Below are 42925 nucleotides of genomic sequence, written 5' to 3'. Positions count from 1 at the left end.
CCTTTTTCCGACCATTGGCGGCAAGCGAGTCACGAACCTTCTGGTCATCCCACGAATTCATGGACGTGCGTTCGAGCACTTTGTGATCCGGGAACACGTCCAGCAATTCAGGATACGTATAGCCCGAAAAACTCTCGGATTCGACTGTCGTAATGGTCGTGGGAATGTTAAACACCCGCGCTGCTTTCGCGAGTCCTACTACGTTGTTCTTAAGTACTTGACGGTCGATGGACTGGACCCCGAAAGCCATTTGCGGCTGCTGGTCGATGAAGATGATCTGCGAGTTTGCAGGCGTGAGGACTTCGAGTTTCGGATTTGCCATGGCTTTGTACATCCTTAAGGTCGGTACAGGTTTAGTGACATGGGAGACATGCCGCACTCGCTTGATGTGCGAGGAAAACTAAGAGCCAGTTTATCGATGGCGTTTCTTAGAGTCCTTGTCGAAGTCCTTAATCTTTCTTAAAAAATAACAACTCGATAGGCCGCGATGCGGTCTGTCCCAAGCGCTGCAGCAAAGTCCGAGGATCAGTGCCCGTCAACCTGGAGGTATCTTGTGCGTAAACGTCGAGCGCATGAATTTATCTGCGCGAGACTAAATAAACACATGGCGGTGTCCGATGCGTGCCAACAATTGTGCCCGTTCGTCCACGCTGAAATCGTTGTGCACTTCTTCGAGTTCTATCAGCAATTCTGGAATCTTGGGATCGTAGGCATCCACATTCGATGCATATTGCGAACGCCGAGAGCATTCCGTCCTTCGCGTGCCGGAAATACGAAATGCCGACACCTTGATTTTCCAGCCGGTAGATCTCGTCGGCGATCAGGCACCCAGTCGCGCATTGGCGTCCGTCCCTGCCGTGCAGGCGGCACGAACCGTTGTTGTCCTCGGACGCAGCCTGTTGCGTGAGGAGATGTGGGCTTACGCACTCGTAGATACCTCTTGACGTTAACATTACATGCTCGCTGTTCAATAGGCGGCGTTGATGTGCTTATGGACAAGGCCAGCCTGGTGAAGCTTGCCAAGCGCGGCGGTGATAACGATGGGCGAGACGCGAGAAACCGCTCAGCTCCTTGGGCGCGTCGAGCAGTCGCACGAGCGGCTCCGCTCCTGAATCTTCGAGCACCAACGAGATCCTACCGAAAGCAATCTGGATGTCGCCCTCGATGGAATCGAGGTACTCGCGAACGAACTTGCTGCGATGCGCCTTCAATCCATCCCAGATGATCAGCAAAGGTTGCTTCAGATGACACGCAGCGCGTTGAGAAACTCGACGATCTGTTCTTTCTTGATGCTGCCCTCGTGCAGGCGGATCATGCAGTCGGTTCGACCCAGTCCGGCGATCGCCGAGATGTGCGTCCATCGGAAGTGAAACTGGATGACGGGCGTGTGTCCTTTGAGCGCCGAGGCACGCACCCGCTGGTCGTTCGCTGAGACCGGACTCGTCGATGAAAACGTCAAACGCCCTTGTCTGTGGGCTTTTTTAAGCGCAGGCCACGTCTTGCGTTTCCAATCCCCCAAGGCGTTTTCGTCCCGTTCAACGGCTCGCTTCTCAGGCTTCTGCGGGCTGAAACCCAATTCACCGAGCCGTCTTCGGGCAATCGTCTATTCGATGCGCGGCGGCGGGAAATTCTAGTCGTTTTGTCAGAATGGAACAGAAGCGGCCGTCGTGGTGTCCGGACGCGCGCGTGTGAGCGCAGCTGAAGGCATCCGCACCGCCGTGCTCGGGCGTATCGGACTTGCGATCATCTCCCAGTGGATGTTCTCGCCGGACCTGGCCGACGGCACAGTGAGCGCAGTGTTTACCGACTGGCAGTTGCGTCCGTCGTCCTGTGAGCTGTCTGTCCGGACGACAGCATGGTGACATAGAAGGTCCGCGCCTTCGCCGATTTCGTCGGGGAAGCTCTGGCCGGAGCCGGCGGCAACGAACCGGCAGGACGATTAAAAGCCCAGTCTTCCGATTGACGCTCCGCCATCCACGTACAGCGTCTGGCCGGTCATAAAACCGGCATCGTCGGACACCAGAAACGCGACGGTGGCCGCAATCTCGTCCGGTTTGCCGAATCGCCCCATTGGGACAGCGGAAATGTAGCGCCGCTCGCCTTCGCTGCCTGCTGGGTTGTTCGCACGGAACAGTTCGGTATCCGTCGGTCCCGGCGCAACGGCATTCACCGTGATCCCGGTATCCGCAAGTTCCAATGCCCACGAGCGTGCGAAGCTCACAAGCGATGCCTTGGCGGCCGCGTAAGCCGTCCGCTCCGAGATGCCGAGAATCGTCAGACTCGAGATATTGACAATTCGCCCCCAGCCGCGCGAGCGCATGCCAGGAAGCAACGTCTGAACGGCTTGAATGGCCGGATGCAGGTTCAGCGCGAGAACGTCGTCCAGATCGTCCAGATTGATGTGGCCAATAGGTTGCGGCTTCACAAGGCCGACGTTGTTGACGACGCCGTCGAACGTGAAGCGATGCGTAAGGTCATGCAATACGGCATCTGTGGCTGCGCGGTCAGCCAGGTCGACCAAAACCAGTTCGCCAGGAAAATCGGCCTGGGTTCGCGCCAGCCCGACGACCCGGTGGCCCGCACGCACCAGCCGTTCGCTCAGCGCGCGACCGATGCCTTTTGTTGCACCTGTAATGAGGAAAGTGCGCACAGTCATGCCAGAAAACTCCAGAAAAAGAGAAGCAGCGCAAGCGGCGACGCTAGCAGTCATGCGCGTTACGCCTTGGCGGTCGCCTTTTCGAGGACCGCGAGCATGTCGCCCGGGTCCGGGAACATCTCAACACTCTATCGAATGATTGGTTCGGAATCGGTGGATTCGGGATTCGCCGGGAACGGTCAGCGACGACCGCTCCGAGCCGCTCGTCATGCCGAAGCCGCGATTTCGGCTTCCGGCTTTGTCCACTCATTACCCTTCATGAACGCGTCGTAATCGGTGTGCACAATGTGGTTTGTGTAATTACTCATCACTTTTGTCGCGACGCCGAGGATCACTTCGAGCACGTTCCTGCGCGTGTAGCCCGCCGCGAGAAAAGCGTCAACATCTGCGTCCGGAACGAAGCCGCGATCGCGGACCACGATCGTCGCAAATCGATGCAGCGCTTCAAGCTTCGCGTCAGGCAGCGGCGTGCCGGCGCGCAGCGCAGCGATCACGCCGTCGTCCATCTTGAGCATCTTCGCGAGCGTACTATGGCCTGCCATGCAGTAATGGCAATTGTTCTCGAAGTTGGAGCTTAGGTAGACTACCTGCTGTTCATGCGGCGTCAGCGTGGTCTTCGAAAACAGGTCCCAGAGCGCGGAATAGCCCTCCAGCAGTTCTGGCGATTCGGCCATATGCGATTGAAGGTTCGGCACGAATCCGAACGCGCGTTTCGCATCTTGGAGGCCAGCCTTTGAAGCTGCCGGTGCTGTATCGATCGTGTAGGACTGGAAGGTATTCATTGTGTGTTCCTTGCTGGTTGTCGATGACCAGATAATGAGGTGACGCCACCGCTTGAAGAAGGCGGACGGCGTCGATAACACCTATTCCTGGGAGGCATAAGCCCATTGGATACGGAAAATCGCCGCAACAACACTCAGCTGGATGCGCTTGTTGAGGCGTCTCCATTCATTAGATGCAAGCAGAGGCGTAACTGATAAGCCGCAAATTCCTTCAAACGACCGAGGCGACAACTCATAAGCACATCGACAACCGAGCGCCCGATTGCATGCCTTCACTTGGCTCGACGCCTGAAGAGTCGCTATGTAGCAAGCCCATAACGGTAGCTTCGCCGTTCACTCCGCTAGGTACACAAATCATTTCAATATTTAAAAATCGCCTGACTTTTCACTGCAGGCAAATGTGACTGAAGTCGACCGTACGTCGATAGACGTTCCTTCGAAGCCAAGGCACAAACGTGTACTCGTCGTACGCATTGGTGCCGACGAAAATCCAATGGTGCAAAACATTGTCCATCACAATCTCCTTGGTTTACCGCTCTCCTTGCTCGCGTGCTTCCGCTTCACTAGCCTTGAAATCCAGCTCAGTGCCTCGCCAACCCGTTGGCCTACGCTCAAGAATCGATCTAAAACAGAAATTGAGTACAAAGCCCGCTTTCAATAGACACTCGACGGTCGACAACAGTGACGGCCCGAGAGAGTGCTTAACCTCTTCCGGAAGTGCTGGAGCGATAGCAAACAGGCTCACGCCGCACAAGAAGCAGAACAGTCGGCGAAAGAAACACCGGTCGGCAATGGCTGCAGCCCCAATTGAAAATAAAATTGCTTTTGAACTCGCTAGAGCAAACAACTGAATCACGCCAACGGTCGCGCCCAGTTCGAACGGGAATTCAACCAGAGACCAGAGACAGATAGCGACAACGAGGGCCTTGATGGAGCGGCCTGTTGACAATGTATTCGAACGCTGCTCAGGCGATTTGCGCCTCGTGGGTGCAATGACACATGAATCGGTAGGCTGAGCGAAACCAGCGGGAATCGCCGCGGAGTTTCCGCTCGCCTCCTCAAACGCCGAGTTGACGATTGATGGCCTGGAGGCTGGACCGCGCATCGGCTGATCAAAAATCGCGTTGACAACGGCCGACTGAGGCACAGTGGTATCTTCGAGCCTACCCACCCACGCAATCCCTCCTCCGTCCGCCGCCACACTATCCTTTGCTCGCCGCCCCTCAGAGTCGCGCAATAGCGTGGCACCGGAAACCGTACGTGATGCGCAGATTCCCGCCGCTCCTAAATCTCCGGCGGGATAGACCCGCTCCAAGGCCATGCCTGCAGCCATCAAAGTCCGATCGGTCTTCATCGCACTCCTTCTCTACGCTCGTGAGTAACAAAATCAAACTGTCGAACTCTCATGCTTATCGTATTACCCGTGTGACGAAATAACCGCCGAATTACAATCGCACATTTCGTGACTGAGCCTCGGTGGCGTGCTCATGAAACGTAAATGCATGTGATTTTATAAGGCGGCGGAAGTAGCAGCTTCCACGGACAAATACTAGAAGTACGAATGTTAAAAGTCCTGACGAAAAAATGAATGTTGTTGTTAATCGTTGTTAACCGCTATTTATATGAGGGGCGCGATCAAATTTGAAGTGCAACACCTTCCTCGTGTAAGGTGCGCACATGCAAAAAAGAAGAACGTATCAACAGCTTCAGCCTGAAGAGCGCATGACCATTGCAAGCATGAAGCAGCAGGGTTCGAGTGTTCGGGCCATGGCCCGAACACTCGGGCGCTCGGCATCAACTGTGAGCCGCGAGCTGACCAGAAACACGTGTTCTGCCGTGGGCTATGCGTCTGCGCCGGCGCAGTCGCTCAGCACGAGCCGACGCGAGGCTGCGCGCCCATGTCCCAAGCTGCACCTGCAAAGCGTGTCGTGGCGCGTGGTACTCACCCTGCTGGAATGGAAGACTAATACTTGCAGTCGGCGGCTGCTCATGCAAAGCTCGTGAAGAACGGCGGAACGAGTCTCGTGGATATGGGCTTTGTGTAAACAGACGACATTTGCTTAAGTTGGGTGCGCACCCGGGGCGGCTCCCTGCCCCTTCATCCTGGGTCACTGTTGCGTCTGCCTTGTCGAGTTCTCTCCCTAATGTCACACCAGGCGACTAGCAGAAAGCCACCAATCAAGCCCAAGTGCTCGAAGAACGCGTTCTTCGACATGGCGCGATCCAGTCCCACAGCGTCCCAGAAACGATTTGCAAGGAAAGTGGAGAGCAACGTGAAGACCATCAGGGAAAGCGCGCCCAGCCAACGATAAAAGCCAGCCAGGACCATTGCGGAGGCGCCTAACTCAAGCGTTATGGCTGCCGCCGCGAATACCGCCGCCGGGGATAGCCCAAAATGATGCATCTCTGCAATGGCGGCAGTAAAGTCGAGCGCTTTATCCCATCCGCCTTGCAAATAGGCGGCGCACAGGCCCAGCAGACCAAGCCAGCGCAATCCCGGCGTAGCGAAGCGGGATAGCCAAGCGACAAAACGAGTCTCGGCACCTGCGTGATCCTTCATCATCTATTTCTCCTTTCCCTTTGACTGGGTCAATGGACCGTGCAAACGAAAACGCGGTTTCTGGAAACTCGACGCAGTTGGCAGGTTGGCAAGCATTTGCCCCGGCTTTAAAGAGAATTCCCGATACGGGAATTCTCGGGTCTCTAGCGCTTTCATCAGGTCGCAATTGACGGCGGTCAGTGGCTTCCCTTGACGACTACCCCCGGTTCGGCACATGACCAAGATTTAAATATCCGAACACTACCGATCGAGCAGTCGCCGGAGCCTCAGTTCTTCCAGATCGAGTTCGGCCTCGATCCGACGAAGAACGGTATCCTTGATGCGGCGTTGCTCGTGAAGCTCGACCAGTGCCCGACGTCCGGCAAGTACCGCTCTCAGACCAAGATTGAGGCGGCTGAAACGACGTTGAACATGCTCAACATCCCCCGAGTGCGCGTGCTGGTTTAGATCCACGCGAGCCTCGTACTCGCTTATAAGACGGACAACCAGATCCTGATTCCCGCCACATTCAGCGAGATCTATCTTCTCGAGTTCCGCAATCGATGCTCCAAATGTGAACGCGCGGGCGTCCAGTTGCGACAGATACGGCACTGGCGGAGTGTCGGCTCGCAACCTGAGCAGACGCGTTAGAGGACGAAGTGTGAGCCCCTGCAGAATCACGGTGGTAAAGATCACCACGAATGTTGTAAACACCAACAGGTCCCGCTGAGGAAAAGACTCGGGCAGCGCCAATGCGGCGGCAAGGCTAACCACGCCACGCATCCCGGCCCATCCCACAATCGTCGCCTCTTTAAAATCAATCGTGGTGCGCTGTCCCTTGGACCTGCCGATGATATGAGCTGGCAAGGCCATTGCCCCCAAAGCCCACAGGAACCGCGAGCCGACAACAGCGACAAAGACCGCCACAACTATCTTCCACTCGATCGACAGAGCCCAAACTGCCGGCAAACTGTTGGTGCCGGTGATCCGCGCGACCACCCCTTGCATCGACAGACCGATCAGGATGAAAACAAGCGATTCCAGGACAAACACGATAACGTCCCAAGTCGCCGTCGCCTTCACGCGAATTGCGGCATCGAATGCCCTGTGCTGACACATGCCGACTATCAGACCGCACGTCACGACTGACAGGACCCCTGAGCCGTGCGCGCGTTCCCCAACGATATACGAAGCCCAAGCGATCAAAAATGTGAGCACGATAGCAAGCTTTGCATCGTCCAGCCATTTGAAAACGAAGACGCTCGCGGCACCGAACACCGCACCGACGACCACGCCGACTATGACCGTTATCGGAAAGGCCACCAGAGCACTGTCTGCGCTAAAGGTTCCCGCCATCGTCGACAGTACGGCAAAGCGATAGATTAATAACCCGCTCGCGTCATTAATGAGGCTCTCACCTTCAAGTACAGTAACGAGCCGTTCTGGTATAGGCAAACGATGCAACAAAGCTTTCGCGGCTACTGCGTCGGGAGGCGAGACGATCGCCCCCAAGGCGATGCATGCTCCCCAGGGTAAGGCGGAGAAAAGCACATGTGCTGCGCACGCCACCGCTGCGGTTGTAAATACGACCGCGCCAGCAGCCAGTGACATGATCGGAAGCAACTCTCTGCGGAAATCTCGCCATGCCGTGTAGAACGCGCTCGACATTAATAGCGGCGGGATAAGCACCACCATAATGTCATCGGGCTCAATCGCAACCGTCATCACAGGGCCAACTAATCCCAATGCTGCCCCTCCCAGCAATAGCACGATGGCCGGGGGCACGTCGATGTGCCTCGCCATTAGGGAAAGAATCACTGCGCCGAGGAGAAGCAGCAGAAGCGTCTCGAAGAAGGCAATATGTACCATAAATGAGTGGGCTCCCAGAGGCTGCGTGCGCATAAACGACCGCTCACAAGTTAGCCGCGTCAGTTTTCTCAAAAAGAATTTCCCTAGCCAAGACGCGCGTGGCTTAATCGTTCTGAAATTTTCGACATGTCCGAAACGCGCCGCAGCTCAATATGCCGCGCAACCCGTTCTCTAATGATTCGACCGGCTGGATGGTGTCGTCGAGACCGGCAGTGGCGCCGCCCAATGACGTAGCTTTGCCACCTGACGTTCCGTTGCGCCGCCGCCCTGATTGCCCCAACTGGTTTGCACAAAAGTAACCACTTCCGCGATTTCGCGATCGTTCAGGATCGCCGCATACGGTCCCATGGTGATCGCCGAGGGCGCAGTACGCGTCGCCGGCATCGCTCCACCGGTCAGGACAATGTGAATCGCCGAGGTCGGATCGTTGGTCTGCAAAACCGGATTACCCGCCAGCGCCGGAAAAGCCTTGCCATTACCCTTGCCGTCCGAGCGATGGCAACCCGCGCAACGGTCGAGGTAGATCTGCGCGCCAGCATTGGGCACCTGACCATGATAGAGCGCCGTCGCGATGGCCGGATCGTAACGATAGTGCGGCAACGCGTCTTTGCGCGGCGACAGCGACTTCAGATAGGACGCGATACTCTTCAGGTCCGCATCGTCCATGTTTTGCATTGAATGCAACACCACGTCGTTCATCGCGCCGAATGACGCGACATGCGTGTTGCGTCCGCTTTTCAGAAACGCAACGATATCCTCGGTCGACATCGAGTCGAGGCCGCCACCGTGTTCATTGCGCAAAGACGGCGCGATCCAGCCATCTATCGACTCGCCTCCCGCGAGATAGATCGGATTGGGGTCGTCGCCGAGCGACAACTCCTGGAGCGCGACACCTCGCGGCGTATGGCAACTGCCACAGTGGCCAAGGCCCTGAACGAGGTAGGCACCGCGCGCCACTTCCACTGTCCTGCCCGTCGGCGCCACATAAGGCGTCGATCCGGGGCCGAAAGCCCAGCTCCAGATCGTCAGAGGCCAGCGCATCGACAGTGGCCAGGGAATGTCGTTGGCCCGGTTCGCCTGCTTGACAGGCGTCACTGCGTGCATGAAGTAAGCGTAGAGCGCATGCATGTCCGCGTCGCTGACATGCGCGTACGACGGATAGGGCATTGCCGGATAAACCGCCTCTCCGCTCTTCGTTTTGCCGAGCCGCATGAGCGTCGCGAAGTTTTCATAGGACCAGGTGCCGATGCCACTCGCAGCGTCGGGCGTGATGTTGGTTGAGTAGACCTTGCCGAGCGGCGTGCTCAGCGGCAACCCGCCCGCGAACGGCTTGCCGTTCTTCGCCGTGTGACACGCGACGCAATCGCCGGAACTGGCAAGATAGGCGCCACGCTCAATCAACGCCTGGTCCGGCGTCGGCGTAGCATAGGCGGACCATGAAAGGGACAGCAGAGTGAGCGCTGCCAGGGCGCGGCAATGCAGACGGGTCAGGAAGCTCATCACGCGTCAACCAATGGGCCTGGGTCTTTCAGGTACCGCGTTCGGATCGCTTTTGCCGACCAGTAGGCGAGCGCGGCGACCACACCCGTCGGGTTATAACCGAGCCCTACCGGAAACGCGTTGGAGCCGATCGCAAACACGTTGTGTACGTCCCAGCTTTGCAGATAGCGGTTCAAAGCACTCGTTTGCGGATGCTCGCCCATGATCAGCCCACCCGCCCAGTGCGTGGTCTGATAAGGCCGAACATCGAAGTGATCGCCGAAGTCCTTTTGCGTGACCGTGTAGTCTTTCGGTTCCATGGCTTTCGCCACCTGAACCAGCTTGTCCGTCACGAAGCGTGTCATGCGGATATCATTGTCTTTCCAGTCGAAGGTAAAACGCAATAAAGGTTGGCCGAATTTGTTCTTATACGTCGGATCGAGATCGAGGTAGCAATCGCGATACACCATGTTCGCTCCGTTCGAATCAATCGACACGGTGTTCACGTAGTGATCCTTGACAGACTTTTTCCAGGCATTGCCCCATCGGGGGGTGCCCGCAGGCACCGCGATGCCAGAGATCGGCTTCGCACCGGCCGGATTGCACCACAACGCCGCGCCGCCAACAAAACCGTGCGGACCATGATCGAAGTTATCACCGTTGAAGTCGTCGAATGCGACGCTGTTGCCACCGGCGCCGATGAACGGATTACTGTTGGTCCCCGGCTCGAAAAACACCTGAATATTCGAGAGCATCTGATACGACACGTTCTTGCCGACTGTGCCTTCGCCGCTCACCGGATCGTATTGCCGTCCAATGCCCGACAACATAAATAGATGCGCGTTGTTATAAGCGAACGTGCTCGCGATAACAATCCGCGCAGGTTGCATCACGAGCTTACCGGCGGCATCGATATACTCTACACCGGTGGCCACCTTACCTGCGTTGTCCAGCATAATACGCAACACGTTGCAATTGGGCCTCAGCTCGAAGTTGGGCAAGCCACGCAAGGCCGGCAGGACATTCACATTGGGCGACGCTTTCGAATAGTTGTAGCAAGCGTATCCCGAGCAAAATCCGCAGAAGTTGCACGGTCCCATCTGGCAACCATACGGATTCGTATAGGCGGCAGACACCGTTGCAGATGGCGCGCGAAACGGATGAAAGCCCACTTCCCGCGCCGCTTTCATGAAAATATGTGGACCATACGGCACTTTCTGCGCGGGCAGTGGAAACGCCGCCGAACGATCAGCTTCGAACGGATTGCCGTCTCCCACGACTTGACCGTTCACACGATAAGCCTGGCCGGACGTGCCGAATACTTTCTCGGCAAAATCGAAGTATGGCTCGAGTTCTTCATAGGACACGCCGAAATCCTGCAAAGTCATGTCCTTCGGAATGAACTTCGTACCGTAGCGCTCGACGTAATGCGAGCGCAGCCTGAGTTCTTGCGGATAGACACGCCAGTGCTGGCCCGCCCAATGCAAACCCGCGCCGCCTACACCTTCGCCCGGCCTGAATGCGCCGATTTGCCGATAAGGCAAAGCCATATCCTTAACGCTATGGCGAAAGGTGAAGGTGCTCCGCGACATGTCCTGGAACAGCTTAAACCGCTGCAGATATGTGAGCTCATCCAGCGTTGTTGGATACGCGCCGTCGGGATAGGTATCACGGTCTTGCCCGCGTTCCAGCGCCAGCACATGCAGGCCGGCTTCAGTCAGCTCTTTCGCCATGATGGCGCCCGCCCAGCCAAAGCCGATGATCACCACATCGACCTCTTTCATCGTTTGGTCTGTCATTAAATGATCCAGATGGGGACATGTCGTCGTCCACGCAGATCGCGCGTCCAACAGAAATGCATCGACATTAAGAACTCACGCTCAGGCGCTCGATACCGGCGCGAGCGGATAACGTTTCCCGTACTGCTCGACCCAGTCGATGTAGTCCGCTCTCGCGCCTGGAAAATTGATCATTTTCCAGGCCGCCATATCGCGATTGCCGCCGTGCTTCGGATCGCAAAAATAGCCTTCACGTGTGTTCTGCAGCAGTTGTGCGAAGAAATCCGCGGCGGGCACGGCACCGATCCCAAGCTTGCCCAGTTCCAGTTCGCCAATGACGCTGTCGCGCGTGCCGGTATCGAGTTCGTCGAAGCTCTTCGAAAAGCGCTTGCGCAACTGTTCGTCCAATCCGGCGAGCGAACTGCGATACATCGCGCGGGGGCTAAATTCGAGTTGATAGCCGAGGGTCGCCGGTGCGGGCATGAACGGGCCGTGCATGTACCAGAGCGCACCGTACCCATACGGCGTGTTCATCTGTAAATCGATGAACTCCGGCACACCGGCTTCGAGTGCGCCGGGGCCTTCAATGTCTGCAGGAATCAGACGATCCACCAGTCCGACCAGCAGGGTCCATTCCGCCGGCGTAAAGTATCGCGGCTGAAAGTTTGACTCGCGGCGAGCGGGCGAACTCATCGCCACGCCGGCCACACCGGTGCCGATCGCCATCGCGGCCGGCGCCGCGCTCGCGACACGGCGCATGAACGCGCGCCGCCCCGGAGAGATTCCAATGCTTTTCATGCAAACGCTCTGATAGGGATTGCACGACGGCCGTGGCGGGCGTGCTGAATCGAGTCTCCTGTGCCCTCAGCGACGAAGGCAGCTTCCCAGGCCCAATGCATCTTTGACGTGTTTCACCGCACCGTGGTTGAGTTTCATCCTACGCGGGCATTCGATTAATTACATTGGTCTTACCTGAAGAGTTCTTAAACTTCAGCAGCCTTCCATGCGATGCCGCCTTCTCGCTGTTCGACTGCCTCGCCCACTGTCGATCCCCTCTCTGCGGCGCATTCAGAAAGATTCATCTTTATCAAAGGATTTAAACCGCGAACCGCAATAGAGTGGCTCTAAGCGATCGAAGTGACACAGATCGGTTACGAACTTCAACACTTCTGAATTTAAACCTTCACGCGAGCCCCCACATGATTCATGAAATCAGCTACGCGCTGGTGCCTTTCTTCTTCTCGATGGCGACGGGCTATCTGGCCGGCAAACTGGCGCGAGGTGCAATGCCGCTTTCATCGATCAATACGATGCTCGTCGATTACGCACTTCCATTCGCGCTATTGCTCTATACGGCGAAGATGCAGCGTGCGAGTCTCAGCAGTCACCTCATGCTGATTCTTTTGCTCGTGGTGGTGATGCTCGCGCCATATTTTGTCTCGCTCGCGCTGTCTCGTTTCATCTTCAACGCGGCGCCGTCGGATGCAGCGGTTCGCGCGGTGACGGTCGGCATGCCGAACTTCGCCGCAGTGGGTTTGCCGCTGCTGCACAGCGTCTATGGCGATGACAGCGATCTGACCGTCGCGCTTGCTATTACGATCGCCTCGGTCGTCATGTCACCGGCTGGGCTGATCCTGCTCGAACGCGCGAAGACGTACGAAAGCGGTGGCCCGCAGACAAACCTGTTGGCCAAGGCGTTGGTCACGACATTAGTCAAGCCTATCGTGATCGCGCCGATTCTCGGCATACTGGTTTCGCTGGCGGGCTGGCAGTTGCCGGGTTTGCTGGTTCAGTCGCTCAATATCATCGGCAGCACAACGGCAGGCCTTGCGCTATTTTCGACCGGATTGATCCTGGCGTCTCAACCGTTCAGGCTCGACAAGGAAGTGTGGACCGGTGTAGCGCTCAGCAATGTGCTCCAACCGCTGATAGCTTTTTTGCTCGTGGTGCTGCTCGCGCTGCCAAAGCCGATTGCCGGCGAGGCGATCTTGCTGTCAGCTATTCCATGCGGTTCGTTCGGCATTTTGTTCGGCCTTTCCTATGGCGTTCAGGACACCACGGCCGGGACGACGCTGGTCGCGTCGAGTGTGCTGTCAATAATCTCGCTGACCGCGACGATCTTTCTCCTCGGCTATCTTTAAGCCCTGGCTCTGAGCCACAGCGCGCCGCGAGAATCACATCACGCTAAAACATCACGCTAAACGGCCGCCGCTCACAGATTCCATATTATGTGAGCGGCGGCCTGCTCTTGTAACCTCGACAATCAGCTTCCCGTCCAGCCACCCAGGAAATCCAGCAACAGCGCGTTGACCTTCTCGGGCTGCTCTTCCTGCGGCAAATGTCCGCAATGTGAGATCGGTTCTGCGCGCAGATTGGTCGCCATGCTTTCCCAGACCGTCTTCATGTCGAACATGCCACCGACCGCATAGAAGTCCTCGCCCCACAGTGCCATTGTCGGGCAAGCGATCTTGATGTCCGCATCGGACAGATCCTGCGCGACGTCCTCCGCATTCGCGCGATAGTCCGACATTGCGCCACGAACGGCGCCTGGCCGCCTGTAGGCCTTCACATACGTATCGAAATCCGCCCCTTCAATGGTGTGCGGGTTATAGCACCAGTCCGCGAAGAAGTGATGCAGCCACACATCCTCTTTGCCTGCGATCAGCGTCTCCGGCAGGTCCGCCACCAGATGGAACAGGAAGAACCAGTATGCCCGCGCCGTCTGCGGGTTCATGTTCTGCGCGACGACGCGAGTCGGCACGTTGTCCATCACCACCAGCCGGTCGACCCGCTGAGGATGGTCCTTGGTCAGCCGCGTCGCCACGCGCGCGCCACGGTCGTGCCCGACAAGCGCGACCTTGCCGATCCCTAGTTCGTCAAGCAAGCTGATGATGTCCATCGCCATGTTGCGCTTGTCATAGCCCGAGCTGGGTTTGTCGGTCTCGCCGTAACCGCGCAGGTCCGGCGCGATGATACGGAAGTGCCGGGCCAGCACGGGAATCTGATACCGCCATGCAAAGCTCGTCTCCGGGAAGCCGTGCAGCAACACGACCACCGGACCGCTGCCAGCGTCCAGATAATGCTGCCGGATGCCATTCGCTCGCAGCGTGTGATGCGTGATCGCAATCGTATCTTTTTCCATGTCTAGTTCCTTGAATCGTTCGGACCTAACTGAGCATCGCAGGGGGGCGTTTCGCCGCCAATGCAACGGGCAGCCTATGCACTTACTGCCCGCCTTCCTCTTCGACGGTCAAACGATTGTCGACAGTCTCCACTTGCGGAACGCGTTTGGCGGCATCCGCCGCCATCTGAATTTGTGGTGCATCCGGCACCGTGCCTACGAGAGAGACCGTGCCGCCTTTGACTAGCACCGCGATGTTGCTGGCGACCAGACCTTTAGTCGAATAAAGCGAATGACGTACGGCTTTCGACAGTTGCTTGTTATGCGCGCGCACTGCCATTTTTGTCATAGGCGCGCCGGATTGCGTGGTCGTGGCGTCGCTACTAGTTTGTGCCATGGCGACGGTCGACATGAAAGCGACGAGGCTGCTCACTGCGGTGAGTTTTAAAATTTGCATGATGGATTCCTGAAGAATAGCTTTAGTGGGAAGTGACCGTGAGGGCCCTGCGGGTAACGGTGAACAAGCGCCTGTTGCCACGTCTTGATCTTAGTCGGCTTAAGCGGGCGAAGCCGCTGAAACCTTATTAATGCTCGTTAAGAGCTGTCATGACGCGTCTAAAAAATGCACCATCTTTGTTCGAATCACCAAGAACCTCACAATCTCGTCTTAATCCCGCGGTCATCCAAGTTAAGAAGATTTAAGCATTCTGAAGTTCAACACGGGCCATGACGCCGTAGGATCAAACCGACGATGTTGTCCCGCATCAACAGAACGCTGTTTCCATCCACCTCACCATGCTGGAGCATCACTTGGCAAGTCCAACAGAAATTCCATCGGCGCATCGCCGCCAACTGCTCGTTGCAAGCGCCGGCGCGGCCGGAGCGGCAGTCGCCGCCATGGCCGCGCCTGGCGTCGCAATGGCCGCGGCATCTGCCGGTGGCAGCGCGCACGCCGGCAACTTATTACACTTGCACCAAGGAGAGCGTCACACCATGAATACAGTAACGACCAAGGACGGCACACGCATTTTTTTCAAGGACTGGGGTAGTGGCAAGCCGGTTGTTTTCTCACACGGTTGGCCGCTTGACGCCGATGCGTGGGATCCGCAAATGCTGTTTCTCGTGCAGAAAGGCTATCGGGTCATAGCCCACGACCGGCGGGGCCACGGCCGCTCTGACCAGCCGTCCAACGGTAACGATATGGACACCTACGCCGACGATCTAGCCACGGTGATGAATGCACTCGACCTGAAGGGCGCGATGCTAGTCGGCCATTCGACGGGGGGCGGCGAAATCGCCCACTACATCGGCCGCCACGGCAACGCGCGGGTCGCTAAAGTCGTGCTGATCAGCGCGGTTCCGCCGATCATGGTCAAGACCGAAAGCAATCCGAACGGCTTGTCGATGTCGGTGTTCGACGGCATTCGTGCGAGTGTCGCGGGCAACCGGTCGCAGTTCTATAAAGACCTCGCTGTGCCGTTCTATGGCTTCAATCGTCCGAATGCCAAGATCGAGCAAGGCACAATCGACGAGTTCTGGCGCGAAGGCATGATCGGTTCGGTTAAAGGCCAGTACGACTGCATCAAGCAATTCTCTGAAGTCGACTACACGGAAGATCTGAAGAAGATCGACGTGCCGACGCTCGTCCTGCATGGCGACGACGACCAGATCGTCCCCATCGACGCGTCGGGGCGCCTGTCGGCCAAACTGGTGAAGAACGCCACGTTGAAGGTTTATCCAGGCGCGCCCCACGGCATGTGCACGACGCAAGCCGATAAGGTCAACGCCGACCTGCTGGCTTTCCTGGAGAGCTGACACCGTTCTGGGTCCCCGGGCTTGGGCGCACCAGCGCTCGCGATGCAGAGCCGTCATGCGCCCCTGCCGCCTCTGGCTGCGTTCTGGGCCCGTATGACGTAAGGCCGGCCCACGGAGTGCTTGCAAAATCGAGGTGGATGCTCCCTTTCAAGGACTATCCACCGTGAAGATAGCCCTCAAAGCAGACCGTTCACGCTCAGTGTCGCAACGAGTCCCGGTTGATTGTCGGCAAAGTCGAGCGAACCGCGATGAAGCGTCGCCACCGCCTTTACCAGAGCAAGCCCAAGACCTACGCCCGGCGTGCCGCGGCTTGCGTCGCCGCGATAGAACCGCTCGGTCACTTTTGGCTTCTCCTCATCGGGAATGCCTGGGCCGTCGTCCGCAACCGATATCGCAATGACGTTGCCAACGCGGCTCGCAACGACATTGATCTCCCCGCCGTCTTTCGCGAACTTCAGTGCGTTGTCAATCAGATTGCCAATGGCCTGAGCCAGCAGGAGCGGATCGGCCACTGCCACCAGTTCACCCGACACCGCCAGCGAAAGCGTCACGCGACGCAACTCGGCGACCGGCAGATAAAACTCGACCGCATCCGAGACAATCTCCTCCAGATCGCTTCGCACGAACCCTGAACGGCGCACGCCGGCATCGATTTCAGCGAGACGCAACAGGGCATTGAAGATGCTGATCACGCAATCGACATCCGACACCGCGCCTTCCAGTTCCGGCAGGATATCTTCCTTGCCTTGCTGCTTTAGCGTCAACATCAACACTTCTAGCCGTGAACGCAGTTCGGTCAGCGGCGTACGCAAGTCGTGAGCAATCGCATTCGACACATTGCGCACGCCATGGATCACTTCAATCAGCGCTTCCTCGGCCTGCTTTCGCGTCCTGACTTCCTGCTGCAAGAGGATGTTCTGATCTTCCTGCAGTTTCTGTAGCGCGCGCAATTTCAAGTGCGTATTCACGCGCGCGGCGACCTCTTCCATCTGCAACGGCTTGGTGATGTAGTCGACCGCTCCGGCCCGAAAACCAGTGATCTTTTCCTCTATTCGCGTCAACGATGTCATGAAGATCACCGGAATATCAGCGGTCTTCTCCATCGACTTTAACCGACGGCAGGTTTCGAAGCCATCAAGGCCCGGCATCATGACATCGAGCAGGATCAGGTCGGGTTGAGTAAGCTCCGCGCGGCGCAGCGCCTCCGCGCCGTCACGCGCGATCGCCACACGCAGGCTTTTGCCTTCGAGGCATTCGACCACCAGACCGAGATTGGCGGGCGTATCGTCGACCACCAGCACAATGGGAACGCTAGTGTCAAATGGTTCGGTGGTCCCCAGTGGTTGCAGTGTATTCATGAGTCTTGACCCAAATATTGTTCTATCATCGACAGCAAAGCCTGCGATTCGTAGCCCGCCGCAAGGCGCCGCAATTGCGCCGCAAAGGGCTCATAGCGGCTATCGAGGCCGACAAGATATTCGGCATGATGGACGATGTCACGCATCGAGCCCAACAGTGCCAGCCGATGCAACGTCACCATCTCATGACGCGGCGGCACGACAAGGGCGGAGTCTGGTTTGGGTGGTACTACCCGGATCTTCCAGTTGAGCTTGAGCAGCGCTGCTATTTCACTCAACAGCCTGTCGAGATCGAGCGGCTTCTCCAGAAAGACGCTGGCCCCCGCCGCGAGATTGGCGCGGGCATTGTGTCGCGACGCATCCGCAGAAACGGCGATGACCGGCACCTCGCACAACACATTCGAGACGCGAATGTGGGCTAGCATCTCCAGTCCGCCCATCACGGGCATGACCGTGTCGACTAGGATCAGATCAGGACGCGATGTCAGCGCCTTATGCAATGCATCACCGCCGTCGCTACTTTCCGAAACCCGAAAGCCGCAGCGCTGCAGCGTGTCGACGATCAACGAGCGGTTCGCGGCAACGTCGTCCACCACCAGCACATGCCGCTCCTCACCTTCGTAGCCTGTGATCTGAAGCGAGGGACTAAAAGCCGCCACTTCTGCATTGGACACAGGGGCATCGAGCTCAAACCAGAACGTACTGCCCTTGCCCACCACGCTCGTGACGCCGATTTCGCTGCCCATCATGCGCAATAGCTGACGGCTGATCGCAAGCCCGAGACCGACCCCGCCGCTGCGCCGGAAAGAGTCGCCGGCCTGCTCGAACGGCTGAAAGATCGCCTCAATCCGGTCCGGACTCACACCTACGCCGGTATCCCTCACTTCGAAGCGCAACCGTCCCTCCGACAACATCTGCACGACAAGCGCGACTTCACCCTGATCCGTGAACTTGACCGCATTGGCGAGAAGATTCAACAGGACTTGCCGCAGGCGTTTTTCGTCGACACGAATCACCTTCGACAAATTCGGCGGCGCGTCGTAGTTCAGCACCAGATGTTTCTGATCAACACGCACGCTCACCATCTCGGCAATGACGCGGAGAAACGGTCCGAGTGGCACGTCCGTCACGTTCAGTTCGAGCTTGCCCGCTTCGATTCGTGCAAAGTCCAGAATGTCGTTGATAAGCATGAGCAAATGCTCACCGCTTTGTTCAATGACAGCGAGGCTCGACAGTTGCCGCTCGGTCATCGACGCATCGCGTCGCAAGATTTGGGCGTAACCCAGGATACCGTTCAACGGTGTGCGCAGTTCATGGCTGATGTTCGCAAGGAACTGATCTTTGGCATGATTCGCCGATTCAGCGGCATCTTTTGCCATGCGCACAGCGTCTTCGAGCGCCTTGCGCGCTGAAATATCCTGGAGGATAGCAATAGTGTGAACTGCGTGGCCGCTCGCGTCGCGTTGGAGCGCTGCTGACACACTCACGCAGACTCGCGATCCGTCGAGTTTAACCAGCGATATTTCTTCTGAATAGTGTGACACCTTTCCGTCGGTGAGCAAGCAGTACTTCTCTTCACTAGCTGGCAGAAAGTCAGGATCGGTGACGTCCTGCAAACGCTTGAGCAGAAGGCTCTCGCGTTGATAGCCGACGATCTCGCACGCGCGTTGATTCACACGCAGGAACTGTCCATCGAGATCGCAGTGCGCGATGCCGACTGCGGCATTTTCAAATGTACCGCGAAAGCGCGCTTCGCTTGATCGCAGTGCCTGCTCCGCCAGTTTCAGCTCGGTGATGTCGACGAGACTACCGACAAAGCGAACCGGCTTGCCGCTGGAATCCCAGCGCGCTGTGCCACGCACGAGAACCCAACGCACGCCGCCGTCGCGATGGAGCAGACGGTTCTCCAATTCGAAGCCATCGACCTTCCTGCCAAGATACCGGAGCATGGCGGCTTCGGTGGGCGCACGGTCGTCGGGATGCAACACCCCCATATAGGCCTCGTAGTCCAGCATGGTCTGCGGACGGGTGTACCCGAGCCACTCCCAGATGTTCGAGAACCGCGCGAAACCGTGGCGATGATCACCGTCCGGCATATCGATTTCCCACACGCCGACATTCGAACCGTGCATGGCCATTTCGAGGCGGGCGTTCGTCTCGCGCAGTATCTCGGCCTCTTCGGCTCTCCGCCTGTGCGTGACGTCGCGGAACACAAGTACCACGCCGAGGATTTTGCCGCGGTCGTCGACGATCGGCGACCCACTGTCGTCGATGGCGACCTCACGTCCGTCGCGCGCGAGCAGCAGCGTGTGATTCGCCAGCCCGACAATGGTGCCGGCTCGCAGCACGGCCGCCACCGGGTCCTCAACGGGCGCACGAGTTGTTTCGCTGATCGCTTTAAACACGTCGGCGAGCGGCCGCCCCATTGCCTCGCCCCGCACCCAGCCGGTGAGCATTTCCGCGACCGGGTTCATAAAATTAATATGCGAGTCCCGATCGGTTGCGATCACTGCGTCGCCGATACTCGACAGCGTGACCGCGTAGCGTTGTTCGCTTTCACGCAGACGACGTTCGGCACCGTGCTTATATAGCGCCATTTCAACGACGGTACGCAGTTGCGTATCGTCGAACGGTTTGAGCACGTAGCCGAACGGTTCCATTACCGTGGCGCGCCGGACGGTTTCCTCGTCTGCGTAAGCGGTCAGGAAGACGACCGGCAGGCTGCATTTCTCACGCAGCAGCCGCGCGGTGTCGATGCCGTCGAGCTGGCCGTCCAGACGCACGTCCATTAATACCAGATCTGGCGCGGTCTCGGCCGCCAGCGTAAGCGCGTCTTCACCGCGCGCCGTGATGCCGACAATCGTATGGCCCGCGCGGGTCATCTGCTGGGCGATATCTCTCGCGACGACCCGATCGTCTTCGACTACAAGAATGCGTGCGGCCGCCATTATGGGTGTTTTATCCACGTCCGTTTGGGTTGAACAGAATGCTGCAGGAGGTGCCGCCCACGCGGCTTAATTCCAGAGTCCCGTGTAGTTGGCGCGTGAGGTCATGAACCAGTTGCAACCCTAGCGAGTCGGCCTCGGCCACCGAAAATTCCGGCGCTATGCCGATTCCGTTGTCCGAAACGGTCAGTTTGCATCGATCTTCGTCGACTAGTCCAAGTTCGACGCGCACGCGGCCGCCACGTCGGTTTGGGAATGCGTGCTTCAACGCGTTGGAAACCAGCTCGTTGATAATCAGCCCGCAGGATACGGCGCGGTTCATGTCGAGTTGCACGTCGTCGACCTCGACTTGCAGTTCCACAGCCATCTGGCGCATATCGTAAGCGCGTGCAAGATGGCCACACAGATTTTTAACGTGGGTCTCCATCATGATGCGAGCGAAATTACCGGCACGGTACAAGTTCTCGTGAACGAGCGCCATGGAACGCACCCGATTCCGACTATCCGCAAATAGCTCTGCAACCGACCTGTCCGTGACCCGCGCCGCCTGGAGATTGAGCAGACTGCTGATCAGCTGCAAGTTGTTCTTTACCCGATGATGGACTTCATGGAGCAAGGCTTCCTTCTCCTCGAGGAGCGCCTCCTTTTCCTCCAGCGACGCATTTTCGAGCGAGATTGCCGCCTGCGAGGCCAGAAGCTCCAGCACGGCGATACGCGGCGGCGTGAACACACCCGGCGCGAGGTTGTTTTCCAGGTACAGAACGCCGATCAGTTTTGCCTGCTTCACGAGCGGCAGGCACAAAACAGCTCGGGAGCCGGCCGACCGGAGGTATTCATCCTCCGAGAACGGATTCGGCAGCGACGCGTCGTCGAGCAGCACGCGCTCACGCGTGCGAATGCTGTCATGCAGAATAGAAGCCGGCAAATGGTGCGGCATCACGGCTTCATGTTGAACACGCACCTCTACGCCTTCGCGACTCACCAGTGCCTCCGCTTCGATCCATAAATTTTCATCGCGTGGCAAGACGAGCAGTGCACGCCCCGCACCAGCGTGTTCGAGCACGATGGTCATCAGCGTACGAATTAGCCTTTCAAAAGTGATCTCGCCGGAAATGGCTTGCGATGCCTTGACGACTGTTTCGACATCGAGATGCTCGGCGACCATACCTCCGGTCGGTGCATCATTCGCCGGTTCGTGCACCAGATTCGGATAGCGCCGGTCGAGCGCGTGAACCTTGCCGAGCGCGCCCCACCGGAGGTAGGTAAGCCGCGCATTGCCGAAGTAGACAAACGCGATGGTCGTGAATCCACGCGCCAGGTAGAAGGTCGCGGCAACCTCGAGCGCCAGGGCTTCGATCGATGGGAATTCGTAGTCGCGAGCGAGACGGATTGCGCTTTCGTATTCACGCATCGCCGCGAATTCATTTCCTTTGATACGTGCCATTTCGCCGGCCACCAGCGCTGTGCGGCAGGCAAAATTGCCTGGACAGTGCTCAGCCCAGAGCGCTAGCTTTGCGTGATGCTCGGCGAGTGCCCGGAATTGCGCCGCCTGCTCGTCGGGCGGCACATCGTCGTAGCCGCGCGCTCGTGCGAGTGCCGCGTAAAAGTGGTATTCGGCCAGTTCGAAGTGCCCGGACGTTGTCCACAGCAACGGCGCGGCCTTCTCAGCGGCCTCCAGCGCCTGCGAGATGTTACCCGCGAAAAAACGCCCTTCCAGTTTGCGAATCCAGTACCAGCAAGTGGCGATCGCGAGGCATGGATCGGCTTCGAGATGCTGCTCGAAGGCCGTTTCGTCAAATACCTCGTCGTTGAAGGAGTGAAACGAGGGAGTCAGGCCGCGTAAGGTTCGAATGAGCTGCAACTGCGAGCCGATTATATCGACGATCAGGCCGAATTTTGCGGCCTGCACCACGCCCAGACGCTGCTTGGCTTCCCGCTCGACGTCAGCGAGCGGATCGCCCGCGGCCAGCAGAGACGTGATTAGGCAGCAACTGCTGAAGCCCGTGTAGGTGAGGTCTCCACTCTCGCTGGCCGCCTCGAACGCACGGCGCAACAAGGGAAGTCCAGCACGAATAGGCTTGGTCCACGGCATCACGTGATACGCGAAACACATGTAGACACGTGGCCTGAAGCGTTGCAGTCCGCGTTCGTCGACCAGCGCCAAGCCGAGCTGACCAAACTGGAACCCCGCCCCGTAGTCGCCGAACACCGGACCGGCGACCATGCCGAGATAGGAATAGCCGATCGACGACGCGTCGCTATTGCCATATGTGAGACTCAGATTCGCCATGCGGCACAACACCAGGCAGACCAAATTCTCGTCGCTGAAGAACGCCGGCGGCAAGACTGCGGTGAGCACGTCCAGCGTTGCACGCAGGTCGCTATCGGTGAGTAGCGGCAGGTCGATCAACGATTTAATCGGAGACTCGCCGATGCGCGAAAGGAGCAGGTTATATTCGCGGATTGCCTCGTCGTGGGTCGGATGAGGCCCCCAGTCAATTCCGGCTTCACGCAAATAGTCGAGGCAAATTTGCACGGCCAGGTCGCTCTGGCCCAGTGCCGTGAATAAAGTGACGCGCAGCCAGGTCACCGTGGCGCGGTCGGGCAGATTGGCGGCGCGAATCGACAGATTCGCCAGCCGCTCCGTGGCCGAGTCAGTGTTGCCCGACAAAAACTCGCATTCCGCGAGGCTGCTCTCCAGCGAGAACTTGAGTGAATATTGCGTCTCCCAAGCCTCCCCGTCGAGCATCGCGCTACCTATGGACAGATAAGTCGATGCCGATGCATTGGCGGACGAAGTCTTTGCCCGACGACCAGCAATCAGGTTGAATTCCACGACACGTTCGCGTTCGGCTGGATCGTGGACGAGGTCGGCGGCCCGGTTGTATTGATTGACGATCTCGAAGATGTTCTGCTCGAGATCCGCCGCCGTCGCACGGGTCGAGAACATTCGGCCAATGAGCAGGTGGGCAGTCGCTCGCTCGCCCTCGGGAATCAAGGCATAGGCCGCTTCCTGTACACGGTCGTGAAGAAACGCGTAGCCGTGCTCGCGCCGAAACACGAGGCCTGCTTCCATGGCGCCGGCGAGCGAGCGATGCACCTCGGCCTCGGAAGTACCGCCAATACGCGCGAGCATGGCGGTGGTGGCACTGTTGCCGAAACACGCAAACTGTTTGAGCGCGACCTGAGCGAGATCGGGGACCCGTTCGATCTTGCCGACCATCAGGTCGACGATGCTATCCGAGAAGCGCGCTTCGCGCAGCCTTGCGACGTCTTGTTGCCACGTTCGGCGCACAGGATCGAACACCAGGTAATGCTCCTCAGCAAGCATCTTGAGAAACTGAACCGTGAAGAAAGGATTGCCGCCTGTTTTCTCGAAGATGAATTGCGCGAGATTCAGCACCTCGGCAGCATCGGCATGCATGGCCTCACCGATAAGACGTGCCACGTCGCCCATCTGCAACGGCGTAAGCACGATATCGTGAACCGCCACGCCCAACTCGCGAATCGCAACGAGCGCCCGGATCAGCGGATGAGTGGGACCCACTTCATTGTCGCGATAGGCACCAACGAGCAGCAGATTCTGCAGACCCGGCGCCGCCAGCAAACTCTGGAGCAAGCTGATCGTGCCGGCGTCGAGCCATTGCAAATCGTCCAGAAAGAGCACGAGAGGATGGTCGGGGCGCGCGAAGGCGCCGATGAAGCGTCCGAATACCCCTTGAAAGCGCGTTTGTGCCTCCTGCGCCGGCAGGTCCGGCACGGGAGGCTGCGGACCAATGATGCTCTCGACATCGGGAATCAGGTTGACAATCAACTGTCCATTCAGACCCACCGCTTCGCTCAACCTCTTACGCCAACGCGCAACCTCCGTCTCGCTCTGGCCGAGTATTTGCCGCGTCAAACTCTGAAACGCCTGTCCGAGCGTGGTGTAGGGAATATCACGCTTGTACTGATCAAATTTGCCTGCCGCGAAGCGGGCACCCGACGGCCCAAGCTTGTTCTGCAGCTCATTCACTAACGACGATTTGCCAATACCGGAATAGCCCGATACGAGCATCACTTCCGCCTTGCCGTGCTGCACCACACGGTCGAATGCGGCATTCAACGCTGCGGTCTCCGCTTCGCGTCCGTATAGCCGTTCGGGAATGAGCAGTTGTGCGGGAGCGTCGTTCGCGCAAAGCGGAAACGGCGCGATGCGCGCTGTCTGCTCCCATGCATCGAGGCATCGGCACAAATCGCTTCCCAGCCCCTGCGCCGTCTGATAACGGTCCTCAGCGGTTTTCGCCAGCAGACGCATCACGATCGCGCCAACCTGGGTCGGCACGTCTCGCGCGACTTCGTGCAACGGAATCGGCGTTTTGGCGACGTGGCAGTGAAACCATTCGATAGGCGAGTTCGCCCGATACGGAAAACAGCCCGTCAACATCTCGTATAGTGTGACGCCCAGCGAATACAGGTCGGCGCGCGAATCGATAGAACGATTCATCCGGCCGGTTTGCTCTGGTGCGAGATAGGCGAGCGCACCCGACGCGACGTCAGGCGGCGCACTGACCGGTTGCTCGCCGGACACGCGCGAGGCGATGCCGAAGCCGGTCAGCGCCACGCCCCCCGTTGTTGGTTCCACCAGTACGTTGGCCGGCCTGATGTCCTTATGGACAAGACCACGCCCATGCAGCATGCCGAGCGCGGCCGCAAGGTTCTTCGCAATCAGCAGAACACGGTCAAGCGGTAGCGAACCCATTGGCATGGCGCAGAGCGAGATGCCGCCTGGGTCCTCGAGTACCAGCGCGGCGCTTCCTTCATATTCGATTAGCGCATGCGGCCGGGTGAGGAGTCGGCCATCGAGTAGGCTGCGGAGTTCATAAGCGTGCTCGAGACGCGCCTGACTGTTGGCCGCGGGCTGCTGGGCAGGCAATGTGACGGTCAGCCATGTCTCAGGGCCGTCCAGCCGGGTAGCTCTCGACAGTACGAACTCGCCATCGTCGCAGAGCGTCTTAAATCCGAAACCTGTTAAGTCCATCATGCCGTGTCCCCACTCGCCAACGTCGCGCTAGTCGTTCGCTGTCAGCATATAGCCCGAATTGCGCACCGTCCTCAGCAAGGACCGCTCGAACCCGGCATCGATCTTGTGACGCAGCTTACTCACATGCACGTCGATTACGTTAGTTTGTGGGTCGAAGTGATAGTCCCAGATATTTTCAAGCAGCATGGTGCGCGTGACTACCTGATCCGCGTGCCGCATGAGGTACTCCAGCAACTTAAATTCGCGCGGCTTCAACGCGATCGGCTTGCCGGCGCGCGCCACTTTGCGTGAGAGCAGATCGATGCACAGATCGTCCACCTTCAAGGTCGTTTCCGCGTAACTCTCGTGGAGGCGGCGCGTCAAGGCATCGAGCCGCGCCAACACTTCGCCGAATGCGAACGGCTTGACGACATAGTCGTCGCCCCCCGCCTTCAGGCCACGAATCCGCTCGTCGACGTCGTCGAGAGCGCTGACGATCAGGATAGGCACCCGGTTGCCGGTTGCGCGCAAGGCCGAAATTATTCCCAGACCGTCGATGCCGCCGGGCAGCATGCGATCCATGATGATCGCATCATAGGTTTCGCTGGCGGCCAGAAACATACCGTCACGACCATTGTCCGCGGTATCGATCACATGACCCGCCTCCGTAAGTCCTTTCTTGAGAAATCCGGAGACCTGATCGTTATCCTCGACGAGCAAGATTTTCATTTAAATTTCGCGCGCTAAGGTTTAGGCCTCACCGACATGGAGATGCGGATGCAATGGTGGTTCATGCTCATTTCGCCTTTCAGTGACTCCTGCGTCCCGACCGACGCCACGGGTGCAATGATGCTTGCGCCACTTATGCACGCTCTTTGGGCCCACACACGGACTGACTCTGCCTAGTCGACTGTCATCCAATTATCCACGAAAAGCGCGGAGCCTATGTTACCGACACCATTAAACTTTTTTAATCTTCCCGCCGGATGGACTTGTTATATTTCGACCGCAAAAATTAGCTACCGCACACCCTTCCTGGGCTGGTCTGCCGAGTGAATTATCCTTAATGAATCTCCCATCGTGGAGATACTGCGCACCTCATAAGATCGTCCCCACTGAATCCGATTTGCCGTGCGTCAGCATCTTCGCTCCCGGCTCACCTCAACCTCAGGAGGAACGATCATGATCAAGATAGGTCGAGTCAACGTGTCGCTGGAGCTCAGGCAGCTTTGTTTGGACGGTCAAACGTTGCACGTCGGCTCGCGTGCTTTCGACATTCTCGAAGTGCTGATCAAGGCGCGCGGCAAACTGGTGAGCAAAAACGAGTTGTTCCAGTGCGTCTGGCCGAACACCGTAGTCGAGGAAAGCAATCTGCAGGTGCATATTTCGACGCTACGCAGACTGCTCGGGGACGACAAGGACCTCATCAAGACGATACCGGGACGGGGGTATCGTCTGACCTGCTCGGACGAGGCTGAAGGCTTGGCGCAAAAGCGCACCGACGAATCGGCGCACACGGAAGAACGCCGCCCGCCGAGCAACGTCCCGCTCTCTTACACGCCACTCGTTGGCCGCGCCCAGGCGCTCAAAGACGTAAAAAATGCCCTCGGCGCCGCCTCGCTCGTAACGCTGGTCGGTACAGGCGGCATCGGCAAAACGCAGTTGGGTCTGGAAGTAGCGCGTACCCAGCAATCAAGCTTCGACGAGGTGTGCTATGTCAATCTGTCGGTTGTGGAGCATCCCGAGTGCACCGTGTGCGCGATTGCCGACTCACTTACTGTAAGAAAAACGGCAGAAATCGCCACGCAAGCCGATCTCACGCGGGCAATCGGCACACGCAAGCTGCTAATCGTGCTGGACAATTGTGAGCATGTCATTCATGAGGCGGCCACCCTCTGTGAACAGCTTATGCTGGCCCATCCCCATCTCAGCGTTCTGGCGACGAGCCGCGAACCGTTGCGTATTCGCTTCGAGAAGATTTACTGGGTCGCACCGCTCGAGGTGCCCCCGGAGGACGCAAGCTACGTTGACATTCTCCAGTGCAGCGCCGCCCACATGTTCGTATCGCGCGTGCGCGCCCTTGATCCACGTTTTCGCCTTGATGCTGCCAGCGTTAGATTGATCGGCACGATCTGCCGGCGTCTCGACGGGCTGCCGCTCGCGCTGGAGTTCGCTGCGGCCCGGGTCGGCGCACTCGGTGTTGGCGAACTGGCCGTCCAACTCAACAATCGATTTCGCGTGCTTACCGGCGGACTTCGAACGGCACCGGCGCGCCAGCAAACCTTGAAGGCGGCGCTCGATTGGAGTTACCAATTTCTATGCAACCAGGAGCGCATGGTCTTCCGACGAATCAGCGTATTTCGCCAGAGTTTTCAGCTTGATGCCGCATGCGAGATCGCTGCGCATGATGACCTGTCAACGGATGACGTCATCGAGGCCATTGCAGGCCTAGTCTCGAAGTCGTTGCTCATGTTTGGACCAAGCGGATCCTTGATGAACTATCGTCTGCTCGAGACGACACGGGAATATGCGCTACAGATGCTGGAGGATGCGGGCGAGAGCGAAACGATGATCCACAGGTATGAACGATACCTTCGCTCACACGGCTCTTCACCCGACGAAGCCGATGCGACCGGCGCGCTGCATCGCGGGACAGGGATCGATGGGCGAGCGCAAGACTTGCTGCTCAGCCCTCCGCGCTCCGCGCTCCGATTGCAAGCTTGAAAGCATCACGTAGCGCTTCTTCCTCAAACGGCTTGCGCCGGTTCAACTGCACCCTGCCGCATTGCGCGCTGAACGGTGTCGTCGTCGCCATGCGCCGACATGAACACACCGGAATGCTCCTGTGCTGCGCGTTCAGTTGACGTTGCACTTCGAGACCCGGGATGCCTTGCTTACGTGGCATCAAACAATACGCACAGCGCATCGTGGACAGCCGAGGACGCAATCTCGATTATCGCTGCAAAACAGGATGGCCAAATCTAAGGAACCTCTGCAGAAGTCCTTCGTATAGAAACGATGAGGAATACTATTACTTAAGCAACGACTTGGAGACATCAGGATGACGCAACTTCATCTCGGCTTGAGTCTGTCAACCAAGCGCACGCGTAAGCGAGAGTTTCTGGATGAAATGAGACAAGTGGTGCCGTGGTCGAGGCTGATTGCATTGATAGAGCCGTATCCGAAGGGGAAGACCGGTCGTCCACCATTTCCGCTGGCGACCAAGTTGCAGATTCATTTCATGCAACAGTGGTTCGGTCTTTCGGAACCAGCGATGGAAGAAGCCCTCTACGATGTCCCGCTGCATCGCGAATTCGCGGGCCTCGATGGAGGGATGACTCGTCTGCCAGACGAAACGACTATCTTGCGGTTTAGGCACTTACTCGATGCGCATGGTATCGCTGCGCAGATGCTGCGCAGATCTTGGCGCTGGTCAATGAAATATTGAGCGACAAGGGATTGATGCTTAAGCCGGTTTCGGCTGTGGACGCCACGTTGATCGCAGCGCCCAACTCGACCAAGAACGGCTCTGGCACGCGCGACTCCAAGATGCAGTCGACCCCGAAAGGCCGTAATCGGTACTTCGGCATGAAATCCCGCGTGGGCGCGGACGCGAAGTCCGGCTTGGTTCACACGGTCATCGGCACGGCGGCTAACGTGCACGACATTGATGCTGCCAATGCGTTGTTGCACGGTGAAGAAACGGATGTTTATGCCGACGCCGGATATCAAGGCATCGAAAAAGCGTGAGCAAACGCGCTTGGTTCGATGGCATGTTGCGATGCGGCCCAGCAAGCGAAGAAAATTGAACTTGAAGGATCCTGTCGATGCGATATACGACACGATCGAACGACTGAAGGCCGGCATTCGTGCGAAGGTCGAACATCCGTTCCGAATTCTGAAGCGACAGTTTGGCTACATGAAGACGCGATACCGGGGGTTGGCGAAGAACCCGCTTAGATCACCACGTTATTTGGGTTATGCTATTAAGAATGATGCGTAAAGCGCTGAGCAAAGCTTAAAAGATGCCGCGCACGATGAACGTGGCCGCCGCGCTCTCGTTGCGCGTCTCAAACTTCGGATCCCACCCACTTCATCACCGGCACAGACAGGCCGTGCGTGTTCAAAACCGTGCGTGTTCAAAACCGATAGACTCCACCGGAATTTTGCCAATCTGCCTTTTTCACACAGGTCGCAGGCGTCTAAAACGCGTTGTGCAGAAGTTCCTCAACATCGCACCTTCTCTTTTACAAGCAGAAAATCGCAGCTTCATTCATAGTCATGTGGGTAAGCCTGAGCCGATGGAGGGATGCCAGGGCGGATAGCGCGCAGCCAGGATCGACAGAAACTCCAAACGAGCGAAGGGAACACGACTGCCAGGTCTGAAGCAGTCCCTGACAGACGATGCCGGCCTAAATGAAGACGTGATAGGCGTGGGTCTTACACTTGACGGCGTCGCGGTACTCGGGCGACTCGCGATGAAGGTATTGATTGCCGTTTCTGCGGCTAAGCGGCTTCACGTCTTGCAACCAGAAGTGGCATGGGAATTTGTCGATCCGATGTACCGTCTGTTTGAAGCTGTTCTCGATCTTGAAGCGCAACCCATACAAGCCAATGAATTCGATGGCATCCAGGCCGAGGTTGGTACAAATCGACAGGCAGGCCCACCCTGCCAGGGTGAATCACTGCTACGAAGCGAACAAGCCGTCCGCACGCCGGCCATAGTAGATCGGCGACTCAATACGGGAAGTGACGTCGTGCTCGCCATAGACTCGGTTGGGGGCTTATTGTGAGGACTGCGGATTTGTCAGCAGCGATTTGAGTTTGATCTCGACACCGTAGAGTCTGGGGTGGCCCCGTTTGCGCGGTCTTTGCTGCACGTACGGGGCATGGGCGACTGCATTGGACTTCACGCGCGTGACCAGGTGGTTGTCCTGATCGCGCAGGCCTTAGACGATCTTGCAAGCTGCGTAGTAGGCATCGGCCACGAAGTAGAACGGCACCTCGAGCGCGACGATCCCCAGCAGCGAGATCATCTTGTCGAGCGAGGCACGCCGATCGCGGTTAGACCACAGCGAAGCTTCGTGGACGCGCACGGCCAGCGGTACGGCGAGACGCTCTGGGCGCCGCGCACGAGTATCCTGACTACCTCATAGAGCTGCTCAGGCGCGAGAACGCCGGACGCAGCAACCAGATCGCGTCCCGCCAAGCCATCCAAAGTGCCATCGTTTGTCTTCGAGTTGATGTAGACAGCCAAGTATAGTATTGCTACGGCATACTAACTATACAAAAGCGTCATCTTCAAATCGCAACACGCATTGACACGATCAAGGCGAAGCTCGCCGCGATTGATGAAATACGCCCTGGCTCACTTAGCTGTCGATACAAGGACAGCGCCAACCAGAGTGGTGCGTACTATCAATTGAGCTATGCGCGGGACAGAAAGAGCCGAACTGATGAGTATATTGAGCGCGACCCGCTGAGCGACGTGCGCTGCCAGATCGACAACTTCAACCAGTTCAAGGCATTGACCGAGAAATGGGTCGACTTGAGCGTTGAGCAGTCGCCTATAGATGTGACTGGCGCGCGAAGGCAACTAAGCGAGCCGGATCGGATTACCGATAACTCAATCGGCGTTCACGATCGCCAAGATGAGACCGTGAGAAAGGCGCAAGAACTCGGCACTCTCGAGAGAGTAAATCGGTTCAAAAAAAATAATCGTAATACCGTACCACCGGCTGATCAGTGGCCGGTCTGCGGCCGCAGCGTCACGGTGCAGGTCATGCCCATCGCGAGCTTCGTGCCGACGGGAATCTGATCCAGATGCACCCGGACCGGCACGCGCTGCGCGAGACGCACCCACGTGAAGATCGGATTGACGTCCGCCAGCAGATCGCTATTGCTGGTCGGATTGTCGCGATCAGCGATACCGCTCGCGAGGCTGTCGACATGACCCAAAATGTCGTTGCCTCCGGACAACAGCCGTACGACTGCCTGATCGCCGACATGCACGTGCGGCAGCTTGGTCTCTTCGAAATAACCATAGACCCAGAACGAATGTGAGTCGATGAGCGCCATGCGCGCCACGCCGGCGGTAGCGAAGTCGCCCGGATAGAGGTTCAAATTGGTGATGTAGCCGTCCGAAGGCGCGCGCACTTCGCTGCGAGTCAGATTGAGCTCGGCGGTCTGCTGCACCACCAGCGCTGCCTTGACCATCGCTTCGGCAGCACTGTAAGCAGCGACGTCGGCGTCATAGGCCGCGGCCGACTGTCGGGCGAGCAACGCCGAATCTGCGCGGCTTTCATCGGAAATCACGTCGCCGGACAGGTTAGCGCGGCGTGCCGCCTGGGTACGCTTCATCGTAAAGCCGAATTGGCTGCCGGACATCTGCGCTTTGGCCTGAGCCATCTGCGCCTTGGCGCGCCGGAGATCGGCGTCGGCTTGAGCGACCGCGTAGTGGAAACGCGCGGGGTCGAGCACGAACAGGATGTCGCCCTGGCGCACCAGTTGGTTATCCTTGACACGTACATCACTCACCAGACCCGACACATCCGTGGAAACCTGCACGACCTTCGCGCGCACCCGGCCATCGCGAGTCCAGGGCGAAAACATATAGTCGACCCACAGCATGCGAACCAGCACGATCGCCACAACGAGAAGGGTGAGCGTGAAACCTGCGCGCAGGATGGATTGCTTTTTCATCGATGTGGCCTGGCGTCAGCGGTCAGTGATTGCATGAAATCCTCAGTGTTACAACCTTCATTGCCGCAGCAACAGCGAAGCGCCGCTGAACATCGCGACGAACAACGCGATCCGGAACAGGCCCGGGTGCCACGTAAAGCGATAGAAATCGAGTTTCGCCAGCACCAGGTCGAGCACGACGAAGAGCAGCGTGCATCCAACAAGGATGGGCAGCAGACCGGGCACGAGCAGCGAGAACAGGTCAATCTCGCCCGGCATCGCTCGCTCCTTGCAACACCTGACTGGGCGGCGCCGACGCGAAACCGCCGCCTAGCTCTTTCATCAGGAGTGCCCAGGCGTCGAGGCGTTTTGCCTGAATCTCCGCGAGGCTTTCCTCCTGCTGCAACTGTTCGTTCTGCGCCGCCAGCACGTTCAGGAATTCGGTGATGCCGCTGCGATAGCCGGTGTCGGCGAGACGAAAGGATCGGCGCGTCGAATCGAGCGTGTTTTCAATCGACGCCTGCTGCTCTTCGAGCGAGCGCAGCGACACGACCTGCACCGCAACGGCCTGCATGGCGTTCACTACGCTCTGGTTATACAGATCGACAGCGGCGTCGCGGGAAGAGACGGCCACGCCGTATTGACCGCGACGGCGTCCGCCGTCGAAGATCGGCAGCGAGATGGCGGCGCCCACGCCGTGACCCACGCCGTCGCTATTCAGAAAATTGAAGAAGCCGCCGAACGTCGCTGCCGAACCCAGCGATGCGGTCGCGAGCAGGTTGATGTCCGGATAAAAATCAGCGTGCGCGGCGTCGATCCCTTTATCCGCGTCGAGCACACGCCAACGCCCCGCCACCACATCCGGGCGATGCCCGATCAACTCGGCCGGCAGCGATGCCGGCAATGCGATGGGCACGCTAAACGCGAGGCTGGGCCGGTGCAGCGAATCGCCGTAGCCGGGTCCTTTACCCACCAGCCCGGCAATGCCGATACGGCTCAGCGCGACTTGCTGCTGCGCCTGCTGCACGCGTGTCGAGCTCATCGCGAACTGGGTCGACGCCTGGCTGACCTCGACACGGCTGCCGACACCCGCGCGCCAGCGGCGCGTCGCGATGTCGAGGGTGCGTTGCTGTTCGTCCTGCACCGCCCGGTAGACGTCGAGCAGCGCATATTGGAGCGACAACTCGACATAGCTGCGCACCACGGCGGTTTGCAATTCGACTTGCGCGAAGCGCGCATCCGCGGCTGTCGCATGCACGTTGTCCAGCGCGCCTTCGCGAATCGCGCGCGACTTGCCCCACAGATCGAGATCATAGGAAAGGTCCGCCTGAATGGTGTTGCTCCACACCGTCGTCCCGCCCGGCGGCGCCGGGGTGGTGTAGCGGGCATAACGCCGGCGCTCGAAGCTGCCGTCCGCATTGAGTTGCGGTAACACGTTCGCGCCGGCGATCTGCGCCTGAAAGCGTGCCGCGTCGATGCGTTCTTCGACGGCTCGCAAACCAGGGTTGCCGGCGGTGGCGTCCTGCACGAGCGTATCGAGTTGCGGGTCCCGCCATTGCTGCCACCAGTGATCGGTGGGCCAGTCGGCGTCCTGCTGGGTGACGCGGAGCGCCACGCCGGGATCGAGCGACGCAGGGTCGATCATCGACTCGTGCGTATGGATGCCCCCGCTGCCAATACAGGCGCTCAGCAACAGCGCACCGGCGAACGCCGTAGCGGTCGATCGATACCACGCGGACACGGGCAGACAGCGCGACTTCATGTCGGCGCTCCCGTGGTTCGCCAAAACGACCCGGTGTCGTCCTGCAGCGCCATCTCGGTGAAATGCAGCAACGCGCGCATCCGGCAGCGCGTCAGCATGGCCGCATCGACCGTCAGGTTTTGGGCAAGCGACAGCGCTTCCTGCGCCCGCCGCGTGGCGGCCAGCGCGGCGTCGGCGGCCTGCGGCGCAGCGCTGGCGAACACGTCACCGAGCGCCGCCAGCCAGGCGTCCTGCACTTCGGGCCAGCCCAGCGGCAGCGTGTCCCCGAGCAGTTCGGTATCCAGCCGCATCTGGATCATGGCGCGGCCGATCTCCAGCGCCGCGAATGCCCAGCCGATCAGAGCGTTGCGGTCCACGCGCAAATCGGCCGGCGCCGAGGCGATCTGGATAATGAAATCACGCAGGCTCAACTCGAACGTGAAGAGCAGATCGTCGAGGTCCTCTTCACGCGCGTTGTACGCCACCAATGCGCGAATCTGCTTCAGATATTGCGCCGAGATCCAGTCGCCCGTTCGTGGCACGAGGATGGAAAACGCAACCGCGGCGGTCGCAATGCCGAGTAGCAACGCGAAGCCGGTGTCGAGGTAAGCGCTTGGGTTATAGACGGTCGGATTGGAGATACCGACTATGAAACAGAAATAGATGTTGAAACCTAGCCCGAGTATCGATGTTTTCGCAAACGTATTCACATAACTGCCGACCATCACGAAGATCGCAATCGATGCCGCAAGCAATGGGAGGCTGTCGAAGCGCGGCAACAGAAAGAAGTTGAACGCGAAACCGGCGAGCCAGCCCGCGATACAACCACAAAAGATTTGCCAGCTCGCGACGGCCGGGTTGGGCACGAGCGCAAACAGCGCGCTCGTAATCGCCACCGCGACGAGCGCACTTGATCCGTTCACCCACCCTGACGCGAGCCACGCCGCGCCGACCACCAGTACGGCGACAGCCGCCCGCATGCCGGCAATCAGCGCGGCAGTGCGGTTGGCCGTAGCGCGAGTATTGCCGACGCAGCCAATGGCCTGAAACACCGACTGTGACCACGGCAGCCGATCCACCGTGCGCGCCTCGACATAGCCGCGGCAGAGCGCGCGAAGATCGGCGATCGAAAAGAACAGCGCGGAGCCGATGGTCGCCACGTACTGGCGCTCATGCGGCGACAGATCCGAGAGTGACTGCAGCAAACGCCCCAGATGGGCGGGCAATGCCTGTTCGAAAGCATCGAGACGATTCGACAAGGTCTCGGCCTGTTCAATTGTAATCAGCTCTGCGTGTGTCTCTGCCAGTGTCTCTACGTGCCGAGGCACGATCTCCAGCAACCCGCCGAGCAGCTCGTCGACGGCTGCGAGCGCGCGCGGATCGGCGTCGGTGACGACGCGTGCTTTCAATTGATGCAGCGCGTGAATCCAGGCCACTGTGTCGAGAAAACTCCTATCGAGATCGAGAAAAACATGGTTGTGCAGACGGATCGACGGATCTTCGAATACCGCCCCGCCGCGCAGGCTCTCCAGGCCGGCGCGCTCGCGAATCAGATCGAGAAACGTGTCGAAACCCGCGACGGTCGACGCGCGGTCAAGCATGGAATGCACCGAGTTCAACAGGTTCGTGAAATTGCGGCGACTTGATTCGTACAGCGCCGGCGTCACTCGCTGCGGGAATATTACGGCGCTGACAACACTTGCGCAAACCACCCCGATCACCACCTCGCTCACGGTAAATACAACGTTATCGAACACGCCATAGGGATTCGACCACGCAGGCATCGCGGTGATGGCGGTGCCATAACCGGTCAGCACAAAACCATACGACTGGAAGTTGCGGTAATACGATGCGCCGAACACGCACGCGCCGATCCATGCCGCTAACGCGATGAAAAACAGCAGCGGTTGCTGCGGGAAGCACGCGATTAGCGCGAGGCCCGCCATGCTGCCGCAAACCATGCCCACGCCGCGATAGAAACCTCGCGCGATGACCATGCCGCTTTGCTGATGCATCATCACGATCACGCACGACACCATCGCCGTGGCGGGCGTGCGAAGTTCGAGGCGCATGGATAGCCCCATCGCGAGCGTCGCCGCCATGGCCACCTTCACGATATGGAGGAAGCGGGGGCCGTCCTCGGTCCAGTACGTTTTCAACTCGGCGCGCCATCGAGGCATGGTCGTGCTGTCAGCATCCGAATGTAGGTCCATGAAGTACTCGTGAGTCGCTGAACGTCCATAGGCTTTCGGCTTTGCGCGTCCCACGCCCGAGCTCGCGCTTGCATTTAGCGCAGTTCAGTGCGCGCCGATTCGACGATCCCGCCGCCATTCGTGATCGCGAGAAAATTGATGATGCTAAAGCTCTTCGCCTCCGCGATCCCGATGCAGGCTGTGCTGGAGTCCGCTCAGACTGTCGCCCGGCATGCCCCCTATCCGTTCGACGCTCGCCGCGGGAAGCGAGGATTCGAGCTATCCGGCAAAGGTTGGATTTGCCGTGCTTGACTCCTGATCACGGAAGATGAAGATCAACCGGGCGCTGACGAAACGAAAACCGCGCCGCGACACCACGTGGCAAGGCTGCCTCACTCTGTCAACGCTAGGGGCTAGCCAGAAAAATGTCCTTAAATTTGTCTGAAAACACCTGAATGAATCTTATTTTCAAACGCGCAAGCACACCCCTCGTGCGGAGCCGAAAGGCGGAAGCGAATCTTAGGAAATCCAGTATGCTGATGTACCGCACCACATCCCGCCGTTTGCCATGAACCTTTCTTTTGAAGTCCTTCGAGTACTTGATGCCATCGACCGCACCGGTACCTTTGCGAAAGCGGCGGAAACGCTGAATAAGGTTCCGTCGTCGCTGACGTATCTGGTAGGCAAGCTGGAGCTCGAGCTCGGCGTCAATCTGTTCGACCGTACCGGACGACGAGCCACGCTGACTCATGCAGGGCGGGTGGTCGTCGGAGAGGGGCGGCGTCTTCTGCAGGCAGCGGAAGACCTCGAATGCAAAGCGAAGCGAATCCAGCACGGCTGGGAGTCCGAACTCCATGTCGCCATCGACGAGATCATCCCCTTCGAATTTCTATGGAACCACGTAAGCGAATTCTACAAACTAAAATTGGACACGCACCTGTATTTGTCGAGAGAGGTGCTAGGTGGATCGTGGGATGCCTTGTTGACGCACCGCGCCGACCTGATCGTCGGTGCCGCGGGCGATCCGCCGCCTATTCCCAATGTCACGGCGAGACCGATCGGCTCGCTTCGGCATGTGTTCGTGGTTGCGCCGCATCATCCGCTCGCGTCAGTAAGGGAGCCGCTTACGCAGGACATGGTTGCGCGCCACCGTGTAGTCGCGATTGGCGATACGTCGCGCAAGCTTGCGCCGCGCACGATCGCGATCGGCGACAACCAGGAGATCATGACAGTGTCGACGCTCGAAGCGAAGTTGGCCGCGCAGATCAGAGGCCTTGCTGTGGGAACGATACCCGAATGTCTGGCAGCCGGGCCTTTGAGCCAAGGCGAACTGGTGTCAAAGGAAGTGCTCGGCATGCGGCACATCACGCATTTTTATCTTGCGTGGCGCAGCGACGAGATGGGTAAAGCCTTGAGCTGGTGGGTCGATCAGTTGAACCAGCCGGACCTGCTCGACCAAGTAGCGCAGAAAAGATCGCTGAACACGTGAATGCCACTTAGCCGCCTTCGCTACTTTTTACCAGCGCTGTGCACCGGGCTATCCTGCCGCCGCGCTTGGGTCGGCCAAGTTGCTGTTGGAGGCGACTGGATACAGTCCTGTCGCGCTCGTGATCTCCATCCAATGCCTAGCGGCTTTGAAATCGTCCCAATCAAGGCCTTCGGTGATCTTCGAACAGGCGGATTGCAATAGCTGAGCTCCCTCGGCGCTTCGGCCTTGGATGTGCCAAAGTTTGGCTAGGCTGGTCGCCGTCCGTAATTGCAGTGAGCGGCATCCTTGCACCATCGATTCCTCCAGTGCCGCGACCAGACAGGTCTCTGCGTCCCGCATCACCATTCCGGAGGGCGGCGCGCCCGCCTGTTCCATGAGCAGCAACTCGCCATGAATTCGCGTGAGCTCGCCGGCATACCAGTGGTCGCCGGTTTCGTCACACTGCACCAGCGCACGCATTACTGCGGCGATGCCCTCTTCCCGCTGCCCCGACTGTCCGAGCGCGAGACTGTACTGTCCAACCAGCATGGCGCACGGCGCCCCGAACTCAAGCGCCTCCAGTTGATCCAACGCGACGCGGAACGCGTGCAGGCGTTCCGGCGTGACGTCCTCGAGCGAGCGCAGATATTCGTCGAAACAGCGGCAACAGGCTTGTGACACTGTCAGACCGGCCCGCGTCGCCACATCATGCAACAACGCTATGGCCTGGGCGGCGCGGCTCCGCTTGTTCGACAGTAACGCAAGCGGGATCAAGGCCTCAACCAGCACGTAGCATTTGACGACGGCCTGCTGTTGATTGCAGGCGTCGATCACCGCGTCCTCGGCAAGCCGAAGCGCCTGTTCGCGCAAACCCTGCAACCATAGCACCCGCGCGAGCGTCGCCCGGCCGACGATGGATTGATCTGCGGACTGCCCCAGCGGCAGATGATGCGTTAAGGCATCACTGTGCTGCAGCAGTTGCTCAAGAGATGCGCGGGATTGTCGCTGGTTGCCCGCGTAATGCGACGCGACGCCCAACAGCCGATGCGCAAGTACTGCGCCGTCCGCGTCGCCCGTTTCGGATGCGAGCAACGCGAAGCGCCTCGCGAACGCGAGCGCATTGCGTGCTGCCCCGGAGGACTGGCTAGTGTTCCACATACCCCACAAGGCGCGGGCTTCGAACGCGTGGTCACCAAGCGCAATAGCGGACGAAAGAATCTCGGACCAGATGCTGAGGGTGTCCCGATTGGGACCGTTGACATGGGCCAGCGCCGCAGCGAGCGCCGCTTGCAGTTCCATACGAACGCGCAAGTGGCGCGACGAGCGGGAGCCATGGTGTGTCGTGGCCACAACATCGAGCGCCCTACGTGCCCAGGCGCAGCACTCGTCGACCAGTGATAATTCGTAGAGCAAAAATACCGTCTTCACAGCGAGTGTCTCGCCGAGGTCCTCGTCACCTTTTGGCGAGAGAGCCCAGGTGAGCGCCGCACGCACGTCGTCCAGCAGAGCGCGCATGCGCTGATACCAGCCATCGGAGAAAGCACTGGCAGGGGCCATGCGATTCTGTGCTTCGCGCTCCAGCAGGCAGAGGAAGTAGCGAGCGTGATGGAGTGTGACGAAATGCCGTTCGCCGTTGTCGTCGAGCTTCTGCATCGCGAAGACACGCATGGTTTCCAACAGGCGATAGCTCGCCCTGCCGCTTTCCAGGCGTATTAACACCAGCGATTTTTCGACCAGCCCTGACATTGCCGCGACGACATCGAGCTCTCGTAGCGCGTCGTCGCCGGCGATCGCGATCGCCGCTTCCATGCTGAAGCTACTGACGAACACACCTAGGCGGCGCAAGGTCGCGCGCTCGGCGTCGCCGAGCAGCCCGTGGCTCCAATCGAGCGTCGCCTTCAAGGTCTGATGTCGCGGCAGTGCCGTGCGATTGCCGCCGGTAAGCATATTAAAGCGGTCGTCAAGATGGCCGACGAGCGTTTCGATACCAAGTATCGCCGCGCGCGCCGCCGCCAACTCGATTGCGAGAGGTATGCCGTCCAGCCGGCGGCAAACCAGGCCGGCCAGATGAATGCTTCTTTCATCGGATGAAAATCGCGCGTCGATCGCGCGCGCGCGCGACAGGAACAATTCGACCGCGCTACATTGCAGGACATCCTGACTAAGGTCTCCCTCAGTCGGGACCTCAAGCGGAGCAACCCAATATAGGTTCTCGTTCAGGACACGCAACGGCTCCCGGCTGGTCGCCAGAATGCGTACCGCGGGACTGACAGCGAGCAGCGTTTCAGCCAGGTCCGCGGCGGGGCCAAGCACGTGCTCGCAGTTGTCCAGCACGAACAGCATACGACGCTCGCTGAGTTCCTTGCTGACCCGCGCGAGCGTGAGCGGTCCATTAGACGAATTCACACCTATGCTTGCCGCGAACGCCGCAAGGACGCTACTTGCATCAGCAGTGGAAGCGAGCGATACCAGATGGACACCGTCGGGGAAGCGCGCGAGCAAACCACGTGCAATCTCGACGGCCAAGCGAGTTTTGCCGATGCCCCCGGAGCCGACCAGCGTCACGTGGCGAGCCGACGCTATCCCCAGCGCCAGCGTGACATCGTCCAATGCTTTGTCCCGCCCGATCAACGGCGAATAATTAGCGGGCAGGTTGTGAGGAACGTTGTCGCACTGCGCGACAACGAGGCTGACGTCTCCGGGCTCATCTTCACGGCCGCCCGTTCTCGACACGCCGCTCTGCACCAGCCGGTAGCCTCGTCCGGGCACAGTGTGTATCAGTCCGCGACTTTCGCCGAGTATCTTGCGCAGCGCGGACATATGCACCTGCAGATTGTTCTCTTCGACGATCGTATTCGGCCATACCTGTTTGAGCATGTCGTTCTTCGACACCAGCTTGCCGTCAGCAGCGATCAGCACGGCCAGCACGTCTAATGCACGGCTACCAAGCCGAACAGGCTCGCCGTCAACAAACACTTCCCGACGGTCGACATCAATGTGAAGCGGGCCTATCTGAATCATCGCCTAAGTGTCCGGATCGCAACGGGTAGAGGTAAAAACAACGACTGACAGCTCCGCGTCGCGCCCCCGAAAGTTTAGGGCAACGGGGAAACCAAATGTGCGGAAAAAACTGAATCTATGGTTCAAAAATTTTGTACTAAACACACACTGCAAGAAACACTGCCGTGACAGAATGCCATCTCGCCTGCGATCTGCCACTACCTAAATGCGCGAAGCAACGCGGAATTGGCATGACAAATTGTGAGCCTGCACGCCAGCATCTTTTATCTCGGCATACGCAAATGGATCTACGGATTGCCCACCTGCGACGATACGGCGACGGCGTCGTTCGCCAAGTCAACGCGTTACTCAACGAAGTGCCGGAAGCGCTCAAGCCCACGGCGAAGTGACCATCAAAGCCAGAGCCTGCGCCTGCGCCTGCGCTTAATACCGGTTGCAAGCACCCCCGGCCGCCTGTTTTATCGGGATTGTTGCGCTTCCCTGCTTATTACACTCTAGTGCAACCACGTGCGTTCAGCCGCTTTCTCTCGCCTGTGAACCAACTTACTATTTATCGATTCTATAAATAATCCATCGATAAATAGTACCATGGGACGCCGGATGTACATTTCAAAATTTGTTCGCTATTTGATCCGCGCAACAGCCCTCGAGCAAATCCTGCCGCTTTAATGATCGATTCTTGGATCCACGCGCGGTTACTGGCCGCCCTTCGATTTTCTCGGTGCGTGGCTTTACAAGGATGGCGATGAAACCGATTTCGGAACGGTACTCATCATCGGTATCAATTTGCACGCCCGCGGGCATCACCGCCTATCTCGACGACACGGCTTTGCCTGCCGCGGGACTGGGCAGGGGGTCTATCACATCACGGTACTCGCCACTGGCGTCGAAAAGACGTGGAAGACCTTGCATGCCGATGGCATCGCATACGCGGCCGAACGTTTGTCGAGTCTTTGTCTGCGTTGGGTGCTCACCGATACCTGTCCGACGTGATCATCGAACTGATTCTCCCCGCCGAAGAAATCAAGCGGCTGGTCGCCACGCAATCGGCCTCCGTGCAAGTGTCCATCAGCGCTGGAGAGCAACCATGGCGCAGTCCTCTGCAGGTGAAAGCGATCGGCGTCGGCGGCTCCTCGCTCTTGTCTCTAATTATTAGATGTCGAAAATGGACCGCTTACGTCCACCCGAGACCTTACTGCGGCTGTTTTGATTTGATAAAATTTAGTGGACTTTCGGGTTCTCCGGTTGCGCAACATGAATACTGCACAGTCCGACGCAGCATCCTCAGATTTCCTTCCGGCCGACGTCAAACAGAGCGTCGTCAGTCAACTATTGCCCAAGGGGCAAATAGGCATCAGCCGCCTGAAGACCTTGCGCCGAAACATGGGGCGGACAGCGCCATACGAGCTGGAAGACGCTGATCTCATCGTTTTGCAATTGCATGCTTTCTCAGAGCAGGACCTATGGCTCGATGGCCGTCCTGCCCCATTCGTGCCTTATAACGCGGGGACTGTGACGGTCCACGACCTCGACCCCAATTGGTTGGCCGACCTCAAGGGTTCATTCGATTGCATCCATTTTCACCTACCTCGTCAAACACTCGAGGAATCGGTCGACGACATTGGGGGCAGGAGACGCCCGCAGCTTTACTTACCCCCCCATCTAAGCGTTACTGATCCCGTAGTCCACCACCTCGGCCAAGCGTTGCTGCCCGCGTTGGCTCGACCCGACAATGCATCGTAAGCGGTCCTTTGTCGGCGTCCTAGCATTAGGCCGCCTCAGTGGTGAATATGTGTCCACGTAAATCAACGTGGACACATATGACTGATATTAACTCAGAGTTAAAAGCGCGACTGGTCGTCGGTCGCAAACAAGACGGTCGTTGCCGTTACGATCCGCAGGCTAAACGCGAACTGATCGAGGCCTGCCTGGTGCCGGGCGTATCGGTCGCACGCTTGGCGCTGGAACACGGGCTGAATGCGAATTTGCTGCGTTCGTGGGTCAGCGTTTATAAAAGAAAGTGCGATGGCACCGCGATCGTACCGGCGTCGAGGACCGCGAAGCCGACGCCGGCTGCGTTCATACCCGTGATTGCCGGACAAGAGCGGCCAAAGGAGGCGGTGCCCCGGCTGCAAGTCCGATTGCCTAACGGAGTGAAGATCGAACTAAATGATGCCCGTGACGATCAGGTGCTGTCACTACTACAAGCGCTGAGTACATTGCCATGTTCCGATTCGACGAAGAGCTGAAGGTATTGCTTCATCGTGATGCGGTGGATGGTCGCAAGGGGATCAACGGACTGGTCGCGCTAGTTGAGCAGGCCCTGGGGCTCGATCCCTTTGCCCCGACGGTCTATGCCTTTACCAATAAGCGCCGCGATCGCGTTCGGTTGTTGCTCTGGGATCGCTCGGGTTTCTGGCTATTGATGAAACGGTTAGAGGCAGATCGCTTCGCATGGCCCCGCGAGGCGGCGGTTCT

32 protein-coding genes and 3 pseudogenes are annotated in these 42925 nt (G+C 58.6%); 12 read left to right on the top strand and 23 right to left on the bottom strand.

The window, feature by feature from the left end:
* The 3 genes and pseudogenes from BSU04_RS38765 to BSU04_RS38750 all read right to left on the bottom strand — a co-directional run.
* Positions 1 to 322: isochorismatase family protein (locus BSU04_RS38765; RefSeq protein ID WP_144021363.1), on the bottom strand; the 322-nt coding region annotated here is incomplete at its 3' end.
* A gap of 270 nt (positions 323 to 592) precedes the next feature.
* Positions 593 to 787, bottom strand: a complete 195-nt coding sequence (locus tag BSU04_RS48265; RefSeq protein ID WP_256983796.1) for a hypothetical protein — start codon at positions 785 to 787, stop codon at positions 593 to 595.
* 352 nt (positions 788 to 1139) lie between these two features.
* Positions 1140 to 1591: pseudogene (locus BSU04_RS38750) on the bottom strand (transposase); the annotation flags it as partial.
* Positions 1592 to 1688: 97 nt separating this feature from the next.
* On the opposite strand from BSU04_RS38750, the gene BSU04_RS38745 reads away from it, so the two are divergent.
* A complete protein-coding gene (locus BSU04_RS38745; RefSeq protein ID WP_179258590.1) occupies positions 1689 to 1862 on the top strand; it encodes a hypothetical protein in 174 nt (57 codons plus the stop codon).
* A gap of 77 nt (positions 1863 to 1939) precedes the next feature.
* Here BSU04_RS38745 and BSU04_RS38740 read toward each other — a convergent pair whose 3' ends face one another.
* From BSU04_RS38740 to BSU04_RS38730, 3 genes are all read right to left on the bottom strand, one after another.
* Positions 1940 to 2656: an SDR family oxidoreductase gene (locus tag BSU04_RS38740; protein ID WP_089165516.1), complete on the bottom strand. Its 717-nt coding sequence runs from the start codon at positions 2654 to 2656 to the stop codon at positions 1940 to 1942.
* A 206-nt stretch (positions 2657 to 2862) separates the two neighbouring features.
* Positions 2863 to 3438 (bottom strand): carboxymuconolactone decarboxylase family protein, encoded by a 576-nt coding sequence (locus tag BSU04_RS38735; protein WP_089165515.1) that lies wholly within the window; start codon positions 3436 to 3438, stop codon positions 2863 to 2865.
* A gap of 529 nt (positions 3439 to 3967) precedes the next feature.
* The gene (locus BSU04_RS38730) at positions 3968 to 4792 is read right to left on the bottom strand and encodes a hypothetical protein (RefSeq protein WP_089165514.1); all 825 of its coding nucleotides are present in this window, start codon (positions 4790 to 4792) and stop codon (positions 3968 to 3970) included.
* Between the two features lie 323 nt (positions 4793 to 5115).
* On the opposite strand from BSU04_RS38730, the pseudogene BSU04_RS38725 reads away from it, so the two are divergent.
* Positions 5116 to 5400 (top strand): annotated as a pseudogene (locus BSU04_RS38725) (transposase); the annotation flags it as partial.
* Positions 5401 to 5536: 136 nt separating this feature from the next.
* On the opposite strand, the gene BSU04_RS38720 reads toward BSU04_RS38725, so the two are convergent.
* The 5 genes from BSU04_RS38720 to BSU04_RS38700 form a co-directional block, all read right to left on the bottom strand.
* Entirely contained in the window at positions 5537 to 5998 is a 462-nt protein-coding gene (locus BSU04_RS38720; protein ID WP_218827415.1) for a DoxX family protein, read from the bottom strand.
* Between the two features lie 240 nt (positions 5999 to 6238).
* The gene (locus BSU04_RS38715; protein WP_089165522.1) at positions 6239 to 7846 is read right to left on the bottom strand and encodes a Na+/H+ antiporter; all 1608 of its coding nucleotides are present in this window, start codon (positions 7844 to 7846) and stop codon (positions 6239 to 6241) included.
* Positions 7847 to 8017: 171 nt separating this feature from the next.
* Positions 8018 to 9346: a cytochrome c gene (locus tag BSU04_RS38710; protein WP_089165511.1), complete on the bottom strand. Its 1329-nt coding sequence runs from the start codon at positions 9344 to 9346 to the stop codon at positions 8018 to 8020.
* Positions 9346 to 11124 carry a GMC family oxidoreductase gene (locus BSU04_RS38705; protein ID WP_089165510.1) on the bottom strand — a complete coding sequence of 593 codons (1779 nt, stop codon included), beginning with the start codon at positions 11122 to 11124 and terminating at the stop codon, positions 9346 to 9348. The genes BSU04_RS38710 and BSU04_RS38705 overlap by 1 nt, the downstream gene beginning before the upstream one ends.
* An 81-nt stretch (positions 11125 to 11205) precedes the next feature.
* On the bottom strand, positions 11206 to 11901 hold the full coding sequence (locus BSU04_RS38700; RefSeq protein WP_089165509.1) for a gluconate 2-dehydrogenase subunit 3 family protein: 696 nt from the start codon (positions 11899 to 11901) through the stop codon (positions 11206 to 11208).
* A 401-nt stretch (positions 11902 to 12302) separates the two neighbouring features.
* On the opposite strand from BSU04_RS38700, the gene BSU04_RS38695 reads away from it, so the two are divergent.
* On the top strand, positions 12303 to 13244 hold the full coding sequence (locus BSU04_RS38695; RefSeq protein WP_089165508.1) for an AEC family transporter: 942 nt from the start codon (positions 12303 to 12305) through the stop codon (positions 13242 to 13244).
* A gap of 122 nt (positions 13245 to 13366) precedes the next feature.
* On the opposite strand, the gene BSU04_RS38690 is transcribed toward BSU04_RS38695, so the two are convergent.
* Positions 13367 to 14245: an alpha/beta fold hydrolase gene (locus BSU04_RS38690; protein ID WP_089165507.1), complete on the bottom strand. Its 879-nt coding sequence runs from the start codon at positions 14243 to 14245 to the stop codon at positions 13367 to 13369.
* 82 nt (positions 14246 to 14327) lie between these two features.
* Positions 14328 to 14681 (bottom strand): BON domain-containing protein, encoded by a 354-nt coding sequence (locus BSU04_RS38685; protein ID WP_089165506.1) that lies wholly within the window; start codon positions 14679 to 14681, stop codon positions 14328 to 14330.
* A 536-nt stretch (positions 14682 to 15217) separates the two neighbouring features.
* Between BSU04_RS38685 and BSU04_RS38680 the strand changes: the two genes are divergently transcribed.
* On the top strand, positions 15218 to 16039 hold the full coding sequence (locus BSU04_RS38680; protein ID WP_089165521.1) for an alpha/beta fold hydrolase: 822 nt from the start codon (positions 15218 to 15220) through the stop codon (positions 16037 to 16039).
* A 176-nt stretch (positions 16040 to 16215) separates the two neighbouring features.
* On the opposite strand, the gene BSU04_RS38675 is transcribed toward BSU04_RS38680, so the two are convergent.
* The 4 genes from BSU04_RS38675 to BSU04_RS38660 are packed head-to-tail and all read right to left on the bottom strand — an operon-like array spanning position 16216 to position 26073.
* Entirely contained in the window at positions 16216 to 17397 is a 1182-nt protein-coding gene (locus BSU04_RS38675; RefSeq protein ID WP_089165505.1) for a hybrid sensor histidine kinase/response regulator, read from the bottom strand.
* Positions 17394 to 20363 (bottom strand): PAS domain S-box protein, encoded by a 2970-nt coding sequence (locus tag BSU04_RS38670; protein ID WP_256983790.1) that lies wholly within the window; start codon positions 20361 to 20363, stop codon positions 17394 to 17396. Before BSU04_RS38670 ends, BSU04_RS38675 begins: the two co-directional genes overlap by 4 nt.
* Positions 20356 to 25365, bottom strand: coding sequence for an AAA family ATPase (locus BSU04_RS38665; protein WP_256983789.1), 5010 nt, complete (start codon positions 25363 to 25365; stop codon positions 20356 to 20358). The genes BSU04_RS38670 and BSU04_RS38665 overlap by 8 nt, the downstream gene beginning before the upstream one ends.
* A gap of 27 nt (positions 25366 to 25392) precedes the next feature.
* On the bottom strand, positions 25393 to 26073 hold the full coding sequence (locus BSU04_RS38660) for a response regulator transcription factor (RefSeq protein WP_089165503.1): 681 nt from the start codon (positions 26071 to 26073) through the stop codon (positions 25393 to 25395).
* A gap of 453 nt (positions 26074 to 26526) precedes the next feature.
* On the opposite strand from BSU04_RS38660, the gene BSU04_RS38655 reads away from it, so the two are divergent.
* The 3 genes and pseudogenes from BSU04_RS38655 (at position 26527) to BSU04_RS46010 (ending at position 30137) form a co-directional block, all read left to right on the top strand.
* Entirely contained in the window at positions 26527 to 28068 is a 1542-nt protein-coding gene (locus tag BSU04_RS38655; RefSeq protein ID WP_089165502.1) for a winged helix-turn-helix domain-containing protein, read from the top strand.
* 337 nt (positions 28069 to 28405) lie between these two features.
* Positions 28406 to 29366, top strand: a pseudogene (locus BSU04_RS38645) (IS5 family transposase).
* 456 nt (positions 29367 to 29822) lie between these two features.
* Positions 29823 to 30137, top strand: a complete 315-nt coding sequence (locus tag BSU04_RS46010; RefSeq protein ID WP_144021492.1) for a hypothetical protein — start codon at positions 29823 to 29825, stop codon at positions 30135 to 30137.
* Positions 30138 to 30293: 156 nt separating this feature from the next.
* On the opposite strand, the gene BSU04_RS46870 is transcribed toward BSU04_RS46010, so the two are convergent.
* A complete protein-coding gene (locus BSU04_RS46870; protein WP_179258589.1) occupies positions 30294 to 30440 on the bottom strand; it encodes a hypothetical protein in 147 nt (48 codons plus the stop codon).
* Between the two features lie 179 nt (positions 30441 to 30619).
* Here BSU04_RS46870 and BSU04_RS49040 point away from each other — a divergent pair, with 179 nt between their 5' ends.
* On the top strand, positions 30620 to 31162 hold the full coding sequence (locus BSU04_RS49040; protein ID WP_373452916.1) for a DUF6788 family protein: 543 nt from the start codon (positions 30620 to 30622) through the stop codon (positions 31160 to 31162).
* Here BSU04_RS49040 and BSU04_RS38635 read toward each other — a convergent pair.
* Genes BSU04_RS38635 through BSU04_RS38620 form a run of 4 tightly spaced genes read right to left on the bottom strand, consistent with a single transcriptional unit; the run spans position 31087 to position 35979 of the window.
* Positions 31087 to 32046: an HlyD family efflux transporter periplasmic adaptor subunit gene (locus BSU04_RS38635; RefSeq protein ID WP_089165499.1), complete on the bottom strand. Its 960-nt coding sequence runs from the start codon at positions 32044 to 32046 to the stop codon at positions 31087 to 31089. The genes BSU04_RS49040 and BSU04_RS38635 overlap by 76 nt on opposite strands.
* Before the next feature lie 57 nt (positions 32047 to 32103).
* Positions 32104 to 32304 (bottom strand): DUF1656 domain-containing protein, encoded by a 201-nt coding sequence (locus tag BSU04_RS38630; protein ID WP_089165498.1) that lies wholly within the window; start codon positions 32302 to 32304, stop codon positions 32104 to 32106.
* On the bottom strand, positions 32288 to 33787 hold the full coding sequence (locus BSU04_RS38625) for an efflux transporter outer membrane subunit (protein ID WP_089165497.1): 1500 nt from the start codon (positions 33785 to 33787) through the stop codon (positions 32288 to 32290). Before BSU04_RS38625 ends, BSU04_RS38630 begins: the two co-directional genes overlap by 17 nt.
* Complete coding sequence (locus BSU04_RS38620; RefSeq protein ID WP_089165496.1) at positions 33784 to 35979, bottom strand: FUSC family protein; 2196 nt, start codon at positions 35977 to 35979, stop codon at positions 33784 to 33786. Before BSU04_RS38620 ends, BSU04_RS38625 begins: the two co-directional genes overlap by 4 nt.
* A 547-nt stretch (positions 35980 to 36526) precedes the next feature.
* On the opposite strand from BSU04_RS38620, the gene BSU04_RS38615 reads away from it, so the two are divergent.
* Positions 36527 to 37447, top strand: a complete 921-nt coding sequence (locus BSU04_RS38615; RefSeq protein ID WP_089165495.1) for a LysR family transcriptional regulator — start codon at positions 36527 to 36529, stop codon at positions 37445 to 37447.
* A gap of 48 nt (positions 37448 to 37495) precedes the next feature.
* Here the strand turns inward: BSU04_RS38615 and BSU04_RS38610 are convergent, their stop codons facing one another.
* A complete protein-coding gene (locus BSU04_RS38610) occupies positions 37496 to 40447 on the bottom strand; it encodes a winged helix-turn-helix domain-containing protein (protein ID WP_089165494.1) in 2952 nt (983 codons plus the stop codon).
* A gap of 1254 nt (positions 40448 to 41701) precedes the next feature.
* Between BSU04_RS38610 and BSU04_RS38595 the strand changes: the two genes are divergently transcribed.
* From BSU04_RS38595 to tnpB, 3 genes are all read left to right on the top strand, one after another.
* Positions 41702 to 42190, top strand: coding sequence for a hypothetical protein (locus tag BSU04_RS38595; protein ID WP_256983786.1), 489 nt, complete (start codon positions 41702 to 41704; stop codon positions 42188 to 42190).
* A gap of 77 nt (positions 42191 to 42267) precedes the next feature.
* On the top strand, positions 42268 to 42696 hold the full coding sequence (gene tnpA / locus BSU04_RS38590) for an IS66-like element accessory protein TnpA (RefSeq protein WP_089165491.1): 429 nt from the start codon (positions 42268 to 42270) through the stop codon (positions 42694 to 42696).
* Positions 42672 to 42925, top strand: a 254-nt coding sequence (tnpB, locus tag BSU04_RS38585; RefSeq protein ID WP_144021491.1) for an IS66 family insertion sequence element accessory protein TnpB, incomplete at its 3' end; no start/stop codon positions are given. The genes tnpA and tnpB, both read left to right, overlap by 25 nt.

It is taken from the genome of Caballeronia sordidicola (genome assembly GCF_002220365.1).
Classification (GTDB): Bacteria; Pseudomonadota; Gammaproteobacteria; order Burkholderiales; family Burkholderiaceae; genus Caballeronia; species Caballeronia sordidicola_C.
This window is presented reverse-complemented; position numbering and strand designations above follow the sequence as displayed.

Excerpts from the sequence above, each read along its gene's own strand:
- BSU04_RS38740 (WP_089165516.1), bottom strand. The coding sequence starts at position 2,656 with ATGACTGTGCGCACTTTCCTCATTACAGGTGCAACAAAAGGCATCGGT.
- BSU04_RS38735 (WP_089165515.1), bottom strand. The coding sequence starts at position 3,438 with ATGAATACCTTCCAGTCCTACACGATCGATACAGCACCGGCAGCTTCA.
- BSU04_RS38730 (WP_089165514.1), bottom strand. The coding sequence starts at position 4,792 with ATGAAGACCGATCGGACTTTGATGGCTGCAGGCATGGCCTTGGAGCGG.
- BSU04_RS38720 (WP_218827415.1), bottom strand. The coding sequence starts at position 5,998 with ATGAAGGATCACGCAGGTGCCGAGACTCGTTTTGTCGCTTGGCTATCC.
- BSU04_RS38715 (WP_089165522.1), bottom strand. The coding sequence starts at position 7,846 with ATGGTACATATTGCCTTCTTCGAGACGCTTCTGCTGCTTCTCCTCGGC.
- BSU04_RS38710 (WP_089165511.1), bottom strand. The coding sequence starts at position 9,346 with ATGAGCTTCCTGACCCGTCTGCATTGCCGCGCCCTGGCAGCGCTCACT.
- BSU04_RS38705 (WP_089165510.1), bottom strand. The coding sequence starts at position 11,124 with ATGACAGACCAAACGATGAAAGAGGTCGATGTGGTGATCATCGGCTTT.
- BSU04_RS38700 (WP_089165509.1), bottom strand. The coding sequence starts at position 11,901 with ATGAAAAGCATTGGAATCTCTCCGGGGCGGCGCGCGTTCATGCGCCGT.
- BSU04_RS38695 (WP_089165508.1), top strand. The coding sequence starts at position 12,303 with ATGATTCATGAAATCAGCTACGCGCTGGTGCCTTTCTTCTTCTCGATG.
- BSU04_RS38690 (WP_089165507.1), bottom strand. The coding sequence starts at position 14,245 with ATGGAAAAAGATACGATTGCGATCACGCATCACACGCTGCGAGCGAAT.
- BSU04_RS38685 (WP_089165506.1), bottom strand. The coding sequence starts at position 14,681 with ATGCAAATTTTAAAACTCACCGCAGTGAGCAGCCTCGTCGCTTTCATG.
- BSU04_RS38680 (WP_089165521.1), top strand. The coding sequence starts at position 15,218 with ATGAATACAGTAACGACCAAGGACGGCACACGCATTTTTTTCAAGGAC.
- BSU04_RS38675 (WP_089165505.1), bottom strand. The coding sequence starts at position 17,397 with ATGAATACACTGCAACCACTGGGGACCACCGAACCATTTGACACTAGC.
- BSU04_RS38665 (WP_256983789.1), bottom strand. The coding sequence starts at position 25,365 with ATGATGGACTTAACAGGTTTCGGATTTAAGACGCTCTGCGACGATGGC.
- BSU04_RS38660 (WP_089165503.1), bottom strand. The coding sequence starts at position 26,073 with ATGAAAATCTTGCTCGTCGAGGATAACGATCAGGTCTCCGGATTTCTC.
- BSU04_RS38655 (WP_089165502.1), top strand. The coding sequence starts at position 26,527 with ATGATCAAGATAGGTCGAGTCAACGTGTCGCTGGAGCTCAGGCAGCTT.
- BSU04_RS46010 (WP_144021492.1), top strand. The coding sequence starts at position 29,823 with ATGAAGGTATTGATTGCCGTTTCTGCGGCTAAGCGGCTTCACGTCTTG.
- BSU04_RS38635 (WP_089165499.1), bottom strand. The coding sequence starts at position 32,046 with ATGAAAAAGCAATCCATCCTGCGCGCAGGTTTCACGCTCACCCTTCTC.
- BSU04_RS38630 (WP_089165498.1), bottom strand. The coding sequence starts at position 32,304 with ATGCCGGGCGAGATTGACCTGTTCTCGCTGCTCGTGCCCGGTCTGCTG.
- BSU04_RS38625 (WP_089165497.1), bottom strand. The coding sequence starts at position 33,787 with ATGAAGTCGCGCTGTCTGCCCGTGTCCGCGTGGTATCGATCGACCGCT.
- BSU04_RS38620 (WP_089165496.1), bottom strand. The coding sequence starts at position 35,979 with ATGGACCTACATTCGGATGCTGACAGCACGACCATGCCTCGATGGCGC.
- BSU04_RS38615 (WP_089165495.1), top strand. The coding sequence starts at position 36,527 with ATGAACCTTTCTTTTGAAGTCCTTCGAGTACTTGATGCCATCGACCGC.
- BSU04_RS38610 (WP_089165494.1), bottom strand. The coding sequence starts at position 40,447 with ATGATTCAGATAGGCCCGCTTCACATTGATGTCGACCGTCGGGAAGTG.
- BSU04_RS38595 (WP_256983786.1), top strand. The coding sequence starts at position 41,702 with ATGAATACTGCACAGTCCGACGCAGCATCCTCAGATTTCCTTCCGGCC.
- tnpA (WP_089165491.1), top strand. The coding sequence starts at position 42,268 with ATGACTGATATTAACTCAGAGTTAAAAGCGCGACTGGTCGTCGGTCGC.